General features: G+C 68.0%; 43 protein-coding genes and 4 pseudogenes. 20 read left to right on the plus strand and 27 right to left on the minus strand.

From position 1 onward, the window contains the following. The 3 genes and pseudogenes from MU521_RS19510 to MU521_RS19515 all read right to left on the minus strand — a co-directional run. Window positions 1–226 (minus strand): annotated as a pseudogene (locus tag MU521_RS19510) (RNA-guided endonuclease TnpB family protein); the annotation flags it as partial. A 372-nt stretch (window positions 227–598) separates the two neighbouring features. Beyond that, window positions 599–730 (minus strand): hypothetical protein, encoded by a 132-nt coding sequence (locus tag MU521_RS21535; RefSeq protein ID WP_281187070.1) that lies wholly within the window; start codon window positions 728–730, stop codon window positions 599–601. Then, complete coding sequence (locus MU521_RS19515) at window positions 723–2,486, minus strand: nitrite/sulfite reductase (RefSeq protein WP_092695186.1); 1,764 nt, start codon at window positions 2,484–2,486, stop codon at window positions 723–725. The genes MU521_RS21535 and MU521_RS19515 overlap by 8 nt, the downstream gene beginning before the upstream one ends. A 334-nt stretch (window positions 2,487–2,820) precedes the next feature. Here MU521_RS19515 and MU521_RS19520 point away from each other — a divergent pair, with 334 nt between their 5' ends. After that, window positions 2,821–3,117, plus strand: coding sequence for a hypothetical protein (locus MU521_RS19520; RefSeq protein WP_092695184.1), 297 nt, complete (start codon window positions 2,821–2,823; stop codon window positions 3,115–3,117). Here the strand turns inward: MU521_RS19520 and mobA are convergent. Genes mobA through nasA form a run of 4 tightly spaced genes read right to left on the minus strand, consistent with a single transcriptional unit; the run spans window position 3,114 to window position 7,412 of the window. Next, window positions 3,114–3,731 carry a molybdenum cofactor guanylyltransferase gene (gene mobA / locus MU521_RS19525; protein WP_092695182.1) on the minus strand — a complete coding sequence of 206 codons (618 nt, stop codon included), beginning with the start codon at window positions 3,729–3,731 and terminating at the stop codon, window positions 3,114–3,116. The genes MU521_RS19520 and mobA overlap by 4 nt on opposite strands. A gap of 2 nt (window positions 3,732–3,733) precedes the next feature. After that, window positions 3,734–3,877, minus strand: coding sequence for a hypothetical protein (locus tag MU521_RS19530; RefSeq protein WP_175452945.1), 144 nt, complete (start codon window positions 3,875–3,877; stop codon window positions 3,734–3,736). Further along, window positions 3,877–5,214 carry an MFS transporter gene (locus MU521_RS19535; protein WP_092695180.1) on the minus strand — a complete coding sequence of 446 codons (1,338 nt, stop codon included), beginning with the start codon at window positions 5,212–5,214 and terminating at the stop codon, window positions 3,877–3,879. Before MU521_RS19535 ends, MU521_RS19530 begins: the two co-directional genes overlap by 1 nt. Further along, window positions 5,211–7,412, minus strand: coding sequence for an assimilatory nitrate reductase NasA (nasA, locus tag MU521_RS19540; RefSeq protein ID WP_092695178.1), 2,202 nt, complete (start codon window positions 7,410–7,412; stop codon window positions 5,211–5,213). Before nasA ends, MU521_RS19535 begins: the two co-directional genes overlap by 4 nt. Before the next feature lie 354 nt (window positions 7,413–7,766). Between nasA and hemL the strand changes: the two genes are divergently transcribed. The 4 genes from hemL (at window position 7,767) to MU521_RS19560 (ending at window position 12,330) form a co-directional block, all read left to right on the plus strand. Beyond that, window positions 7,767–9,107, plus strand: coding sequence for a glutamate-1-semialdehyde 2,1-aminomutase (hemL, locus tag MU521_RS19545; protein ID WP_092695176.1), 1,341 nt, complete (start codon window positions 7,767–7,769; stop codon window positions 9,105–9,107). Window positions 9,108–9,156: 49 nt separating this feature from the next. After that, window positions 9,157–9,954 carry an HVO_0234 family beta-propeller protein gene (locus tag MU521_RS19550; protein ID WP_092695174.1) on the plus strand — a complete coding sequence of 266 codons (798 nt, stop codon included), beginning with the start codon at window positions 9,157–9,159 and terminating at the stop codon, window positions 9,952–9,954. Between the two features lie 46 nt (window positions 9,955–10,000). Continuing rightward, window positions 10,001–10,849, plus strand: coding sequence for a ribose-phosphate diphosphokinase (locus tag MU521_RS19555; protein WP_092695172.1), 849 nt, complete (start codon window positions 10,001–10,003; stop codon window positions 10,847–10,849). Window positions 10,850–10,911: 62 nt separating this feature from the next. After that, the gene (locus MU521_RS19560; protein ID WP_092695170.1) at window positions 10,912–12,330 is read left to right on the plus strand and encodes a PAS domain-containing sensor histidine kinase; all 1,419 of its coding nucleotides are present in this window, start codon (window positions 10,912–10,914) and stop codon (window positions 12,328–12,330) included. A 219-nt stretch (window positions 12,331–12,549) separates the two neighbouring features. Here the strand turns inward: MU521_RS19560 and ileS are convergent, their stop codons facing one another. Next, the gene (gene ileS, locus MU521_RS19565; protein ID WP_092695167.1) at window positions 12,550–15,753 is read right to left on the minus strand and encodes an isoleucine--tRNA ligase; all 3,204 of its coding nucleotides are present in this window, start codon (window positions 15,751–15,753) and stop codon (window positions 12,550–12,552) included. Between the two features lie 102 nt (window positions 15,754–15,855). Between ileS and MU521_RS19570 the strand changes: the two genes are divergently transcribed. From MU521_RS19570 to MU521_RS19585, 4 genes are all read left to right on the plus strand, one after another. Further along, window positions 15,856–16,386, plus strand: coding sequence for a type IV pilin domain-containing protein (locus MU521_RS19570; RefSeq protein ID WP_092695165.1), 531 nt, complete (start codon window positions 15,856–15,858; stop codon window positions 16,384–16,386). Window positions 16,387–16,431: 45 nt separating this feature from the next. Continuing rightward, window positions 16,432–16,605 (plus strand): hypothetical protein, encoded by a 174-nt coding sequence (locus MU521_RS21900; protein WP_394327232.1) that lies wholly within the window; start codon window positions 16,432–16,434, stop codon window positions 16,603–16,605. Between the two features lie 77 nt (window positions 16,606–16,682). Next, complete coding sequence (locus tag MU521_RS19580; RefSeq protein WP_092695163.1) at window positions 16,683–18,503, plus strand: LEA type 2 family protein; 1,821 nt, start codon at window positions 16,683–16,685, stop codon at window positions 18,501–18,503. 62 nt (window positions 18,504–18,565) lie between these two features. Further along, on the plus strand, window positions 18,566–19,228 hold the full coding sequence (locus MU521_RS19585) for a DUF2306 domain-containing protein (protein ID WP_092695192.1): 663 nt from the start codon (window positions 18,566–18,568) through the stop codon (window positions 19,226–19,228). A gap of 111 nt (window positions 19,229–19,339) precedes the next feature. Here the strand turns inward: MU521_RS19585 and MU521_RS19590 are convergent, their stop codons facing one another. Genes MU521_RS19590 through MU521_RS19600 form a run of 3 tightly spaced genes read right to left on the minus strand, consistent with a single transcriptional unit; the run spans window position 19,340 to window position 21,706 of the window. After that, a complete protein-coding gene (locus tag MU521_RS19590) occupies window positions 19,340–20,491 on the minus strand; it encodes a thiolase family protein (protein ID WP_092695161.1) in 1,152 nt (383 codons plus the stop codon). 53 nt (window positions 20,492–20,544) lie between these two features. Beyond that, window positions 20,545–21,282: a HalOD1 output domain-containing protein gene (locus tag MU521_RS19595; RefSeq protein ID WP_092695159.1), complete on the minus strand. Its 738-nt coding sequence runs from the start codon at window positions 21,280–21,282 to the stop codon at window positions 20,545–20,547. Between the two features lies 1 nt (window position 21,283). Further along, window positions 21,284–21,706 (minus strand): hypothetical protein, encoded by a 423-nt coding sequence (locus MU521_RS19600; protein ID WP_092695157.1) that lies wholly within the window; start codon window positions 21,704–21,706, stop codon window positions 21,284–21,286. A 203-nt stretch (window positions 21,707–21,909) separates the two neighbouring features. On the opposite strand from MU521_RS19600, the gene MU521_RS19605 reads away from it, so the two are divergent. The 5 genes from MU521_RS19605 to MU521_RS19625 all read left to right on the plus strand — a co-directional run bounded on the left by MU521_RS19605 (window position 21,910) and on the right by MU521_RS19625 (window position 24,823). After that, complete coding sequence (locus MU521_RS19605) at window positions 21,910–22,287, plus strand: DUF5658 family protein (protein WP_245681231.1); 378 nt, start codon at window positions 21,910–21,912, stop codon at window positions 22,285–22,287. 58 nt (window positions 22,288–22,345) lie between these two features. Further along, window positions 22,346–22,771, plus strand: coding sequence for an HIT family protein (locus MU521_RS19610; protein ID WP_092695155.1), 426 nt, complete (start codon window positions 22,346–22,348; stop codon window positions 22,769–22,771). Window positions 22,772–22,833: 62 nt separating this feature from the next. Beyond that, window positions 22,834–23,793 (plus strand): DUF7344 domain-containing protein, encoded by a 960-nt coding sequence (locus MU521_RS19615; RefSeq protein ID WP_092695153.1) that lies wholly within the window; start codon window positions 22,834–22,836, stop codon window positions 23,791–23,793. 55 nt (window positions 23,794–23,848) lie between these two features. Next, entirely contained in the window at window positions 23,849–24,574 is a 726-nt protein-coding gene (locus MU521_RS19620) for a CpaE/TadZ family protein (RefSeq protein ID WP_092695151.1), read from the plus strand. A gap of 45 nt (window positions 24,575–24,619) precedes the next feature. Then, on the plus strand, window positions 24,620–24,823 hold the full coding sequence (locus tag MU521_RS19625) for a DUF7561 family protein (RefSeq protein ID WP_092695149.1): 204 nt from the start codon (window positions 24,620–24,622) through the stop codon (window positions 24,821–24,823). On the opposite strand, the gene MU521_RS19630 is transcribed toward MU521_RS19625, so the two are convergent. Further along, a complete protein-coding gene (locus MU521_RS19630; RefSeq protein WP_092695147.1) occupies window positions 24,820–26,115 on the minus strand; it encodes a hypothetical protein in 1,296 nt (431 codons plus the stop codon). The two genes, MU521_RS19625 and MU521_RS19630, sit on opposite strands and share 4 nt — an antisense overlap. 89 nt (window positions 26,116–26,204) lie before the next feature. Here MU521_RS19630 and MU521_RS19635 point away from each other — a divergent pair, with 89 nt between their 5' ends. Beyond that, window positions 26,205–27,947 (plus strand): ATP-dependent DNA helicase, encoded by a 1,743-nt coding sequence (locus MU521_RS19635; protein ID WP_092695145.1) that lies wholly within the window; start codon window positions 26,205–26,207, stop codon window positions 27,945–27,947. Window positions 27,948–28,076: 129 nt separating this feature from the next. Here the strand turns inward: MU521_RS19635 and MU521_RS19640 are convergent, their stop codons facing one another. Together MU521_RS19640 and MU521_RS19645 are read right to left on the minus strand one after the other, a co-directional pair. Further along, window positions 28,077–29,108 carry a class I SAM-dependent methyltransferase gene (locus MU521_RS19640; RefSeq protein WP_092695143.1) on the minus strand — a complete coding sequence of 344 codons (1,032 nt, stop codon included), beginning with the start codon at window positions 29,106–29,108 and terminating at the stop codon, window positions 28,077–28,079. Continuing rightward, on the minus strand, window positions 29,105–30,244 hold the full coding sequence (locus MU521_RS19645) for a 60S ribosomal export protein NMD3 (protein ID WP_092695141.1): 1,140 nt from the start codon (window positions 30,242–30,244) through the stop codon (window positions 29,105–29,107). The genes MU521_RS19640 and MU521_RS19645 overlap by 4 nt, the downstream gene beginning before the upstream one ends. A 111-nt stretch (window positions 30,245–30,355) precedes the next feature. Here MU521_RS19645 and htpX point away from each other — a divergent pair. Then, window positions 30,356–31,224 (plus strand): annotated as a pseudogene (gene htpX, locus MU521_RS19650) (zinc metalloprotease HtpX). On the opposite strand, the gene MU521_RS19655 reads toward htpX, so the two are convergent. After that, the gene (locus MU521_RS19655) at window positions 31,221–33,071 is read right to left on the minus strand and encodes an ATP-binding protein (protein WP_175452943.1); all 1,851 of its coding nucleotides are present in this window, start codon (window positions 33,069–33,071) and stop codon (window positions 31,221–31,223) included. The pseudogene htpX and the gene MU521_RS19655 sit on opposite strands and share 4 nt — an antisense overlap. Before the next feature lie 103 nt (window positions 33,072–33,174). Here MU521_RS19655 and pspAB point away from each other — a divergent pair. Further along, window positions 33,175–33,680, plus strand: a pseudogene (pspAB, locus tag MU521_RS19660) (PspA-associated protein PspAB). On the opposite strand, the gene MU521_RS19665 reads toward pspAB, so the two are convergent. Further along, entirely contained in the window at window positions 33,677–34,354 is a 678-nt protein-coding gene (locus MU521_RS19665; protein ID WP_175452942.1) for a histidine kinase N-terminal 7TM domain-containing protein, read from the minus strand. The pseudogene pspAB and the gene MU521_RS19665 sit on opposite strands and share 4 nt — an antisense overlap. A gap of 191 nt (window positions 34,355–34,545) precedes the next feature. Here MU521_RS19665 and radA point away from each other — a divergent pair, with 191 nt between their 5' ends. Then, the gene (gene radA, locus MU521_RS19670; protein ID WP_092695135.1) at window positions 34,546–35,592 is read left to right on the plus strand and encodes a DNA repair and recombination protein RadA; all 1,047 of its coding nucleotides are present in this window, start codon (window positions 34,546–34,548) and stop codon (window positions 35,590–35,592) included. 166 nt (window positions 35,593–35,758) lie between these two features. Here radA and MU521_RS19675 read toward each other — a convergent pair whose 3' ends face one another. Next, a complete protein-coding gene (locus MU521_RS19675; protein WP_092695133.1) occupies window positions 35,759–36,202 on the minus strand; it encodes an acyl-CoA thioesterase in 444 nt (147 codons plus the stop codon). A 344-nt stretch (window positions 36,203–36,546) separates the two neighbouring features. On the opposite strand from MU521_RS19675, the gene MU521_RS19680 reads away from it, so the two are divergent. Then, window positions 36,547–36,948: a DUF2178 domain-containing protein gene (locus MU521_RS19680; protein ID WP_092695129.1), complete on the plus strand. Its 402-nt coding sequence runs from the start codon at window positions 36,547–36,549 to the stop codon at window positions 36,946–36,948. After that, window positions 36,945–37,169, plus strand: a complete 225-nt coding sequence (locus tag MU521_RS19685; protein ID WP_092695127.1) for a helix-turn-helix transcriptional regulator — start codon at window positions 36,945–36,947, stop codon at window positions 37,167–37,169. Before MU521_RS19680 ends, MU521_RS19685 begins: the two co-directional genes overlap by 4 nt. A 439-nt stretch (window positions 37,170–37,608) precedes the next feature. Here MU521_RS19685 and argF read toward each other — a convergent pair whose 3' ends face one another. The 10 genes and pseudogenes from argF to MU521_RS19735 all read right to left on the minus strand — a co-directional run. Continuing rightward, window positions 37,609–38,496 carry an ornithine carbamoyltransferase gene (gene argF, locus MU521_RS19690; RefSeq protein WP_092695125.1) on the minus strand — a complete coding sequence of 296 codons (888 nt, stop codon included), beginning with the start codon at window positions 38,494–38,496 and terminating at the stop codon, window positions 37,609–37,611. A gap of 2 nt (window positions 38,497–38,498) precedes the next feature. Then, a complete protein-coding gene (locus MU521_RS19695; RefSeq protein WP_092695123.1) occupies window positions 38,499–39,584 on the minus strand; it encodes a [LysW]-lysine hydrolase in 1,086 nt (361 codons plus the stop codon). Continuing rightward, window positions 39,581–40,720 (minus strand): aspartate aminotransferase family protein, encoded by a 1,140-nt coding sequence (locus tag MU521_RS19700; RefSeq protein ID WP_092695121.1) that lies wholly within the window; start codon window positions 40,718–40,720, stop codon window positions 39,581–39,583. The genes MU521_RS19695 and MU521_RS19700 overlap by 4 nt, the downstream gene beginning before the upstream one ends. Beyond that, complete coding sequence (locus MU521_RS19705) at window positions 40,717–41,544, minus strand: acetylglutamate/acetylaminoadipate kinase (protein ID WP_092695119.1); 828 nt, start codon at window positions 41,542–41,544, stop codon at window positions 40,717–40,719. The genes MU521_RS19700 and MU521_RS19705 overlap by 4 nt, the downstream gene beginning before the upstream one ends. 22 nt (window positions 41,545–41,566) lie before the next feature. Beyond that, window positions 41,567–42,616 carry an N-acetyl-gamma-glutamyl-phosphate reductase gene (gene argC / locus MU521_RS19710; RefSeq protein ID WP_092695117.1) on the minus strand — a complete coding sequence of 350 codons (1,050 nt, stop codon included), beginning with the start codon at window positions 42,614–42,616 and terminating at the stop codon, window positions 41,567–41,569. Then, complete coding sequence (gene lysX / locus MU521_RS19715; RefSeq protein ID WP_092695115.1) at window positions 42,616–43,479, minus strand: lysine biosynthesis protein LysX; 864 nt, start codon at window positions 43,477–43,479, stop codon at window positions 42,616–42,618. Before lysX ends, argC begins: the two co-directional genes overlap by 1 nt. 45 nt (window positions 43,480–43,524) lie before the next feature. Further along, window positions 43,525–43,689, minus strand: coding sequence for a lysine biosynthesis protein LysW (lysW, locus tag MU521_RS19720; protein WP_092695113.1), 165 nt, complete (start codon window positions 43,687–43,689; stop codon window positions 43,525–43,527). 229 nt (window positions 43,690–43,918) lie between these two features. After that, window positions 43,919–45,400: an argininosuccinate lyase gene (gene argH, locus MU521_RS19725; RefSeq protein WP_092695111.1), complete on the minus strand. Its 1,482-nt coding sequence runs from the start codon at window positions 45,398–45,400 to the stop codon at window positions 43,919–43,921. A gap of 3 nt (window positions 45,401–45,403) precedes the next feature. Further along, window positions 45,404–46,720, minus strand: coding sequence for an argininosuccinate synthase (locus MU521_RS19730; protein ID WP_092695188.1), 1,317 nt, complete (start codon window positions 46,718–46,720; stop codon window positions 45,404–45,406). Between the two features lie 399 nt (window positions 46,721–47,119). Beyond that, a pseudogene (locus MU521_RS19735) lies at window positions 47,120–47,242 on the minus strand (IS630 family transposase); the annotation flags it as partial.

A 47,242-nucleotide genomic window follows, 5' to 3' on the forward strand; every position in this document is an offset into this window, starting at 1 on the left:
GAGCGGCTTGCACCAGTCCACCGTTGAAGCCGTCCGTGGCTTCTCGCACATCGTCGTAGGTCTCGTCATCCAGCGTGGTCTTGCTGGTGGTGACGTACTCGCCTTGGAAAGCGTGGTCTACGACGTATTGAGCGCACCAGAGGAAGGTGTCTACGGTGTCTTCGAGGAGTGCGGCGTCGTCACTGTCTACATCGAGCGCAACGGGGACAGTACGCCGCACCTCCATATCTTATATGTAGGACGGGTAATTCTTAAACATTTGGGAGTCGGCCTGCTACTGGAGCGTGGTTTGATTCCCAGTTGTTGGCTTCATCCCACGGGTAAAGCCGTGGGTTTTCGCCTCGTGTTTTCTATAACCTGCTCGGGCTCGACGCCCTGTGCTGGGTCGTCGACTGTGGCGTGGGGTCGCTGGGACGGTCCGGCTGCTCACACTCACGCCCGGTCGCTTGGTCTTGTCGCCGAGCCTGCCGAGAGCGGTCGCGTTGTCCGTCGGGACGAGGCGGGGCTCGCCGCCAGCGACCGCTGATCGGTATCGACACGGCCGCGGCTGTCGGGACCGGCGGCGCGGAAAAGTGAGGTGAGCGAAACCCGGCGGTCGTTACTCGCCCGACACGGCCGGGAGCAGTTCCGGCGCGGCGTCGGCGGGTGCCGACGCAGCATCCTCGGCCGTGGCGGCGGATGCCGATGCGGTCCGTCGTCGGTCCTCGCGAGCGGGTGAGTCCTCAGTCATCGGCCGAGAGGGGCGTTCCGTCGGGCGCGGTCGGCGCGGGACTCTCGCCGTCGTCGAAGGGGTACCACGACTGTTTCGCGTCGTGTAGCCAGGGGTCCTCGTAACTGGTCTCCTCGGGTTCGGCCAGCGTGACGAGGTTCTCCTGGCCGGTGGCGTCGACCCACTCGCGGAAGGTCTGGCCCTCCTCGCGGAGCGCGGCGTAGGCCTCGACGAGGTTCTTGATCAGGCCTGGCACCTCGTCGGCGGGCACGCGCTGGCGCACCCAGTCGACGAAACTGGGTTCCTCGCCGACGCCGCCGCCGACGCCCACGTCCATGGCCTCGACCATCTCGCCGTCCTTGCGGGCGCGCATCCCCTGGAGCCCGATGTCGGCGGTCATGGCCTGCCCGCAGTCGGCCGTGCAGCCCGAGTAGTGAATCTTGAGCCGGTCCACGTCGTCGGGCAGCTCGACGTTGTCACGGAGCCAGCGGAGCATCCGGGCGGTCCGGCCTTTCGTCTCGGTGAGCGCGATGGAGCAGAACTCCGTCCCGGTACAGGCCATCGCCCCCTGGACGAAGGGGTTCGGTTCGGGCGTGTGCGTGTCGAGCAACGGCTCGGCGAGCAGGTCGTCTAGGTCCTCGTCGGGCACGTCCATGATCAGCGGATTCTGCCGGCGGGTGAGCCGGACTTCACCGCTGCCGTACTCGTCGGCGAGGTCGGCCAGCTCGATGGCTTCCTCGGCGGGGAGCCGCCCGACGGCGACCGACAGGCCGACGTAGTTCGTGCCGTCTTTCTGGTCGTAGACGCCGACGTGGTCGTGGGCCCCGCGCTCGGCGGGTTTGCCGGCGTTGTAGGTGTAGTCGCCGCGGAAGTCCGTGCCCGCGCGTTCGAGGTCGAAGTCCAGGCGCTCGGCCATCGCCTCGCGGATGTCCTCGGTCCCCCACTCGTCGACGAAGAAGCGCGCACGATTCTTCTGGCGGTTCTCGCGGTTGCCCTCCTCGTGGTAGAGTTCGACGAACGTCCGGACGGTCTCCTTGGCGTGTTCCGGCCGGACGAAGATGTCCAGCGGACGCGCCGGGCGGGGCTCGCGGCCGCCGAGCCCGCCGCCAACGCGGACGTTGAACCCCGTGACCTCCTCTCCGTCGATCAGCTTGTGGGCCGGTTCCAGCCCCACGTCGTTGATGGAGTCCTGGGCGCATCCCTGCCGACAGCCCGACACGGAGATGTTGAACTTCCGCGGCATGTTCGAGAGGGCGTCGTCGCCCCGGATGTCGTCCTGAATTTCGTCGAGCAGTTCGCGACTCTCGACGTACTCCTCGGCCTTGCCGGCGACCGGACAGCCCGAGATGTTGCGCATAGTGTCGCCGCCCGAGGAGCGGCTGGAGACGCCGACGGCTTCCAGTTTCTCCCAGATCTCGGGTACGTCCTCCAGTTTGATCCAGTGGAGCTGGATCGACTGGCGGGTCGTGAAGTCGATCCACCCGTTCCCGAACTCGGGGTTGTCGACGGGCCCTTTCGCGTAGTCGCGGGCGACCTCACCGATGGCCCGCAACTGCCCGGGTTCGAGGACCCCGCCGCAGTTGGTCAGTCGCATCATGAAGTAACTCTCCTGGCCCGACCGCTGGTGGAAGATGCCCCAGAACTTGAAGCGCGTGAACCACGCCTCGCGTTCGTCCTCGGGAATCGAATCCCACCCCTTCTCGGCGAACTCGAGGAGTTTCTCCCGTACCTCGTCGCCGTACAGCTCGTCTTTGATTCCTTCTTTCTTGTGTGGCATGGTCGATTAGTGAATTACGTGTACGTCACGGTTTCTCTTGAATACCGAAACGAACTTCCAGCCGTTTACGTCATGATGATTCGGTTTTGTCCGTATAACACTAATCGTTGAACATATACAGAAGTGAGGTGTTCGCCGGGACGATCGTCTACTTTATCATGACGGTAAGTGTGTTTAAGGACGTAAAGCGTGCAGAATCGAAGGATCTTGCTGGACGAACAGTCGGTTATCTCGGCTAGCGGTTGCTTGTCGAGGCGTCGTGCCGGAATCGGAGGCGCGCGCGAGCGGCGGGGCTAGGGGAGCGTTTTTGTCCCGGGGCCGTGAGGCCACGGCCATGACCGACGACCGGGACCCGGAGAAGACACTGGAGGACTGGAAGGCGGAGATGCAGGCCGAACACGAGGCCCAGATCGCCGAGCCCGACCCGGACGCGGACCACCGGATCGAAGGTGTCACGCAGGTCAGCTATCGGGTGTACTTCGAGTACGACGCCCAGTCGGACACGCTGGAACGAGAGCGGCGCGAACAGGTCGACGACCTCGCGGACCCGGAGTTGCTCTCCTGTGCCTGTGGCGTGCGCGGGATGACGCGCGAGGAAGCCCGCGAACACGTCGCGGCGGCGACCGACTAGACCGGATCGCCGGCGGCGTCGGATCGGTCGGCCGCACGTTCGAGGTCGAGGAACGCGTCCTCGTGGGCGTACTCGCGGACGGTCGGTTCGGGGACGACGACGGGGTCGAGCGCGTCGGCGACCGTCTGCAGGGACGCGCCGTCGCGGTCGACGACCGACTGGCAGGCGTCCCGGCCGCGGTCGACGTGGTAGACGCCACAGTGGGGCTGGACACGGCCGTCGACGCGAGGGAAGACGGCGTCGATCCGCTCGACCCGCGCCCGGTTGTGGAGATACGACAGCAGCGTCGGATCCACGAAGGGCAGGGCACACGCGCAGACGACGGCGTACTCGGCGGCCGCCACGCGCAATCCGGTCCGGAGGCTGTATGCCGGCCCGCGGTCGGGGACGGGATCGACGGCGAACCGCAGGTCGTCGTCGGCGTCGTCGAGGACGCGCTCGACGGCCGGTCGCTGGTCGCGCCGGCAGTTGACGACGACGGCGTCCGCGACGGTTGCGAGACGGTCGGCGACGCGACGGACCGCCGGTGTCCCGTCGACGGTCGCGAGGGCGGTCCCGTCCTCGAACCGGGTCGAGCGACCGCCGGCGAGGACGACACCGGCAGTCCGACTCATCCTCAGGCGAGGAAGCCCGCCTGGCCCTGGAACGCCAGGTACAGCGAGAACATGGTCACCAGAATCGCGATGACCATCTCCAGGTACAGCACGGCCTTCCCGTACTTGTACCAGTCACCAGCGGGTTCGCCTTCGTGTGCTCCCATCAGTCGTCACCTCCTGGAGTGGGTTCGGTGGTGCCGAGCCAGCGCGACTCCGAGCCGATGCCGTGTTCGCGGGGGTCGTCGTCGTACCGCATCGCCCACACGAAGAAGGCGATAAATGGCAGGAAGAACACGACGGCGACCACCGCGTAGCCCGTGTGGATGTTGGGCAGGTAGCCGTAGACGATGGGGTAGACGATCCCACCGGCCGTGGAGATCCCGCCGATGAAGCCCGAGGCCGTCCCGGGACGGTCCTTGAAGATGACGGGCACGATGGCGAACACGCCGCCGGTCCCGAAGCTCACGGTGATCCCGAAGACGGCCAGGATCACCACGGAGGCGGGCAGGATGCCCGCCAGCCCGATGAGCGTCAGGCCGATCATGGTCATCGTGATGAGGATCAGCGCGGTCATCAGCCAGTGGACCCGCGGCGAGTACTCCTGCTGATCGGAGATCACGGGGTAGGGGGTCCACCCCTTGCGCTGCCAGAGGTCGGACATGTAGCCCGAGAACGGTCTGAACAGGCTGGCGTTGAACGACTGGACGGCCGCGAAGGTCCCGGCGGCGGTCTGGATGGCTTCCGTGCTGTCGAAGCCGAGGTTCGCGATGGCGCTCCCGAAGCCCTCCGCGTAGTAGCCCGGAAGCCACGCGTTCATCGCGATCTCCAGGCCGAACGACATCGCGTAGGCCAGCATCAGCGCGATGGCGCTCCAGCGCGTCCAGACGAACATCGTGTCCTTGAATCCGGAGTTGTCCTTGGCGGCCTGGGCTTTCGCCCGGTTTTTCGCCGGCTCACCCCGCCACTTGTAGACGAACGCGATGAGCAGGGCGACGATCCCGAGGTGGACGAACGCGTCCGAGAAGTTCGTCCCGTAGATGCGGGGGAGCAACAGGGCCCCCACCCCGGCCCCGACGTTGCCGGTGCCGGCGTACAGCCCCTCCGCGGTGCCCATCTCGTGGTCCTCGAACCACTGGGCGACGTGCTGGATGCCGACGACGAAGCTGATCCCCGCCGAGGCGACGATCATCCGCTCGACGAACAGCACCTCGAACGACCCGACGAGCGAGGGCATCCCCGAGAGGATGCTCACCGCGCCCGAGTAGGTCAGGATGATCGCGAAGACGTTGTGCGCGCCGAGGCGGTCGGCCGCCCACCCCGCCAGCACGCGGCCGGGTGGCGCGAGCCAGATCGCAGAGCTGGCAAGCAGTGCCAGTTGCTCGGTCGAGAGGCTGTAAAACGCCGCGATACTCGGACTGAACGCTGCCGTCGAGAACCACATCAGGAACGCCCAGAAGAAGGCGACCGTGGCGATCACGAGTTGCTCTATCTTGTTCGTCATCGTGGCTCACCTCCGTCGGTGAGTTCGACCGGTTCGGGATCGGTCGCGCCCTCGCCGTCTCGCGGCTCGTCGCCGCTCGACCCGTCCACGGAACTCCGTTCCGCGCTCTCGTACGTCGCGAGCGACGGGTCCGCGACGACCCGGACCGCACACTGTTTGAGGTTCGGTTCGTCCGACCGGGGGTCCGTCGCCGGCACCGTCAGATCGTTGGTCGCCGGGTGGTGGATCGGGAGCCACACCAGCCCCTCCGGGACGGCCGGATCCGGATCGACCTGTGCAGTGATCGCGCCCCGCCTGGTCTCGAGCCGAGCGGTCGGCTCGCCGTCGAATTCCGCGGGGTCGGCGAGTTCGCTCGCGACCGTCTCGGGATTGATCCGGGCCGTGACCGGCCCCAAGTCGTCGACCGACCGGGATCGGACGGCCGTGTTGTACCCGTCGGCCTCGCGAGCGGTCGTCAGCGTGAGAGGGTAGTCCTCGTCGGTCGGCTCCGGGAGCGGATCGGGGTCGGGCGGGTCCGAGAAGTTCGCCGTCCCCTCGGGGGTGGCGAACTGCCAGTCGTCCCCGTCGTCGGTGGACTCGTGGTATCGGTAGCCGCCCTCGGCGTCGGGTTCGGGAGCCGGCCAGCGGACGCCGAGTTCGTGGTCAAGCCGTTCGTAGGCGATACCCGAACAGTCCGCCTCGGTGCCCTCGGTCAGGGCGGCGAACTCGTCGAACATCGCGGACGGGTCGACCGGCGGTTCGGGCAAGAGGCCAGGGACCACCTCGTCGGCGATGGCCGCGATGATGTCGATGTCCTGCTGGACCGTCGGCGGCGTGTCCGAGGCCGGGCGGACCCGCGAGACCGTCCGTTCCATGTTCATCACGGTCCCCTCGGACTCGCCCCAGGTCGCGGCCGGCAGGACCACGTCGGCGAGTTCGGTCGTCTCGGTCCGGAAACTGTCCTGCACGACGAGGAAGGTGTCGTCCAGTTTCTCCGCGACCGCCGTCGCATCGGGCATCCCGGCGACGGGGTTGGTCGCGACGGCGTAGACCGCCTCGACGGGACCGTCGTCGATGGCGTCCATCGTCCCCACCGGACCCGGACCCACGTCGTCGGGCAGTCGGCCGACGGGGACGCCCCACTCGTCGGCGATTTCCGACCTGTGGATCGGGTCGTCGAATGGCCGCTGGCCGGGCCAGGACCCCTTGCAGGAGACGACGCGGGTCCCCATCGAGTTCGCCTGCCCGGTCAGCGAGAACGGGCCGCTCCCGGGCTTTAGATTACCCGACGCGAGACACAGGTCGATCAGCGCCCGTGCGGCGTCGGTGCCCCGGACGCTCTGGTTGATCCCCATGCCCCAGTAGATCAGCGTCCGGTCCTCGAAGGCCGCGGCCAGGTCCGCGACGGTTTCGGGCGTGACGCCCGCGTCGGCGGCCGCCGTCGCCGGATCGGGGAGGTCCGCGACCAGATCGTCGAACCCGTCGGTCGCTTCGTCGACGAACTCGCGGTCGACCGTGCCGCGGTCGACGATCTCGGCCAGCACCGCCCGGGCCAGCGCGAGGTCTTCGCCGGGGTCGAGCTGGACGTGTTCGTCGGCCGTCGTCGCCGTGTCGGTCTCGACGGGATCGACGACGATCATCCGGCTGTCGTCCTCGCCGGCGCTCTCGCGAATCCACCGGAACATGACGGGGTGGGCGATGGCCGGATTGGCCCCCCAGACGACGTGGGTCTCGGCGTCGGGGATGTCGTCGTAGGTCGTCGGCGGCGCGTCGCTGCCGAACGCCTCGTAGTAGGCCGTGACGGCGCTGGCCATACACAGCGTCGTGTTGGCGTCGTAGTATCGGGTCCCGAAGCCGCCGCGGGCCAACTTGCCCAGCGCGTAGGCCGCCTCGTTGGTCTGTTGCCCGCTACCCAGCACTGCCACGGCGTCGCGGTCCCGGCGCAGCGCCGCGTCGAACCGCTCGGCGACGCGTTCCAGCGCGTCGGGCCACGAGGTCTCGACGAGTTCCCCGCCCTTGCGGACCAGCGGCTTCGAGAGCCACTGCCCGTCGGGATCGGCGCTCTCCTCGATGCCGCGCTGGCAGGCCAGCCCCCGGTTGACCGGGTGCTGTCCGTCGCCACGCACCACGTCGACCCCGTACCCCTCGTCGACCCCGAGCTGTTTGTGCCCACAGCCGACGGCACACCGCATACACGTGGTCGGTACCCACTCGCTCATGCGTCGTAATCGTCGAAAGCGAGCCACTCACGTGACAGAAGTGGACGTTTGTTTCTTCTATCACCAACACCCTGATTGTTCGTCGTCATTTCTTGTCGTTTACTACCTCTGTTTCCGCCGGTAAAACGCTGGCTAAAACAAAGCTGCAATTTTGCGCTCGAAACGTGGACAGTCGGCTGGTTTGCAATAGAATATAGTCTGTTTAAGGACATAATTCCCCGGTTTGGCGGACGAGTATTCGACGTGCGTTCAGCCGATTCGGGTGGTCGTGGTGGGGGTTCGGTACCGGTCGTGCGCGCCCGCGCTCCGGGCGAGTGAGTCAGGTCTTTGGTGTGGGCGGGCCAAGGACGAGCCATGACCCACGAGCAGTCGCGCGATCTGTACGACCGGGCGCTGTCGGTGTTGCCCGGCGGCGTCAACTCCGCGGTGCGGGCGGCCATCGAGCCCTACCCACCCTTCGTCGAGCGGGGCGACGACGGCCACGTCATCGACGCCGACGGGAACCGCTACATCGACTGGGTGATGGGCCTGGGCCCGCTGCTGTACGGCCACGACACGCCCCAGCCCGTGGAAGCGGCCATCCAGTCCCACGCCAGTGAGGGCCCGATGTACGGGATGCCCACCGAAATCGAGGTCGAACACGCCGAGTTCGTCGCCCGGCACGTCCCCTCGGTCGAGATGCTCCGCTTCGTCAACTCCGGCACCGAAGCCACCGTCTCGGCCTGCCGCCTCGCCCGCGCCCACACGGGCCGTGACAAGATCGTCGTGATGCAGGGCGGCTACCACGGCGCACAGGAGACCACCCTCGTCGAGGGCGAGTACGACGACACTCGCCCGTCCAGCCCCGGCATCCCCCAGTCCTTTGCCGACGAGACGCTGGCCATCCCGTTCAACGACGAGGAAGCGGCCCACCGCGTCTTCGAGGACTACGGCGACGAGATCGCGGGCGTCCTCGTCGAGCCGATCCTCGCCAACTACGGCATCGTCCGCCCCGTCGACGGCTACCACGAGACCCTCCGGGACCTGACCGACGAGCACGACTCCCTGTTGATCTTCGACGAGGTCATCACCGGCTTCCGGGTCGGCGGCCTCCAGTGCGCCCAGGGGAAGTTCGGCATCGAACCCGACCTGACGACGTTCGGCAAGCTCATCGGCGGCGGCTTCCCCGTCGGTGCCATCGGCGGCCCCGCCCGGCTCATGGAGCAGTTCACCCCCTCGGGCGACGTGTTCCAGGCCGGCACCTTCTCGGGCCACCCGGTCACGATGGCCGCCGGCCTCGAGTCGCTCCGCTACGCCGCCGAACACGACGTCCACGACCACATCCACGACCTCGGCGAGCAGCTACGGCACGGCCTCGCCGAGATCGTCGAAGAGCAGGCCCCGTCCTACACCGTCACCGGCACCGACGGGATGTTCAAACTCGTGTTCACCCGCGGCGCCCCCGACAGTTTCGAGGACCACTGCGAGGGCGGCTGCGCACAGCGCGAGGACTGCCCGCGCTACGACCACTGCCCGAAGACCGGCGCGGACGTGGCCGCCGGCGAGACCGACCGCTGGCGGCGGGTGTTCTGGCCCAAGATGAAAGACGAGGGCGTGTTCCTCTCCCAGAACCAGTTCGAGTCCCAGTTCGTCACGTACGCCCACACCGACGAGGACGTCGAGACCACGCTGGAGGCGTACAAGGAAGCGTTGTAGTCCCAGTCGAGCCGGTAGCCTTTCGACCGGGGCGGTTCGAGGGTTGGACATGAGCGACGCGGACATCAGTCTCGACGAGAAGCGGGTCTACGGCGAGAAGACCGGGACGACGGAGCTGTACGTCGCCGCCGACCTCGGCGTGGCCGTCGTCGCCGTCTCGGCGGACATCGTCGGCGAGTTCTCGCTGGCCCACCGCTGTACCGCCCGGGACGTGGCGGCCGGCCCCGACTCACTGGCCGTCGCCACCGACGAGGACGTACTGGAGAGCGCCGACGGCGGCTACGAGCCGACCGACTTCGGCCCCGCCGTGGCGGTCGGCTTCGACGGCGACGACCTGCTGGCGGCCGGTCCCGACGGCGCGGTCGCCCGCCGGGAGCGCGGTGGCGACTGGACCACACTCGGCACGGTCGAGGACGTGCGCGCCATCGACGGGGACCTGCTGGCCACCGCAGGGGGCGTCTACCGCGTCGGCGACGGCCTCGACCACGTCGGCCTCGCCGACGCCCGGGACGTGGCGACCGGCGGAACACCCCTGGCCGCGACCGACGGCGGGCTCTACTACCTCGGCCCGGGCTGGGCGAAGGGGATCGAGGGCGAGTTCACCGCAGTCGCCAGCAGTCCCGAGCGGGGCCACGCCGCGACCGCCGACGCGCTCTACGAGGGCGACGGCGAGGACTGGCACGAGTGCGAGGTGCCGACCGACGAATCGGTCGTGGGGGTGACCCACGGCACGGGGACCTACGCCGTCACGGACCAGGGGACCGCCCTCGTGAACGCCGGCGACGGCTGGCGCTCCCGGGCGCTCGGCCTGCCGGGCGTCTCGGCGGTCGCGGTCGCACCGGAGTGAGTGCGGAAGCGAAACACCGTTTAGCCACCGCGGCGAGGGCTCGCATATGATCGTCAGTGGGTCCAGTTCTCAGTCGCTGTCCGCGGCGCTGGCCGCGGCGACCGACGCGGACCTCGCGCCCGTCTCCTTCGAGCGGTTCCCCGACGGGGAACTCATGGCACAGGTCCCGTACTTCAATGCGGACGAGGCCGTAATCGTCGCCTCGACCGACTCCAGTGACGCGCACGTCGAGTTGCTCCAGTTGCAAGACGCCGTCCACGAGGCCGGGGCCGATCACGTCACGACCGTCATCCCATACATGGGCTACGCCCGCCAAGACGCGGCCTTCGAGCCGGGCCAGCCAGTCTCCGCCCGCGCGATGGCCCGCGCGCTGAGTCCCGGCACCGACCGCGTGCTGACCATCAACCCCCACGAGCCCGCGGTCACCGACCACTTCGACGTGCCGGCCGAAACCGTCGACGCCGCTGCACAGTTGGCCGACCCGCTCCCCGCGGACCTCACCGAACCCGTCTTCCTCTCGCCCGACGAGGGGGCCGTCGACATCGCCGAGACGGTACAGACCGCCTACGGTCGCGGCCACGTCGACTACTTCGAGAAGACCCGGCTCTCGGGCTCGGAGGTGGAGATCGAGCCCCGCGACGCCGACGTCGACGGTCGGGACGTGGTGCTGACCGACGACATCGTCGCCACCGGGTCGACGATGGCCGAATCGGTCGCCGCGCTGGACGACATGGGTGCCGCCCGGGTGTACGTCACCTGCGTCCACCCGATGCTGGCCGCCGACGCGACGACGAAACTCGCCCGCGCCGGCGTCGAGGCCATCTACGGCACCGACACGCTGGAACGGGCCGCGAGTACCGTCAGCGCCGCGCCCGCCATCGCCGACGCGCTCTGAGGGGCGTCCACCCCACACACCTCCAATTTTAAGCCATGTCAGCCTGACCCACAGGTAGGAGTGTGACTGGACTGGATGCTGTCGACGGCGCGTCCCCCTGGCAACAGCGACTGCTGACCCGCGATCTCGTGGCCGTCTGCCTCGTCCAGGACGGGACCGTCGTCCACGCGAACGAGAGCCTGAGTGATCTGCTCGGCGTTTCGGCAGCCGACCTGTCCGGGGAGCCGTTCCTGTCGTTCGTCGCCGACGCGGATCGGGCGACCGTCGAGACGGCACTCGCGGCGGGCCGTACGACATCCGACGAGCGGCGGGAGGCTACCTGTACCGTGGTCGGTGCCGACGGCAGCGAACGCGCGGTCGAGATCCGCGGCACGACGGTCGAGTACGAAGGGGACCCGGCAGTGATGTCGGTCGTCCTCGAACGGGACGACCGCCGGACGGACGCGGCGAGCCTCTACCGAGCGATCGTCGAGAACAGCCGCGACATCGCCTACGTGTACGGACCGGACGGCCGCACCGAACTCGTCAACCAGCGCGTCACCGAGTTCACCGGCATCCCGGTCGCGGCACTGGAAGGGACCTACCTCCTCGATTTCGCGTCGGTCGTCGACGCCGAGACGTTCGCCCGCTACGCCGACGCGGTCGAGGGCATCCTCACCGGCGACCGCACGGATACAGCCGTCGAGATTGAGTCCGAGATCGGCCCCCGGACCGTCACCGGCGAACACAGACTCACGCCCCTGAAACGCGACGGGCAGGTCGAGGGCGTCGTCGGCATCGCCCGCGACGTGACCACGCGCAAGGAACGGGAACGCCAGCTCTCGGAGCTCAAGCAGGTCCTGACCAGAGTGATGCGGCACAACCTCCGCAACGATATCAACGTCATCCGGGCCTGTGCCGAGTTGCTCGCGGACTCGGCCGACGACGAGGTCCGCGATCTGGCCGAGCAGATCGTCGAGAAGTGCGATTCGCTCACCGACACCAGCCAGAAGGCGACCCGCATCGAGCGGGCCATCCTGCGCAACGGCGACGTGGCCGAAACCGACGTGGGCGACCTCGTCTCCGAGATCGCCGCCCGTACCGACCGAAACCACCCAGCGGCGACCGTCGAGCGGACCGGCCCCGAGTCCGTCACGGCCCAGGCCCACGACGATATCGACCTGGCCATCGAGAACCTCGTCGAGAACGCCGTCAAGCACAACGACAGCTCCGACCCGTGGGTCGGGATCGACGTCGAGCGGGACGACAAGACGGTCACGATCCGCGTGGCCGACGACGGCCCCGGCATCTCCCCCGAAGAAGTCGCCATCCTCGAACGGCGGGAGGAGACCGCGCTCGAACACGGCAGCGGGGCCGGCCTGTGGCTCGCGGCGACCGTCGCCAACGCCTCCGGCGGCGGCATCACCGTCGACCGGACAGACCGGGGTACCGAAGCCCTCCTCCGACTCCCTGCCCCCGACGAGGCTCCTGAGCGGCCCTAGTCCGACCTCCCAGCTTTTTCGTTGGGGTCGCTCTCGCTGGTCGCGACCCGCGCCTCGAAAAACGTGGTTCCCGCGAACGGAGTGAGCGGGAGTCCACGAAAACCGGAGGTTTTCGGTATGCCACGAGAGCTCCGCTCTCGTGAGCACTCGAAAGAGGCGCAGCGGCTTTCGGTGGCGAAAAAGCCGGTCGCTCCCGCTGGTCGCGACCGGGACGACAGGCTAGTCCGACGCTTCCGCCGCCGCCACCGCTTCCACTGCGATCTCCATCTCGACACCTTCGACCTCCCACTCCTTGCGGTGGCCGTCCTCGACCGGCCCGAACTCGTCGGCACGGACCTCGTCGGCGATCAGGGCCTCGTGGTCACGCACGAGGTCGGCCACGCGGTCGTCGTCGATGTCGAGGTCGACGCGGATGCGCTCCTCCAGATCGAGGTCGAGGTCCTTGCGCATCTCCTGAACCCGGCGGATCACCTCGCGAGCGTACCCCTCGCTCTCGATGTCTTCGGTCAGGCCGGCGTCGATGTAGACGACGCCCAGTTCGTCACCGTCCACGTCGAAGGCCACACCCGTCACGTCGTCGGGCGTCTGCGTGACGAACTCGACCATCTCCTCGGTCAGATCGACGGCTTCGCCGAGGGTGTCTTCCACGGCCGCTTCGAGGGTCTCGACGGTCGGCTCGTCGACGCTGGCCTCGTTCATGGCGTTCATGACGCGGCCGGCGTCGTCGCCGAACTCCGGCCCCAGCAGGCTCATGTCGGCCTCGGCGGCGTAGGACAGCTCGCCCCAGCTCTCGCCGGGCTCGATCAGTTCGAGGTCGCGGGCGTTGAGCCGCTCGGTCAGCAGGGCGCGCTGGCTCTCGACGGCGGCGGCGGTCTCGTCGTCGTCGGCCGCGACGACGACCCGCGTGATCGGCCAGCGGAGGCTCCGCTCGGCCTGCTGGCGAGCGTTCGAGCCCGCCTCCTCGACGGCCCGGGCGACTTCGACTTCGCCCTCCAGGTCGGGGTCGTGCCAGAACTCGTCGGGTTCGGGCCAGTCGCACATGTGGACGGTGTCGTGGCCCGCCTCGCCCGTGAGGTTGCCGTAGATCTCCTCGGCGACGAAGGGGGCGAAGGGTGCGATCAGCGCGACGGTCTCTTCGAGGACCCGATACAGCGTGGCGTAGGCGGCCTCCTTGGACGCGCTGTCGCCCTCGTCCCACATTCGCTCGCGGACGACCTGCACGTAGAACCGGGACACGTCCTCGACGACGAACGAGAGCAGTTCGTCGAGGGCCTTGTCCTGCTCGAAGTCCGCGAAGTGCTCGGTCATCGTCTCCTCCACGGACTGAAGCCGCGAGAGCACCCACTCGTCGACGAGCTCGGTCTCGGCGTCTTCGAGATCAACGTCAGCTGGATCGAACTCGTCCATCCGCATGTACGGCAGCGGGAACCGGAAGACGTTCCAGAGGATGTTAAGCCGGCGCTGCATCTCGGCCATCTCCTCCCAGGAGAACTTCATGTCGTCCTCCTGTGGCGTCTGAGAGAGCAGGAACAGGCGCATCGGGTCCCGGCCGTGGCGCTCGATGGCCTCGCCGGGTTCGACGATGTTGCCGATGGATTTCGACATCTTCCGGCCGTCCGAATCCAGCGCCCAGCCGTGCATCAGCACCTGGTCGTAGGGGACCTCGCCCAGCGCGGCGGTGCCCATCCCGAGCTGGGACCAGAACCAGCCCCGCGTCTGGTCGTGGGCCTCGATGATGAGGTCGGCCGGCCACAGTTCGTCGAACCGCTCGTCGTGCTCGGGGAAGTCGAGCGTCCCCCACGTCGCGACCGACGAATCGAGCCACACGTCGAACACGTCGCCGACGCGAGTGTAGGTGGTGCCGTCCTCGGTGATCGTCAGGTCGTCGACCGTGCCCTTGTGGAGGTCGACGGTCTCGGGGTCGATGTCCTGGTCGACCCGCTCGGCCAGTTCCTCGCGCGTGCCGACGACGATGGCGTCGGCCATCTCACCGCTCCACTCGTCGTCGGGCGTCCAGATCGGAATCGGGATGCCCCAGTAGCGCTGGCGGGAGACGTTCCAGTCCGGCGAGTCCGCCACGAAGTCCCGGAAACGGTTGTCCCGGGCGCTCTGGGGGAACCATTCGCTGTCCTCGATGTTGTCGAGCAGTTCGTCCTTGATGTCGGTGACCGTGATGAACCACTGGTCGGTGACGAGGCGAACGATGTCCGTGTCACACCGCCAGCACTGCCCCTCGCGGACGGAGTGACCCTGTTCGCTCGATAGCAGATGCCCGCCCGCGTCGAGGTCACCGATGATCTCGTCGTTGGCGTCCCGGACGAACTCGCCCGCGTACTCGCCAGCAGCGTCGGTGTAGACCCCGTCGTTGCCGACGGGACAGAAGATCTCCAGGTCGAGTTCCTGGCCGCGCTCGAAGTCCTCCTCACCGTGGCCGGGCGCGGAGTGGACCAGTCCCGTGCGGTCGGCCTCCACGTAGTCGGCGGTGTAGACCTGCCCGGAGCCCTCGGCCTGGGCGTGGTCGGGCACCTGCTCGGCGAGCGGGTGGTCGTACGTCCAGCCGACCATCTCCTCGCCGCCGAGTTCCTCGACGACCTCGTAGTCCTCGTAGCGGCCCGTCTTCAGCACGTCCTCGACGCAGGCCTTGGCGACGTACAGGCGCTCGGTCTCGCCGTCTTTGGTGGCGTCGACGCCGACGTAATCCAGGTCGCCGTCGACCGCGACGAAGGTGTTCGCGACGATGGTCCAGGGCGTCGTGGTCCAGATGACGAGGCTTCCATCCCGCTCGGCGAGAGGAAATTTCACGTAGATCGAGGGCTTGCCGACCTGGTGGTACTCGACCTCGTTGTTGGCGATGGCGGTTTCACACCGGGGGCACTGGTTGATCGAGCGTTTGCCCTGCTCGACCAGCCCGCGCTCGTGGACCTTCTCGAAGCCCCACCACGCGGCTTCCATGTACTCCGGGCGCACCGTCTTGTACGGGTCGTCCCAGTCCATCCAGACACCGAAGGACTTGAAATCCTCCTGCAGGCCGTCGAGTTGCTCCTCGGCGAACTGCTTGCACTCGTCGATGAAGTTCTGTTCGCCGAACTCCTCGATGTCTTTCTTGTTCTCGAAGCCGAGTTTCTCCTCGACTTTCGTCTCGATGGGGAGCCCGTGCATGTCGTAGCCCGGGCGGTCGGTCACGTCGTACCCCTGCATGCGGAGATAGCGGATGTAGCAGTCCTTGAGGGTCTTGTTCCAGGTCGTCCCCATGTGCGCCGACCCGGAGGTGTATGGCGGTCCGTCGACGAAGAAGTACGTCTCGCCGTCGGCCCGGTGTTGCTTGGTCTGTTCGTAGGCGTCGACCGCGTCCCAGTACTCGAAGACCTCGTCTTCGAGGTCGTGGGGCTCGTACTGGTCCTCGACCGGCTCGAACCTGCTCATGTGAGTCCAATTCGGTGCCGGGACTAAAGGCAAATCGGTCCCGCGTCACGATACCGCAAACCGAACCGGCCGTTTATTGGTGCCCAGCGGCAAGCAAGCGGCGTGTTCGGAGCCGAACGCGGACAGTCCGAAGTCCTCGGCGAAGTGTTGCTGGTCGGCGTGGCCGTCGTCGTCGCGGCCGTCCTGTCGCTGGGCGCGCTGGGATTCGGCGAGGAGGTCGACGACCCGGCGCCGACGGTCGCCGAGTCCAGCGGCGAACTCGTCGCCGACGACGGCCGCTTCGGCAACCAGCGCGTCAGGATCTACCACGAGGCGGGCGACCCCGTTCGGGTCGAGAACGTCGAGATCGCCGTCGACGCGTCCGACGCCTGCGGGAAGCGAGGACGGATCGTCAACCTCCCGACGAACACCATCGACGCGGACGAGAACGTCCGGGGTCCGGACATCTTCGACGGCCGTACCGGGCAGGCGAAGGGCGCGCTCGACGACGAGGTCTTCGCCGCCGGCGACGTGTTCGACTTCCGACTGACCAGCGGCACCTGCGAACTCGATCCCGGCGACCGGATCACAGTCCGGGTCGTCCACACCCCCTCGGGCGCGGTGATCGTCGAGGCGCGACTGACCGCGAACTGACCGCGAACCGTCATCGTGGAGTACGACCGGCCAGTAGCACCACCCGTGCCCGAGTTTCCCGACCCCGCGGACCGCCACGCGCTCGCCAACGACTGCCGGCGCTGTCCCGCACTCGTCGCGGGACGGGAGTGCATCTCGTGGGGCAACGAGCGCGTCGCCACCCTCGGCACCATGCTCGGCGTCATCGTCATGCTGTATCTGGACGTGTCGCTGGGCTGACCGTCCACCACCGGGACCGAAATCGACCGTCGATTCGGCCGATACAACTATTCTTGGGTTGTCCATAGTTTCTCGAAATGGTGTCACGTGAAGTCGCGCCGAAGGTCGGCGGTGTCGTCGCGGCGGTACTCGTCCTCGGTGTCGTGGTAGTCGGCGCGCTGGCGGCGACCGGGGCCTTCGCCGCGCCGACGGTCGAATCGACCAGCTACGAGTGGGGTGCAGTCACCGACGAGACGACCGAGATCGTCACGAGCGTCACGGTGGACAACCCCAATCCCGTCGGCGTGCCGGGCGTGGTGAACGTCGCGTACACCGCACGGCTGAACGACGTGACGCTGGCCCGGGGGGAGCGCTCCGGCGTCGGGTTCGGTCCCGGGCGGAACACGATCACCCTCGCCGCTGAGATGCAAAACACGAAGATCGCCGACTGGTGGGTGACCCACGTCAACGGCGGCGAGCAGTCGGAACTCGCCGTCGACGCGACGGTGAACGCGCCCGGATTCTCCCGCGAGATTCCAGCCAAGTCCTCGACCGTCGAGACGGACATCCTCGGCGGGTTCACGACCGAGGGGGCCCAGCAGGTCACCTTCCAGGGCGAACCGCTTCTGACGCTGCGGAACCAGCGGGCCAGCTGGGGCGAGGCGACCGCGGAGACGACGCCGCTGTCCTTCGCCGCCGACGTGGAGAACGTCCACGACTACGCGGTGACCCTCGACGGCGTCGAGTACGTCGTCGAGATGAACGGCGTCGAACTCGGCCGCGGCCAGCGCGAGGCGGGGCTGAGCGTCGCGCCCGGCGAGTCCGGGACCATCGACGTGACCGTCGCGCTGGACACGCCGAAGATGGCCGACTGGTGGCGCGAACACGTCACCGACGACGAGGTGAGCGACCTCTCGGTCCGGATGTACGGCTACGTCGTCCGGGACGGCGAACGCCAGCGCGTCCCGATGCGCGTGTTCGACCGCACCCTGCGCCTGGAGACCGACATGCTCGGCGGCGGGGGAACGAGCGTCGAACCGGTCGAGACCCCCCAGCAGGCGAGTGACTTCGAACCGCCGTCGGTCACCGACACCGACCAGCGGTGGGGTGAGGTCACCGACGCCACCACCGAGATCAGGACCGACGCCAGCCTCGACACGCCCGACGATCCGGGGCTGGCCGCCCTCCTCTCGCTGGACGTGACTCAGACGACGACGATCAACGGCATCCGGGTCGCGCAGGGCTCGGCCGTCCTCGATACTGTGGACCCCGGCAGTGACACCCTCTCTTTGACCAGCCTGAAGGACAACGGCGAGGTACCCGAGTGGTGGGCCCGCCACCTCAACGACGGCGAGCGCTCGCAGGTGGTGACGACGCCGGCCGCGACCGCCGACGTGGGCGCGACCAAGTTCGACGCCGACCTCGGGACCCGCGAGAGTGCGTTCACGACCGACCTGCTCGCCGGCATGAACGGCGACCGCAACGAGGAGGTTCAGGTCCAGGGTCGGACCGCACTGGTCGTCACCGGCGTCAGCTCCGAGTGGGGCCGGGCCACCGCCGACACGGCACCCATCCAGACGCGCACGTCGGTCCGGAACGAACTCGCGACGCCGGTCACGGTGGAGTCGATCCAGTACACCGTGACGACCAACGGCGTCACGCTGGCCGACCGGCGCACCCGCGTCGGGCAGGTGATCGATCCCCAGTCCAGCGACACCGTCAAGGCGCGCCTGGTGCTGGACAACTCCAGGATGGACCACTGGTGGGTGCGCCACGTCCGGAACGGCGAGCAGTCCACCTTCGACGTGGACGTGACCGCCACCGTGTCCGTCCCCGGCCAGCGCGAGCGCGTCGCCCTGGACTCGCTGGGTCAGGAGTCGACCATCGAGACCGACGTGTTGGACGCCGGTGCAGGATGACCCCCGCGGGTAGGCTTTTTCGGATCGGCCCCGAAACACCACTCGACTGATTGATCGAACCCATGCCGACAATCGAAACCGTCACACTCGGTGCCCACATCGCCGCCGGCTTCCTCGCGCTGTTCGCCGGCCTCGGAGCCATCCTGACCGAGAAAGGCGGTCGCCGCCACCGGCGGTTCGGGCGGATCTACGTCGGCTCGATGGCGTTCGTCGCCGGATCGGCGCTCCTGCTGTTCGCGCTCGCGCCGACCCCGGACCGGCAGTTTCTCGCGCTGATCGCCGTCTTCAGCTTCTACTTCGTCTTCTCGGGCTACCGGGTGCTCTCACGTAAGCGGCCCGCCGACGGGCCAGCGGCGCTCGACTGGGCCGCCGCGGGACTGCTCTGTCTCGCCGGCCTCGGCCTGCTGGCGATGGGCGCGCTGGGACTCCGGGACGGGTCGAGTTTCGGCACCGTCCTCGTCGTCTTCGGCGGCATTAGCGCGGTCTTCGGTGTCCGTGACATCCGCGAGTTCCGGACGGACGAGTCCGAGCCCCGCGCCTGGTTCTTCGAACACCTGACGCGAATGGGGGCGGGCTACATCGCCACCGTCACCGCGTTCTCGACGGTGAACTTCCTCTTTCTTCCCACCGTCCTCCGCTGGCTGTGGCCGACGCTCGTCGGGACGCCCGGCATCTTTCTGGCCATCAGACGGTACGAGAGACAGTTCGGGACGGCGGACGGGTGAGTGCTCGAGTGTTGTACCGAGCGCGCGCCATCGGCGCGCGCTCGGCTTTTTCCCCGAGTTTTTGCGCAGGGGGTCGCCGCTGGCGACCCCCTGACGGAAAAAGTGGGAGTATTAGACGCGCTCGATAATCGTCGCGACGCCCTGTCCGAACCCGATGCACATGGTCGACAGCGCGTAGTCCTGCCCGGTGCGCTGGAGTTCGTGGGCGAGTTTCGTCAGGAGCGCGCCGCCGGTCGCACCCAGCGGGTGGCCGTGGGCGATGGCCCCGCCGTTGACGTTGGTGTCCTCCCACGAAGCCCCGGTCTCTTCGAGCCACGCGGCGACGACGGCGGCGAACGCCTCGTTGACCTCGAAGATGTCGATGTCCTCGACGGCCATGTCCGCCTTCTCCAGGACCTGTTCGGTGGCCGGAATCGGCCCCCTCAGCATGGTGATGGGGTCGACGCCGACGACCTCCGTGGCGACGATACGGGCCATCGGGTCCCAGCCGTGTTCCGCGACGGCGTCCTCGCTGGCGACCAGCAGGCCCGCCGACCCGTCGACGATGCCCGAGGAGTTCCCGGCGTGGTGGACGCCGTTACCCTCCTGGCGGAAGGAGAGGGGCAGGCCCGAGAGCGTCTCCACGTCGGTCTCGGGGCGTGGGTGTTCGTCCTGCTCGACCGTGACGGTCTCGCCGTCGAGTTCGGTCTCGACGGGCGTGATCTGGTCGTCGTAGTGGCCGGCCTCCCAGGCCTCGCCCCAGCGTTGCTGGGAGTCGGCGGCGATCTCGTCGAGTTCCTGCCGGCTGAAGTCGTACTCCTCGGCGATGCGTTCGGCCCCCTCGCCCTGCGTGGTCACCTCGTCGAAGTGCTCGAAGTAGGTCTCGGTGACGCTGTTGCCGTCCGAGCCCATCGGGACGCGGGTCATGTGTTCGACGCCGCCCGCGACCAGCACGTCGTGTTGCCCGGCCATGACGTTCGTCGCGGCGAAGTTGACCGCCTGCTGGCCCGAGCCACACATCCGGTTCAACTGGACGCCGGGCACCCGGTCACCCCAGCCCGCGACCATCGGCGCGAGGCGGGCGATGTTGAGTCCCTGCTCGTCGACCGGCGTGACACAGCCGTAGATCACGTCCTCGACCGTCGCCTCGCCGTCGAAGCCGTTGCGCTCGGCCAGCGCCGTCAGCGGTTCCGCCGCCAGGTCCTGGGGATGTGTGTCCCGGAACGAGCCGTTCTGTTTGCCGAAAGGCGTTCGCACCGCGTCGACGATGAGTGCATCTCTCATGTGAGACTCGTTACCGGATCGAGCCCGATAGGTGTTTCTCCCGTCTTGTGAGGTTACGCCACCGTAACGGACCCGTCATCTTCGAGACGAACCTCGTGGCCTTCGACGGAGAACGAGACCACGTCGCGGTTCGGGTCTTCCGCCAGGGCGACGATCTCGTCGGCGGAGACGTACGCCGAGAGGTGAGCCAGCTCGTCGGGTTCGAGGTCCGTCTCAGCGATGATGGCATCGACGATCAACTGGCCGACCGGGACGGGACCCTGGCCGCGGTCGCCCGTAACGTTGACGTAGATGGTGGCGAACGACCCCTCGACCACGTCGATGGGGGAGGGATCGGCCGACGACTCGACCTCGGCGGCCACGTCGTCACCCCAGATGTTCGTGACCACGTCCTCGCGCTGTGTACCGTCCTCGGCGGCCGTGACAGCCTCGTCCACGTCCGCGGCGGTCGCCCCATCGTCGGGTGCCCCGGGTTTCTCCTCGGTCCGCTCGGTCTCCTCCGTCTTGCCGTCCGGCGCTGGCGGCCCGCCCAGCGTCGCCGGGAGTGTGAGGTCGTCGTACTCACTGGCCACCTCGGTGAGCCTCGTGCGGGCGGAGTCGCCCATCACGTCGGTGTAGGCTCGGACCAGCTCGTCCAGCACCGTGCGGTCGTCGTCGACGACGTCCGCGACTGCGCCGTCGTCGGTCACCGACAGGCCATCGACCGAGCGGGCGATGTCGACGGCGCGCTTGCCGATCATGGTCCGCTGGGTCTCGATCAACCGCTCGGCGAGGCGTTCGTAGCTGGTCATCTCAGGCCGGACTGTGTTCGCTCATCGTCTCCCAGAGCATGTAAAAACCGGCCAGCAACAGTGCCGTCGTCACGAGATACACGGTACTCTCGATGCTCTCGCCGGGGCTCTGGAGGTCCAGGATCTTGACCGCGCCGTCGAGGAGTCGCCAGACGGCGAAGACGATGACACCGCCACCGGCGACGTACAGCGCTTTGCCGATCTCACCGCCGTAGGCGCGGGCGGCCTGGACGACGAATCCGACCGCGCCGATAGAGAGCATCACCTGTGCGATGAGGCTCGTCGCGTACCAGAAGCCCGGGCCGCCCGACCCTGCGCCCCCGCTCTGTGCCAGTGCGGGCGTCGTGAACGCGACACTTGCGACCCAGAGCAGACCGAATCCGAGGGCAGCCGTCCGTGTCGGACGACCAACAATGCGAGTCATTCTCGTGCATTTTTCAGACGAATTGCTATTAACTGTTTGCCCCGGCACGGTGAACACGACTGGGTGCGGAAACGCGGCTCTCCAGTCCGGTGTGGCGGATCGAAAGCTTATTTCCGCCAGATCACCGAGTAAGGAACACGACACGCGACGCCGCGGGCCGCTCTGGTGGGGGCGGGCCCGGCGACGTGGTGGGGTCGACGGACATGGCAACAGACGCCTACGACACGGGTGGGGTGCCCGACGGACGGCAGTCGCACCGACAGTACATCGACCGGGCAGTGCTGACGGCGAGCCGGCACGAGGGGTGGCTCTGGACGCTGGTCGCCGTCTCGCTGTTGGCCGACATCGCGCTGACACAGTTCGGCCTCCAGCAGGGACTGACAGAGGGCAATCCCGTGGCCCGGGCCGCGATCGCGGCCGCCGGAATCGGCATGCTCGGCGCGCTGAAGGTCGGTGCCGTCAGTGTCGGCCTGACGCTCTGGCTGGCGCTCTCCGGCCACGAGCGGGCGGTCGTCCCGCTGGGCCTCTGTCTGCCGTGGGTGGGCGCGACGCTGATCAACGCCACCCTGCTGTTGGCCTGACGACCGCGCTACCCGTCCCGCGTACGCTTTTTGAGGCCGGCGGTCGAACACCCGGGCGATGCCAGACGACTGTATCTTCTGTCAGATCGTCGCGGGGGAGATTCCGAGTCACACCGTCTACGAGGACGACCACGTGTTCGCGTTCCTCGACGCGAACCCGCTCGCGCCGGGCCACACGCTGGTCATCCCGAAAGAGCACCACGAGCGGCTGAACGACCTGCCCGACGACACCGCCGACGCGCTGTACGCCGCGCTCCACGACCTCGTGCCGGCCGCCGAGGCCGCCGTCGACGCTCCGGCGAGCAACGTCGGGTTCAACAACGGCGAAGCGAGCGGCCAGGAAGTGCCCCACGTCCACGGCCACGTGATCCCGCGGTTCGCCGACGACGGCGGCAGCCCCATCCACGCCGTCGGGGGCAGCGCGCCCGATCTGGACGACGACGAGCTGGCCGACATCGCAGAGGACATCGCAGCGGCACGGTAACGACACGGAAATCGGAGTCGCGGCGATTTTTATTGCTCCTGATACCGTAGTGAGAACCGTCGATGGCCAGTAACGCCCCGGGTGGAACGAGCGCCACCGATGCGGTGACGGTGAGACAGTGGTTCGTCCGAATCGGGGTCACTGCGCTGGTTCTCGGTGTGATCGTAGGGTTCTCAATCGCATTGAGCCAGTACGTCCCGTGGGAGGCCGCCGCCCTCACCTCCGTGATCGTCGGGTTGCTCGGAGTGGGGATTCCGATCTACTACCGGCTCGACGGCGTGTCGCTCCCCGAATCGGCGCCGAACGAACGGACACAGGAGCCGCTGTCGCGCGTGCTGAGCGTCCTCGCCAACGAGCGGCGGCGGAGGGCGCTTTCGGTGCTCGAGACAGCCGACGGCGGCGACCTCTCGATGGATCGGCTCGCGGGCCGGATCGCCGCAGCCGAGAACGACACCCCGGTCACGGACCTCGCGGACGAGGACCGGAGGCGTGTCTACGTCTCGTTGTACCAGACGCACGTGCCGAGGCTGGAGCAGATGGGCGCAGTCGCGTTCGACGACGGACGCGGCACGATCCGGCTTACGGAACGGGGCCGTGCTCTCGTCGACCAGATGGAACTGCTCGGAGAGCAACTGCGCGAGCGATTGGCGCTCGAATCGGCCGACGAGCTGAACAGGCTCTTTCACACACTCCGGAACACCCGACGGCGGTACACGCTGCACTACCTTCGGAACGCAGGTGACGGTGCCGTCGATCTCGAGACCCTGGCCGACCAGGTCGCAGCCTGGGAGCAAGACTGCGAGCCGGAAGACCTGACGAAATCACAGCGCAAGCGGGTCTACGTCGGCCTCTTCGAGACACATCTCAACGTCCTCGCGGAGGCGGGGCTGGTCGAGTGGAATCCCGAGGCTGGCGAGGTCTGCCTGACCGATACGGGCGAAGCAGCGAGTACCCACCTCTCGCTCGTCGAAGCACGGGAGGACTTCCCGCTGGACGACGTGCAGTGGGCACGCCGCCGATGACGCGACCGCTACCGCACCCGTAGGTTTTTATCGGAACAGGGGGCCAGACCCGTCCGTGACCAGCGGATCGACGCTCGCGCTCGCCGGCGTGGTCGGCGGTGCGGGCACGACGCGGACGACGGTGGAGTTCGGCGCGACCCTCGCGCGGGCCGGCCGGGACGTGGCCCTGCTGGACGCCGCTTTCGCCACACAGGGGCTGGCGGCCTACGTCCCCGGCCGCATCGACCCGGACCTGACAGCCCTCTGTACCGGCACTGGCGAGTTGACCGACGGCCTCGTCGACCTCGCCCTCGACGTGCCGGGTCGGCTGGCCGCCTGTCCCGCTCGCGCGCCCTTCGAGCGCCTGGCCCGGGCCAAGACCCCCGAGGCAGCCCGGCGGTTCGAGGGGTTGCTCGACTCGGCGGCCGCGCGGTTCGATCACGTCCTCGTGGACACACCGCCGGTCGCGGCCAACCAGGCCGTCGCGGCGGTCACCAGCGCCGACCGCGTGGCACTCGTCGCTCCCGACACCGAGCGCGGGCTGGACCGGCTCCCGACGATGCGCGACCGGTTCCACGACCTGGGCGCGCCGGTCGACGCCGTGGTCGCGACCCGGACGGACCCGGGCGAGGCCGTGGAACCGGCCGACGCCGCCATCCCCGAGAGCGACGTGCGGACGGTCGCGGACCTGCCGATTTCGGCCGACCCCGACACCGAGTTCGCACCGGCGGTCGCAGTGGCCGTCGAGCGGGTGCTGGACACCGATCTGGGGCTGGAGTTTCCCGAAGAGGGACTGCTCTGAGCGAGCGGTCGGAACCGCCAAGCCACGGGCGGCCCAACGGCCGGTATGGCACACGAGCCCTGTGACGGCTGTGGGGAGCGCGTCGAGGTCGCGGGCGGCATCGCGGACATCTGGTCGTTCGGCGGCGACCGCGCCGCGGGGCTGGCGCTGGAGCTGGCCGACGGCTCGGAGTGGCTCCTCTGTAGCGAGTGCATCGCGCGGTTGCCCGACGACCGCGACGCGACGGCCGAAGACGTGGAAGCCCTCTAGGCGTCCGGCCCCTGGTACGCCGCCAGCGTCGCCGACACGCCGCCGTCTGTCGACTCCCAGACAACCGAGATCTCGGCGTCGCTGGCGACGCCGAGGCGGGCCTGGTTGCCCGCGACGACGGCGGCCTCGCCCTCGATAGTCCCGGACGCGTTGGCCGCGGGCCACCGCCCGCCGCTCTCGGTCACCTCCAGTTGGCCGGCCGCCGTGTCGGGGATCGAACCAGCACCGACGAACCCGGTCCCGCGGAAGACGAGTTCGCTCGCTCTGACCGAGTCCCCGCCGTCGTGGGAGACGGTCATCACGCCCACGCCGTCGCCGCGGCTCTCGTACTCGAAGGAGAACGACACCTGTGGCGGGCGGTCGCTCCCGCCGCCCGAGGAGCCGTACCGGGGCCCGAGCCTGCTGACCGACGCCGTGTCGGCCGTGCCGTCGACGACGGCGGTTCGGCCGTCCGACGTGACCGACGGCGAGGCGAGCGGATCGAACACGGTGTGCTCGGCGACAAGGCTCTCGACCGCCGCGGTGTCGACTGCCGACCGACTCTCGAAGACGAACACGCCCGTGAAGGCGGCGGAACTGCCGTTCAGCCGCCAGCGGAAGCCGTCGGCGACCGCGCCGTCGAGGAACGACGCTTCGTCGTGGGTCCGGCCGCCGACGACGGCTCCCGAGCCCAGCCGGGACAGCAGCGTCCGGCAGTCGGGGTTCGCGTCGGTGTACCGGTCGGCCATCCCCTGCTTGGCGTCGATGATCGCCTCGATCTTCCCCTCGGCATCGCCGAGCGTCCCGGCCCGGATGGCCGTGTCCGACGAGACCGCGGCGGTCCCGCCCGGTCCACCCGTGTAGAACGTGTAGCCGTGGTAGGTCTCGCCCTCGGCGTAACCGTTTGCCGAGAGGAACGACTGGAACGCGTCGGCGTCGATGTCGCCGGTCAGGACCATCCCGCCGCCGATCAGGTACAGGCCGGACAGGTCCGAGAGCGTGATCCCCTCCAGTTGCCTGGTCGCACCGGTCAGGCCGCCGAACGCGCTCCCTTCAACGGCGGACTCGTGTTCGAAGATCGCACCAGGGTTGGCCGCCGTGAACTCGTAGTGGTCGGTGCCCATCGCGGCCGGTGCGGGCAGCCAGTCGGCGAAGGCCAGGACCGATCCGCCACCGCCGCCACCGTCGTCACCGTCCTCGGTCGGCGTGTCGGTGCCGTCGCTCTGCAGACAGCCGCCGAGGCCGACTGTGAGACCGCCGGCCAGGAGGGTGCCGCCCGTCCGGAGGACGCGACGGCGCGGGGCATCATGCATAGTAGGAGACATGACCGCGAGAGAATACTTAGTTCCACCGGACGGGCAGAGCCGAACGACTTTAGCCCCGGACGCGTGGAAGGGATGACGTGAACCCCGCCCGGATCGAGTCGGAGTTTCCCGCGCCCGCCTACCGCGGGAACCAGGAGCAGGCCCTGGCGGACATCCGCGCCGCGTTCGAGGCCGGCAACGACGTGGTGCTGGTGCGTGCCCCCACCGGGAGCGGCAAGTCCCTGCTCGCCCGGGCCATCGCCGGTTCGGCCCGAACAGCGGGCGAAGCAGATGCCAACGAGCCCATCGGCGCGTACTACACCACGCCCCAGGTCTCCCAGCTCGACGACGTGGCCAGCGACGACCTGCTGGAGGACCTGGAGATCATCCGCGGGAAGAACAACTACTCCTGTATCCTGCCGGGCGAGACCGATACCCCCGTGGATCAGGCCCCCTGCAACCGCGAGCGGATGTTCGACTGTCAGGTCAAACACCGCTGTCCGTACTTCTCGGACCGATCCATCGCCGCCAACCGCCCCATCGCCGCGATGACGCTGGCCTATTTCATGCAGACCGCCGGTTCCGACGTGTTCGGCCAGCGCGACGTGGTGGTCATCGACGAGGCCCACGGCCTCGCCGAGTGGGCCGAGATGTACGCGACTATCGACCTCTCACCCCGTCGCGTCCCGGTCTGGGGCGACGTACAGCCCCCGGACATCGACGGCCCCGACGACGCCGAGGGGTACGCCGAGACGGTCATGCGGATCGCCTCGCGCCGCCAGGAGGAGTTGCGCGGCAACGCCGAACTCGACCCCGACGAGGTGGCCGAACGCGACCGGCTCACCGAACTCGTCTCGGAACTCCAGTGGTTCCTCGAGGACTACCGGGACCCCGACAGCGCGACGACGTGGGTCGTCGATCAGCCCGACGGCGCGGGGACGGCCGTGACGATCAAGCCGATGAATCCCGAGCGCTATCTCAAGCACACCGTCTGGGATCGCGGGCAGAAGTTCGCCCTGCTGTCGGCGACCATCCTCAGCAAGGACGCGTTCTGTGCCGGCGCGGGACTGGACCCCTCGCGGGTCGCGCTCGTGGAGGTCGACCACACCTTCCCCGTCGAGAACCGCCCGCTGTACGACGTGACACAGGGGAAGATGACCTACGAGGAGCGCGACCGGACCCTCCCACACATGGCCGAAACGCTGGTGCGGATCATGCAGGTCCACCCGTCGGAGAAGGGGCTTGTCCACTGCCACTCCTACGGGATTCAGGAGCGACTGGTCGATCACCTCTCAGAGCACGGCGTCGACGAGCGGCTTCGCGTCCACGACCGCGAGAACCGCGACGCGGTCCTCTCGACGTGGAAGCGAAGCGACGGCAACGAGGTCTTCCTCTCGGTCAAGATGGAGGAGGCGCTGGATCTGGAGGGCGACCTGGCGCGGTGGCAACTGCTCTGCAAAGCGCCCTACCCCAACACGCGGGACTCGCGGGTGGCCCAGCGGCTCGAAGACGGCCAGTGGGGCTGGTACTACCGCGCGGCGCTCCGGACAGTCATCCAGGCCTGCGGCCGGGTCGTTCGAGCGCCCGACGACTACGGGGCGACGTATCTCGGCGATTCCTCCCTGTTGGACCTCTTCGAGCGCGCTCGCACGGACATGCCCGACTGGTTCGCCGAGCAGGTCGACCGGATGTCGAAGCCCGACCTGCCGGCCCTGGATTCGGGGGCGGCGGTCGGCGAGACGGGGTCCCGGAGTCGGTCACGTTCCCGGTCACGGTCGCGTCGCTCGTCGACCCGCGACTCCGACGGCTCCCACCCCCTGTCGGACGTCTGGGATAGCTAGAAGAACGACACCGTCGCGTAGGCGACGGGCGAGCCGATCATCAGGATCACGAAGATGATCGCGATGATCTGTTTTCGATCCATACGTCCGATTCGTGACCACGGGAATTAGGGTTTTCGCACTCGCAGGTCACTCGACCCGCGCGTCCACGACGACGTGGGCGACCCCTTCGCTGTACCCCTTGACTTTGCGGCGGTCCAGAATCTTCACCGCCCGGTCGCGGTCGGCGGCGGCCGCGGTCAGGCGGTCGACCGGGCGGTCGTAGACGAGCGACTCGGGCGTGGCCTCGTGCATATGGACGATCCCGCCGGGTTCGAGGGCGGAAAGCGCCGCGTCCAGGTACTCGTGAGCGTCGTAGTAGCCCATCACGATGCGGTCGGCCTCGACGCCGTCGGCAACGTCCCGGCAGTCCGCCCGGTACAGGTCGACTCGCTGGTGTACGTCGTTGAGTTTGGCGTTCTCCAGCAGATAGCGGAAGGAGGCCGGATTGATCTCCGCGGCGGTGACCCGCGCACCGGCCCGGGCCATCGGGAGCGTGAAGTAGCCGACGCCGGCGAACATGTCGAAGACTCGATCACCCTCGGCAACCACGTCGCCCATCCGCTTGCGTTCGGCCTTGTTGCCGGGCGAGAACATGACTTCGGCCAGGTCGAGCGCGTACCGGGTCCCGTGTTCGGTGTGGATCGTCTCGGTGTCACCCGCGCCAGCGATCACCGCCACGTCGGGTTCACGCTGGGTGCCGTCGATCCCGTGCCGAGCCAGCACGGTGTCGGCGTTGGCGTGCAGGTCGAGCAACGCCTCGCCAACCTCGTCGGGTCGCGGGGCGTCGCCGATGTCGACGAGGACGACCGTGCCGATGACGGCCCACGAACTCGGCGCTCGCTCGCGTTCCTCGGCCGTCCAGCCCCGCTCGCGGAGGTGATCGTCCAGATTCCGGAGGCGTGGCTCGGCTTCCTGCCGGACGACCTCCCGGACCGCCGTCCGTTCCGGCGGGGCCGTCACGGGAAGCGCGACAGCGTCCTCGCCGAACGGTCTGACACTGCGGTCGTCGTCGTAGACCCCTTCCTCGCGGAGTGTGTCGGCTGCGGTCTCGGCACGGCCCCTCGCGACGACCGCGGCGAGGGGGTCGCCATCGTCGGCCGTGGACGATTCCCCGCTCATGTGTCGTCCTCGCCGTCGTTCGTGTCCCCGTCGTCCTCGGGCAGGACGTGCAGGCCGGCGCGGCTCTTCAGAACTGGGACGGTGTCGGCGTCGGGATCGAGATAGTCGGGACGGGCGACGGTCTTGGCCTCGTAGGTCTCCGGGTCCAGCACCTGCACGGCGTTCTCGTCCTCGACGGCGACCAGCGTCGTGTCCTCGGCGTCCTCGCGGGTCCCCAGCCGCCGGGCCTCGGGGGCGTTCTCGTCCTCGAAACTGGCCTCGAAGGGCTCGCCGGTCGTGACGCGGCGGCCTTTCAGGTTGCCCCGTACACTCCTGACGAGGACGGGGCCGTCGTCGTCCTCGGGGTCGATGACCTCGCCGGGGCGGTAGCGGGGCAGCCGGATGGCGTAGGTCACCCGGTAGACCTCGTTCCCGTCGCTGTCCTCGGTCACGAGGGTCTCGTTCGATGTGTAGGACCCCCCGAACTGGCGGATTATTCGCTCGGCGATGCCGCCGCCCATCTGCGTGGTCGAGATCTTCATGTCCAGGCCGCCCTCGACGTGGCTGGCCTCGGTGATGTAGGCGTTGCGGTCGCCTTTCTCCTCCCGATCGGCGATGTACTCCTGGGCGATGCGTTCTGCCTGTTCGAGTTCGCCGTCGCTCGGGTCGCGCTCGTCGGCCCGCACCTGCACGATGGCGGCGTACGAGCCGCCGGCGATGCGACCACACCGCTTGCAGGTCTCGCGGGAGATCTTCACGGGCACCAACACGTCCTCGACGACCGGCGTGTCCCGGACGATGCCGGAGAACCGGCAGTGCATCTTGATCGTCGTCGCGTCGACCTGTTCGGGCGCGACCTCCCAGTCGACGGACTCGGCTTCGAGGTGGACCGCCAGGGCTTCGCTGACCTCCTCGACGGCCACGTCGACGTAGTCGTCGGCCCCCACGTCTACCCAGCGGTTCCCCCGATGGACCGCGCCACACTGGGCACAGACCCGGATCTCGATGCGATCCGGGGCGTCCACGAGATCGAACTCCTCGAAGTAGCAGTCGTTACAGAGCACGCGATCCGGATCTCTGGGCTCGCCAGGGCGGGGTTCCGGCCGCTCCGGGATGGTCTCCCCACACCGCGGACAGAATTCGCGTGACTCGCTCATTGGCCCCCCGTATTCGATTCGGCCGGTTAAGCCTCGCGCTCTCGGCCGCACCGCCCCCTGAACTACCCCTGGCCACGCGGTGCTTAATTGGACGCGGCCCCTGCACGTCGTATGGAGTGGCAGCCAGACTGGGGGCTCCGGGGCCGTATCTGGTGACCATGCTCTTGCTCGGCGGCCTCTACGTCCTGTTCGTCGGCGTGCTCTCGCTGTACGTCCAGGGCATCCTGCCCATCCTGCTGGTGATGGGCGCGTTCGTGGGCGCGCAGTTTGTCGTCAGCGACAAACTGGCGCTCTGGAGTATGGGCGCGAGCGAGGGCGAGGAATCGGAGTGCACCGACCTCTACCGGCCGGTCCGGCGGCTCTCACAGCAGGCGGACCTGCCGATGCCGACGGTCGCCGTCGCCGAGTCGGGGGTACCCAACGCCTTCGCGACCGGCCGGTCCCAGCAGAACGGCACCGTCTGCGTGACCACCGGTCTGCTGGCGACACTCGGCGCGGACGAGCTCGACGGCGTGCTGGCCCACGAACTCGCCCACATCGAGAACCGCGACGTGGCGGTGATGACCATCGCCTCGTTCCTCTCGACCATCGCCTTCCCGACCGTCCGGTGGGGGTTGCTGTTCGGCTGGCGCAACCGCCGCGGCGGTGGGGTCGTCGCCGTCATCGCCGTCTCGCTGGTCGTGTGGGTCGTCTCCGTCCTGTTGATCCACGCACTCAGCCGGTACCGGGAGTTCGCGGCCGACCGCGGCGGCGCGCTCATCACGGGCAACCCCGCCGCGCTGGCCTCGGCGCTGGCGACCATCGACGGTCGGCTGGATCGGGTGCCGAGAGAAAACCTGCGCGAACAGGCCGACATGAACGCCTTCTTCGTGACCCCGATCGGCCGGAGGTTCATCGGGCGACTCGTCCGGATCCACCCCGCGACCGAGCGCCGGATCGGGGGGTTGCAGGTGCTCGAACGCGAACTGGCGGGGCGCTAGGACGACCCGTCCGTCGAGGCGTCTAGGTCCCGGATGGTGCCGGGCGGGACCGCCGGCGGCGTCCGTGGCGGGACCTCGGTCTCTGTCGCCGCATCGTCGACGGCCGCTCCGTCGTCGGCGTCGGCCGGCGTCGGGATGCGGACGCGAACGGTCGTCCCGCGGGGATCGTTGTCCTCGAAGGTGAGCGAGCCGCCCATCCGGGTGACGCCCCACTTGACGCCCCAGAGCCCCAGCCCGCTCCCGTGTTCGAGCGGGGCCTCGTCGCCGTCGACGACCGGCGAGCGCTCGGCCTCGGGGATGCCGGGGCCGTCGTCGGCGACGGCGATCTCGACGGGGCGGGCGGCCTCGGGGTCGACGGTGACGGACACGCCGACGGTCGGGTCGGCCGAGTCGTTGTGTTCGACGGCGTCCTCGGGAGCCTGCGAGTCAGGGCTCGTGGAGCCGTGCTCCACGGCGTTCTCGACCAAGTCTTCGAGGACGGGGTGGAGGATACGGTGGTCGGCCCGGGCGACGACGGTGTCTGGAGCCGACCAGGAGACGGTACAGTCCGCGTCTTCCCGGATCGTCTCGACGACGTCACGGACGACGGTGGACACGTCGGTGCGGGGGTCGGGCGTCACCGGGACGGCCATCATCCGCTCGATTCGGCGGGCCTTGTCGCCGGTCTCGGCGATAGACAGCGCGGTATCGACGACCTCGTCGGCGATTTCGGCGGTGTCGTCGTCGGCCTGCTCGGCGATCACCTCCGCGCGGGTGACGATGGTCGCGGTCTCGTTGCGGAGGTTGTGTCGCAGGACGCGGTTGAGAACCGAGAGCCGCTGGCGGCGGGTGTACCGCTCGGTCACGTCCCGGAGGACGAGGGTGTGGCCGATACAGTGACCCTGCTCGTTCGTGAGTTCGGACACCGAGGGATCGAACTGTCGGGGACCGGTTGCGGTGTCCAGCCGCACGCCGTCGCGGTCGGCGAGGGCGTCGACCGAGGTGCCCAGTACGTCGTCGATAGTCCGGTCGACGGGCGCTTCGTCGCCGGCGAACGATTGCCGCGCCCGTTCGTTGAGTCGGACGACCCGTCCGGCCCTGTCGGTGACGATCACGAGGTCGTCCATCTCCTCGAGGACGGTCTCCGGCCCGATGGTCCCAGCGGCAGGTAACCCCTCGAACAGCCGGTAGCGGGAGACGGCAGCGACGGCGGCGACGGCACCGACGGCGATCGCGCCGGCACGGACCATCTCGTCGGCGACGCCCGGGACGGTCGCGTCGGTCACCCGGAGCGCCCCGTGGATGAAGTTCCCGACCCAGGGTGCGAGGACGATCACCGCCAGCCCGCCGCCGAGCGACAGACAGAGGTGGTCCCGGCGCAGACTCGTTCGGACGAGCAGCCCGACCGCGACGAGCAGGACGGTCGCGGAATAGAAGTGCATCGCTACGTAGCTGCTGTACACGCTGAGAACGAGTGTCTCGGAAGCCGTGGGGAACAGACCGACTTCAACCAGCCCCACCCACGTGCCGGCCAGGGCGGCGACGACGGCGGGCGCGATCAGCGCCACCGTCCGCCGCCGAGACGTGAACTCGAAGAGGCCGTAGTACTCGAAGGCGAAGCGCGCCCACACGACCGGCATCACGACGACGATCAGGGGATAGACGCCCGTGGCGAGACTGACCGTCCCCGACGAGTAGTAGGCGACGGCGGTCCCGGCCGCCCCGGCGGCCAAGAGCCCGATGGTGGCCGCGAACCACTGCGCTCCGGCCCCGGGGCGTCGGCGGGCGGCCTGGACCGCGACAGCCGCGAACGCGACGGCACTGCACAGCGAGAGTGCCGTCACTGCCGGGGCGCCCTGTGCGGCCATGCTATCAACACACCAGAACTGCCAGGGCTTAAACCCGAGTCGAGAAACGGCTGCCGAAACGACAGTGAGCAGAGCCAAGAGCATCCGCTCTCACGGTGTGAGTATGGGACTGTTCGAGCAACTCCGACGAGCCCTCGGAGTCGAGGCCGAGGCCGCCGCCACCCAGCCGGCCGACCCCGAGGACCTGTTCGGGATGAGCACCGCCTACGTCACGATGGCGGGCGATCTGGGGTTCGAGTCGGCCGGCGTCGCCGCGCTCTGTTTCGCCAGCGTCGACAGCGCCGACTTCACCGACGCCGGCGAAGCCGAGACCGGCACGGCTACGACTGGGTCGTCCTCCGCGACGACGACGTAGAAGCCCCCCTGACGAGCAGCCACTTCGCCGCCGACACCCTCGTCGAACGGGGTTACGGCTCCCGGTTGCTCGTGGCACTCGTTGCCGTCGAGCGGGGCGAAACCGCGCTCCCTGGCGACACCGCCGACCGCCCGCTGTACTGGGTATACTCGTTCCTGCGCGGCGCGTGCTATCCATTCACCCCGGTGGGCGACCGCGAGCGCGACTGGTACCCGCTCTGGCCCGAATCATCTCGGGGCCATCCCTGGGACTAGAGGTAAAACATTGCGGCCATGATGCACGCGCCCGAGACCAGGAACGCGAAGGGACCGTAGTCGATGGTCGTGTTGCCGATCACGTAGATTCCGGTTCCGACCGTCGGCAGGATCGTCGCGACCAGGAAGGCGGTGGTCGTGTTGACCCACGATTCGTCGCTGCGCTCCAGGGCCGCCTGTGCGAACATCCCGATGGCGACGACCGCGATGGCCAGCGAGTAGTAGGCGTAGATCGGGAACCACGGCCCGAACTGATAGGTCAGCGGCAACACTGCCTCCGGTCCAGTGTTGGCGATGTGTCCCTGGATCCAGATGTCGTGACTCGTGATGATCAGCACCGTCGTCACAACGGGCATGACGGCCAGCAGCGCGATGTTTCGGGCCCGAATCCAATCGTCCCGCCCGGTAAACCGGAACGCCATGACGAGGATCGCCGTCGGCACGATGGCACTCCCGATGAAGTGGATCTTGTACCAGAAAATCGCCATCTGTGACGGTGCCGAACTCATCTCCATGGCGTACCCGCCCGCCCAGAGGACGGCGCCGATGAACACGGCAAACAGCGCGTACGCGCCTTTCTGTTCGTGATAATACGCGGTCAGTGCTGCGAGCGCGCTCCCCACGACGGCGACGACCCACAGCGGTATCGTGTATGGTGTTAGTTCAATTGCCACACCGAATCCCCCAGTGTCCATTATCAGCAGACACGCATATAAATATTGCAATTGCTATGCGAACTTTTCCCACGATTCCTGACAGCTTAACCTTCGGCGTGAACCGTCCACCGCGCCGCCGCCTGCTGCCAGTTTCACTTCCACCGTGGTGTTAACGAGGGTTTATGTGGGAGGGGGCAGAAGGACGGCGTATGGCAACGAGCGAAGACCTCGAAGAGCTGCCGGGTGTGGGACCGGCGACAGCGGAGAAGCTGAAAGAGAACGGATTCGACGGCTACCAGGGCATCGCGGTCGCCAGCCCCGGTGAACTGTCCAACACCGCCGACATCGGTGAGTCCAGCGCCGCCGACATCATCCAGGCCGCCCGCGAGGCCGCCGACATCGGCGGGTTCAAGTCGGGTGCCGCGGTGCTGGAACGCCGCGAACAGATCGGGAAGCTCACCTGGGGCGTCGACGAGGTCGACGAGTTGCTCGGCGGCGGCGTCGAGACCCAGTCGATCACCGAGGTGTACGGCGAGTTCGGGGCCGGCAAGTCCCAGGTGACCCACCAGCTCGCGGTCACCGTCCAGCTCCCCAAAGAGCACGGCGGCCTCGAAGGCAGCGCCATCTTCGTCGACTCCGAGGACACCTTCCGCCCCGAGCGGATCGACCAGATGGTCCGCGGACACGAGGACGAGGTGCTGGCCGACGCGATGGAACTCCACGGAATCGCCGAGGAGGGCGAGGCCGACCCGACCGACGAATCCCTGCTGGAGGAACTGGTCGAGCGCTTCCTGGACAACATCCACGTCGCGAAGGCGTTCAACTCCAACCACCAGATCCTGCTCGCCGAGAAGGCCAAGGAGATCGCCAGCGAGAGCCAGGACGACGAGTTCCCCGTCCGCCTGCTCTGTGTCGACTCCCTGACCGCGCACTTCCGCGCCGAGTACGTCGGCCGTGGCGAACTCGCCGAACGCCAGCAGAAGCTCAACAAGCACCTCCACGACCTGATGCGGGTCGGCGACCTCAACAACACCGCTGTCGTCGTCACCAACCAGGTCGCCTCCAACCCCGATTCCTTCTTCGGCGACCCCACCCAGCCCATCGGCGGCAACATCCTCGGTCACACCTCCACCTTCCGGGTCTACCTCAAGAAGTCCAAGGGCGACAAGCGCATCGTCAAGCTCGTCGACGCGCCGAACCTGCCCGACGGCGAAGCCGTCATGCGCGTCGAGGAAGGCGGTCTGATGGACGAGTAACGACCACCTGTTTCCACCCCACGTTTTCCGCCAGGGGGGTCGCCGGGGGCGACCCCCTGCGCAAAAACTTGGGAAAAAAGGCCGAACTCGCGGCGGAGCCGCGAGTTCGGTACAACGACGGAGTGGTGACCGCACAGCACCGCAAACGCACCTGCCGGCTACCGCTCTACTCGCCGGACTCGTCTGTGAGGGCGTCCGCCCGCAGGCGCTCGCCGCGCTCGGTCTCGGCGGTGAGGTCCGGGACCGGCGTCGGGTCACCCTCGTCGTCGACGGCGACGAAGACGAAATAGGAGTCGGTCGTCTGCTCGCGCTCCCCGGTCCGGGGTTCCTCGTGGAACGCCTGCAACCGGACGCGAACGCTCGTTCGCCCGGTTTCGTAGGCGTAGCCAGTGACGACGCAGGTGTCGCCCTGCGGAACCGGGCGCTCGAAGCTGATGTCGTCGACGTGGGCGGTGACACACGACTCGCTGGCGTGACGCATCGCGCTCAGCGCGCCGACTTCGTCCATCCACCGCATGATGTTGCCGCCGTGTGCGGCCCCGTAGTTGTTGGTGTCGTTGGGCTGGATTCGCTCCCTGTTCTCGATGTGTGTCTCTATAATCGAGGCCATGGTAGTGGGTGGGCTCCCGGATGCAAAAGCAAGAGGCTGGGAGGAGCGTGGTCCACAGCGGGCAGTGCGAAGCGAACGTTCCGCCAGTGGTCACCCTGCGGACTGGCCGTACCGCCGTCCCGGGCCGCTTTGCCGACGGGGCGTAAAACTTATTTTACTACGTCAAAGATGTTTTACTGTAAAACGCTCTTTACGACAAGAGCGTTTGACGAGGTGGTACGCATGACGACGACACAGCGAACCCTCGGCTCGGACGCATCGCTCGGTGTTGGTTCCCCGCTCGACGCCGGAAGGACGGCCCTCGGCCGCCGCTGGCGCGGTCGGCTCGCCCGGAGGGACGAGGCGTGACGGAACTACTGGGCCGAGCGGGTCGGATTCGGTCGGCGGTCGCGGGCCTGGCTGCCGTCTCCGGACTCGGCCTCGCAGCGTTTACCGTCCTGAACCGCCCGTTCGTCGCCGTCGGCGTCTACGCCGTCGCGCTGGCTGGCGCGGTGGGCCTCCAGGCGACCGCCGACGTTCCGGTGTTCGACGAACGGGACGCCGACATCTCCCGTGACGCCGCGCGGTGGACACTCACCATCTTCGGCTGGGCCTCGGCCGGCGTCTTTCCCGCACTGACCGTCGCGTGGGGCCTCGGGATGTTCGAGTGGCAACCCTGGAGCGTCGCCATCGCGCTGTTCGTCGCGGTGTTGTACCTGACCTACGGCGCGCTCACGTTCGCGCTGGGACGCCGGCGATCAGCATGAAAAACTCACTGCAGGAACACCGCGAGCAGTACGGACTGAGCCAGCGCGAACTGGCCGAACACGTCGGCGTCACGCGCCAGACGATAAATGCCGTCGAAGGCAACCGGTACGACCCATCCGTCGAACTCGTGTTCAAACTCGCCGCCTTCTTCGAGTGTTCCGTCGAGGACGTGTTCCACCCCGACGTGGACGTAGCGACCACTGCGAGCCATCACGAGTGAAAACGGAGGACGAGCCCCGGAACTCCTCCATCCACCTTTTTCTGCGTCGGGTCGCGCTTCGCGCGACCACTCCTTGAAAAACGTGGGCGAAAAAGCGGCCACTCACTCCGTTCGTGGCCGTGACTGCTGCTCGGACAGCCACACCAACAGTCCGTTCTGGGCGTGCATCCGGTTCTCCGCCTCCACCTTTTTCCGCCTCGGGTGCGCTCGCGTTACTCGCGCACCGCTCGTCGCAAAAACGTGGGCGAAAAAGCGGCCACTCACTCCGTTCGTGGCCGTGACTGCTGCTCGGACAGCCACACCAACAGTCCGTTCTGGGCGTGCATCCGGTTCTCCGCCTCCACCTTTTTCCGCCTCGGGTGCGCTCGCGTTACTCGCGCACCGCTCGTCGCAAAAACGTGGGCGAAAAAGCGGCCACTCACTCCGTTCGTGGCCGTGACTACTGCTCGGACAGCCACACCAACAGTCCGTTCTGGGCGTGCATCCGGTTCTCCGCCTGGTCCCAGACGATAGCGTTCTCACTCTCCAGGGCGTCGTCGGTCACTTCCTCGCCGCGGTGAGCGGGAAGACAGTGCATCAGCGGCCGGTCACCGAGCAGTTCGGTGGTGACCTGAAACCCGTCGAAGTCGGCGAGTTTCTCCTCGCGCTGGTCCTCCTGGCCCATGCTGACCCACACGTCGGTATAGACCACGTCGGCGTCTTCGACGGCCGCCGCCGGATCCGTCGTCGTCTCGGGTTCGCCGCCCAGTCCCGCGGCACGCTTCAGCACGTCGTCGTCGATGCCGTACCCCTCCGGCGTCGCGACGGTCAGGTCGATACCGGCCATCGCCGCGCCCAGCACGAACGACTGGGCGACGTTGTTGCCGTCGCCGACCCAGGCCACGTCCACGTCGAAGCCGCCGAAGCGCTCGCGGATCGTCAGCAGATCCGCCAGCGTCTGGCAGGGGTGGGCGTCGTCGGTCAGCCCGTTGATCACCGGCACGGTCGCGAACTCGCCCAGTTCCACCACGTCCGCGTGGTCGAACACGCGAGCCATGATGAAGTCGACGTACCGCGAGACCGCACGCGCCGTGTCCTTGATCGGCTCGCCGTGGCCTAGGTGGATGTCGTCCGGCCCGAGAAAGATGGCGTGCCCCCCGAGCTGGGTCATCCCAGTCTCGAAGGAGACGCGGGTCCGGGTCGACGGTTTCTCGAAGATCATCCCGAGCGTCCGATCGTCGAGGGGTTGCCGGCCGTCGTCGGCCGCCTTCAGGTCCGCGGCGCGGTCGAGCACCGTCGTCAGTTCGTCGCCGGTCAGGTCGTCGACGTCCAGAAGTGCGCGCGCCATCTCTACTCCTCCAGGAGCCGCGTGGCGACGGTCTCCAGTACCTCGACCGAACGGTCGTACTCGGCGAGTTCGAGGTGTTCGTTGGGCGCGTGATCGAGGTCGGAGTCGCCGGGACCGTAGGTGACCATGGGACAGTCCCACTCCTGTGCGTACACGTTCATATCGCTTGTGCCGGTCTTCCGGAGCAGGCGGGGATCGCCCCCTGTCTGGCGGATGGCCGCGCGGAACGCCCGCGCCACGTCCGTACGGGGCGACATCATCACGGGCTCGACCTTGTCTTTCCAGTGGACCCGGTCGGCCACGTCCAGGTACCCCTCGGTGATCTCGATTACCTCTTCGGTGTTCATGCTCGGGGGCACCCGCAACTGCACCTCCATCGTCGCCTCGACGGAGAGCCCGTCGTCGGTCAGTCCGCCCTGGATCTTCGTGGGCTTGGCCGTCACGCGCTCGAAGACCGCTTCCCACTCGTCGGTGGCGAACTCCGCCTCGACGCTGGACCACCAGGCGATGGCGTCCTGCACGGCGTTGTTCTCCGGGCGGGAGGTGTGCCCCGACTCGCTGGTCGCGACGTAGGTGCCGGCCACCAGCCCCCGGTAGCCCAGCGTGATCCCCTCCCAGCCGGAGGGTTCGCCGTTGATCACGGCGTCGGGTGCCGACGCCCGGTCCTCGACGAGGAAGCGCCCGCCACGGGAGTCGACCTCCTCGCCGACGACGCCGACGAAGGAGGCCCCCGTCTCGACTGCGGCGACGGCCATCGCCGCCAGCGGCCCCTTCGCGTCGACGCTCCCGCGACCCCAGAGGGCGTCGTCCTCGCCGTCCTCCGCGTCGCGAATCTCGACGGGGATGTCCCCGGGTACGGTATCGATGTGGGAGGTCAACAGGACGCCGTCGTCGGCGGGTGCGCGGACGTTGCCGGCCTCGTCGATCCAGACCTCGCGGTCGTGTTCCTCGAAGTACGAGACCAGCACCTCCGCACAGCGACGCTCCTCGCCCGAGACCGAGGGCGTCGAGACGAGGTCGACGAGCAGTTGGCGAGCCTCCCCGTCCACGTCGATGCTGCTCTGACTGGTGAACTGGGTCCCGCTCATGCGTCGTCCTCCACGATGGCGTCGGTCAGCGCCGCGACGACCTCGTCGGCGTGCTCCTCGGTGATCGTCAGCGGCGGCAACAGCCGGACGACCGTCCGGCCGGCCGGGAGCGCCAGCACGCCGTGGTTCAGGGCCAGTTCCTTCAGCACGCGGTTGGCCTCGCGACCGACCTCGACGCCGATCATCAGGCCCTCGCCCCGCACTTCGCGCACGTCGTCGCCGAGTTCGTCGTGGAGGCGCTCCTGGATGTACGAGCCGATCTGAGCCGCGTTCTCGGTGACCGCTTCGTCGAGGATGGTCTCGACGGTCGCCTCGGACGCGGCGCTGACGACGGGGCCACCGGAAAACGTCGAGGCGTGCGAGCCGTAGTTCTCGGCGATCCACTCCCGACACAGCGTCGCGCCGATGGGCAGGCCGTTGCCCAGCCCCTTCGCGCTCGTGATCATGTCGGGCACCACGTCGGCCCACTCCGAGGCCCACAGACTGCCCGTCCGACCCATGCCGGTCTGGACCTCGTCGAAGATCAGCGCCGCGCCGTGCTGGGCGGTCTCGACCCGCGCCGTCTGGAGGAAGTCCTGACTCGCGGGGTTGATGCCGCCCTCGCCCTGGACAGGTTCGACGATGACCGCTGCGGTGTCCTCGTCGACCGCCTCGGCCATCGCCTCGGGGTCGTCGTAGGGGACGAACGCCACGTCGCCGATCAGCGGTTCGTAGGGCTTCTTGTACTTGTCTTTCCACGTCGTGGCGAGTGCGCCCATCGTCCGGCCGTGGAAGCCCTGCATCGTCGCGACGATCTTCGAGTTGCCCGTGGCCGAGCGGGCGAACTTCAGCGCCGCCTCGTTGGCCTCCGTGCCCGAGTTACAGAGCCACGTGTAGTCGATGTCGCCGGGCGCGGTGTCGGCCAGCAGGTCGTACAGCCGCGTCCGGGTCTCGACGGGGTAGGACGCCTGCACGTAGGTCAGGTCCGCGAACTGCTCGCGGACGGCCTCGTTGACCGCGGGGTGGTTGTGCCCCAGCGGGACGCAGGCGTAACTGGCCCCCATGTCGAGGTACTCGGTGCCGTCGTCGCCGTAGAGGTACGCTCCCTCGCCGCGTTCGATCTGGATGGGTTTCTCGTTGAAGACGAATCCGCTCATTGTAGTGCCTCCTGATGCAGGTGTGTCCCGCCGCCGGAAAGCGCCGAGAGGATCGGCTCGTCGGCGTTGGCGTCCGCGATCACGACCTCGTCGGCCCCCGCGTCCAGCGCCTCCTCGGCCGCCATGATCTTCCGGCTCATGAATCCCTCGGCGGCGTCTTCCAGCGCCGCCCACTCCTCGCTCGTCTCGACGGTCTCGATCAGCGTGTCGGAGTCGTCGGGGTCTTCGTAGACGCCTTCCACGTCGGTCAGCAACACGAGAGTCCCGCCGAGTTCGCCCGCAATCGCCGCCGCCGACCGGTCGGCGTCCGTGTTGACGGGGACGATTTCGTTGTCATCCGCGCCGGCCATCGGCGGTGCGGCGACCGGGACGTAATCATCACGCAGGAGCGACTCCAGCAGGTCGCCGTTGACCTGCTTGATCGTCCCGGAGTGGTCGCCCCGCCTGATCTTCTTTTTCCCGTCCTCGACGACCCGCACGGCGGACTTCCGGGGCCCGTGCAGGAGTTTCCCGTCGACACCGTTGAGACCGACGGCGTCCACGTCGAGGCTCTGCAGGCCGGCCACGAGTTGCGTGTTGAGGTGGCCAAAGACCATCTCGAACACTTTCATCGTCTCGGCGTCGGTGAACCGCCCGACGACGCCGCTGGGCGTCTCGACGTACTCCGGTTCGATGCCGAGTCGCTCCAGCGTGTCGTCGACGGCGGTCGATCCGCCGTGGACGACCGCCACGTCCTCACCGTCGTCGTCCAGTGCTGCGATATCCGAAAGGGCACCCGCGGGGTCGACCGCGCGAGCGCCACCGACTTTGATAACTGTAGTCATTACGAAAATACCTCTCCAGTTGCTACGGTGAGCCCACGGGATGCAGACCCCGGATATCGAGCCCCGCCGTCTCCTCCAGCCCCAGAGCGACGTTGGCCGCGTGGACGGCCTGCCCGGCCGAGCCCTTCATCATGTTGTCGATGGCCGAGAACACGACCAGGCGCTCGTTGCCGGGGTCGAGTTCGAAGCCGACTTCGGCCTTGTTCGTCCCCGCGACGGCCTTGGGCTCGGGGTAGCGGTAGACGCCACCGCCGCCCGCGACGAGTTCGACGAACGGTTCGTCCTCGTACTGGCCCCGATAGGCCGACCAGAGGTCGCCCTTCGAGACGGGCTCTTCGGGAAAGACGTGACAGGTCGCGCTCGCGCCGCGGATCATCTCCACCGCGTGGACAGTGAACGATACGTTCACGCCGAGGAACTGCTCGATTTCGGCCTCGTGACGGTGGCCGGTGGGCGCGTAGGGGCGGACGACGCCGGAGCGCTCGGGGTGGCTGGAGGCCTCCCCGCCGCCGGCACCGCCCTCCGAGGACCCGACCTTCACGTCGACGACGATCTGCTCGTCCCCATCGAGGACGCCCGCCTCGAACAGGGGCATGAGTCCCATGATCGTCGCGGTGGCGTTACAGCCGCCCGAGGCGACGATCTCGGCCCCTTCGAGGTTCTCCCGGTTCAATTCGGGGAGCGCGTACTCGGCTTTCTCCAGCAGCTCGGGCCGGCTGTGGCCGTCGTACCACTCGTCGTACTGTGCCTCGGTGTCGAGCCGGAAATCCGCCGACAGGTCGACGACGGTGCCGGCGGCCTCCCGGAACCGGTCGATCCGCTCCATCGTGACGCCGTGCGGCGTCGCGGCGAACAGCACGTCGACCGATTCGAGGTCGTCGGGGTCGGAGAAGCGCAACTCCAGGTCCCGCAGGTTCGGGTGCTGGTGACCGACCGTCTTGTTGGTCTTCGAGCGACTCGTGGCCTGGACGACCTCGAACTCGGGGTGGCCCGCGAGCAGGCGCAGGAGTTCGCCGCCGGTGAAGCCGGTGCCGCCCACGACCGAGGCAGTGAGTGAGGTATCCGAACTCATCAGGCGCTCACCTCCGCCTGTTCGGCTTTCGTCTCCAGCCAGTCGACGACGCGGGCGGGCACGTCCACGTCGGTCGCCTCGTTCAGCGCCTTGAACTCGACGTTGTGGTTGACCTCGTGGACGGTATAACCGTCTTCGGTGCCCATGAGGTCGACGCCCAACAGGCCGCCGCCAACCGCATCGGAGGCGCGTTCGACCAGGTCGAGCGCCTCGTCGTCGAGGCCGAATTCGTCGGTCGCTGCGCCCTTCGCGGCGTTGGTGATCCAGTGGTCCGAGGAGCGGACCATCGCGGCGACGGGTTCGCCGTCGGTGGCCAGGACGCGGATGTCCTCGCCGCCCTTCTCGACGTACTCCTGAACGTAGAACACCTTGTGCTCGTAGTGGCCCAGCGTCTCCTTGTGTTCGAGGATGGCCTCGGCGGCCGTCCGGCTGTCGATCTTGGCCATCAGGCGGCCCCACGAGCCCACGACGGGCTTCAAAACGCAGGGGTAGCCGAACTCCTCGATGGCCTCCATGGCCGCGTCCGTGGTGAACGCGACGGTCGTCTCGGGCGTGGGCACCTCGTTCTCGACCAGCGCGAGGCTGTTCTTGGCCTTGTCGGCGCACACCCCGGCGGTGTCGGGGTGGTTGACGACGGGGATGTCGTAGGCGTCCACGAACCGCGTGGCGTAGACGCTCCGGCTGGTCGCGAGACACCGATCGACCACGAGGTCGACGCCCTCGAAGTCAGCAGGCGGCTCGGACAGTCCGAACTGCTGTTTGCGAACGTCGATCTTCGTGACCTCGTGACCCCGGTCACGAAGCTCCGAGAGGAGGAGCTTCTCGTCTTTGCGGATGCGCGAGTAGAGTATGCCGAAATTCATGCTATCACCGGCCGGCGGCGGCCGTGCCGCGCGGCCGTCACCACGTTATTCGCCCCAGTCCTCTTCGAGCTCGGGTGCCGAGTCCAGCTCGACGGGGTCGGTGTCGACAGCTTCCAGCTCCGCACCGCAGGTCGAACAGTCGACGATCTCTCCGACTTCCAGGTCGTCGTGCAGGGTAACCTCGGCCCCACACTCGATGCATTCCGTCATTGGTACCTGCAAGTCACGCTCGTTACTACTTAAACCCTTCGGACTTGTCGGGAAGAGTTAACGACCCAAACTACCGTCTAACCGTAGGAAAAGCGGCCGTGGCGGCGTTTCATGAATCCTGTATCATGGTTCTGGTAATTCATCCCCTGGCGGGGATGGCGGTCGCGGTGCGGGGGCCGCTGCGCCCCGGACTCGCGGGAGTTCGCGTCGCAGCCGAACGGGTCGGGACTCAGACATAGCTAGCCACCTCCTCGCGGAGCCGCTTTTCGGCGTCGGTCAGCGCGTTCCGCTCGTCGACCAACCGCTCGCGGTCGGCGGCGAGGGCCGCCCGCGCCGCGTCTAGCTGGTCGGCCACTGCGTCGGGTGCGGGCCCGCCGGCCGAGTCACGACTCGCCACGCTCGCGGCGGGATCGAGGGCGTCCTCGACAGCCTCGCGATCCACGTAGGCCGACAGCGACTCGTCCAGCACCTCGCGGGCCGCCGCGTCCAGCGTCTCGTAGTCGGGGTCGGCCGACCGCTCGGCCGCGACTGCGACCAGTTCGTGGGCCGTCCGGAAGGGCAGTCCCGCCATCGCCAGCAGGTCAGCGACGCCCGTCGCCGTCGAGAACCCGGCACCCGCCTCCTCGGCCAGCAGATCCTCGTTCCAGGTTGCCGTGGCGACCGCGCCCGCGGCCACCTCGGTGGCCTCGATCACCGCGTCGACCGACTCCCAGCCGTACTGGCCCGCCCGCTGGAGGTCCCGGTTGTACGCGCGTGGCAGTCCCTTCAGCGTCGTCAACAGGCCCGAGACCGCGCTGTGGGCATCGCCCGCGCGGGCCCGCACCAGTTCCAGGGTGTCCGGGTTCTTTTTCTGGGGCATGATCGACGAGGTCGAGGAGTAATCGTCCGAGAGGTCGACGTAGCCGTCGTTTGCGAAGATGACGATGTCCTCACTGAGTCCCGAGAGCGTGGTCGCCAGGTTGGCGACGGCCGTCGTCGCCTCCAGCAGGAAATCGCGCGCGGAGGCGGCGTCCATCGAGTTCTCCATCACTGCGTCGAACCCGAGCAACTCGGCGGTCCGCTCGCGGTCGATCGAAAAGGGTGTCCCGGCGAAGGCCGCTCCGCCCAGCGGCGAGCGGTTGGTCCGGGCGTAGGCCCCGAACAGGCGCTCCGTGTCCCGGGCCAGCGCCCGCTCGTAGGAGAGCAGGTAGTGGCCCACCGTCGTCGGCTGGGCGTACTGGAGGTGGGTGAACCCGGGCATCAGCGTCTCCGCGTACTCGTCGGCCGCGTCGAGCAGTTGCTCGCGCGCCCCGACGACCGTCTCGACGGCGTCGAGGAGATCCTCGCGCAGACGATAGCGGATACAGGCCGCCACCTCGTCGTTGCGCGAGCGGGCGGTGTGCATCCGTCCGCCCTCGGGACCGACGCGCTCGATGACCGCCGTCTCGATGGCGGCGTGTACGTCCTCGCCGTCGGGCAGTGCGCCGTAGCCCGCGTCCTCGATCTCGTCGAGCGCCGCGAGGATCGCACCGGCGTCGTCGGCGTCGACGATGCCCTGCTCGGCCAGCATCACGACGTGGGCCCGATCCACGGCGAGGTCGGCGGCGAAGATGCGCTCGTCGGCCGCGAGCGAGGAGAGGAACCCACGCGCGGGGCCGCCGGAGAAGCGGTCCCGGCGGACCACGTCGCCGGATTTTCCGCCGTTCGTGTCGTCGGTGGGTTCCTCGCTCATGGGTTACTCCTTGTCCGCTGTCTCGCCGCTTCCGTCGGACGGTCCGTCCGACGCCGTCCCACTCGCGTCGCTCGCGGGACCCCCGTCCGTCACGGCCTCGGCGGCCGCGCTGTCGACGGACCCGCTGACCTTGTTGGCCAGGCGCTCCTGGAAGCCGTGGTACTTCGCGACGCCCGTGGCGTCGGCCTGTTCGATGTCGTCGGTGACCGCTTCCGTGTTGAACGAGGCCTGACCCTCCGCGTAGCAGGCGTACTCGCTCTCGCGGGCGACTGGACGGGCCTGCCCGCTTTCGAGTTTCACCGTCACCGTGCCGGTGACGCGTGTCTGGGTCTCCTCGATGAACCCTTCGAGCGCGCGGAACAGCGGCGCTTTGACCAGCCCCTGGTAGCCCTTCTCGGCCCACTCCTGGTCGATCTGGGTCTTGAAACTGCGTTCTTCCTTGGTGAGGACGAGCCCTTCGAGGGCCTCGTGGGCCGCCAGCAGCACGGTGGCCGCGGGGTGCTCGTAGTTCTCACGCACTTTGAGGCCGAGCATCCGGTCTTCCATCGTGTCGGTGCGACCGATGCCGTGGGCACCCGCCTGCTCGTTCAGCTGTTCGATGATCTCGACGGGACGCAGGTCCTCGCCGTCGACGGCCACGACCTCGCCCTGCTCGAACTCGATGTCGACGAGTTCCGCGTCTTTCCCGCTGGGGCTCTCCGTCCAGTCGTAGATCTCGTCGCCGGGGACGTGGCTGGGGTCTTCCAGTTCCGAGCCCTCGACCGAGCGGCTCCAGAGGTTCGTGTCGATGCTCCAGCGGCCGCCGTCGCCGCCCTCGACGGGCAGGTCCTTTTCCTCGGCGTACTCCTGTTCCCACTCGCGGGTCAGGCCGAGTTCGCGGACGGGCGCGTGGACGTTCAGATCCGAGTCGCGCCAGACCGTCTCGAAGCGGAGCTGGTCGTTACCTTTCCCGGTACAGCCGTGGGCCAGCGCGGTACAGCCCTGCTCCTCTGCGACGTCGAGGATGGCGGTGGCGATGACCGGGCGGGCCAGCGCGGTCCCCAGGGGGTACCCCTGGTAGGTGGCGTTAGCCTTGACGGCGTCCAGACAGAGGTCGGCGAACTCGGCTTTCGCGTCGACCACGTAGTGATCGAGGCCCAGCGCCTCGGCGGTCTCCTCGGCCTCGTCGAACTCTTCTTCGGGCTGGCCAACGTCGACGGTGACGCCGATCACGTCGTCGTAGCCGTATTCCTCTTTCAGTAGCGGTACGCAGACTGTCGTGTCGAGCCCGCCCGAGAAGGCGAGCGCGACCGTTCCTTCAGTGTCGTCGGGTTCTGGCATGTGTGTGGTGTGGTGTGTCGAGGTGTAGTGCGGACCGCCCGGCACCAGTCAGTGGGCGGTTCGAGACGAAACGACCGTGGGTGAAGTGGGAATGAGGTGGGCCTAACGGGCCCGTCGTCGGAACCGCGGCGGTCGCGGAAAAAGGTGGACGGACCCACCGGTCTCGCCCGCCAGCGAGCCGGCTCCGTGGATCCGTGTCATGTACTCGCCACTACCGGAGATTCGTATTAAAACCTTCCGAGATACCGAGCCCGTGGCCCACGGTGACACACCCCTGGTTCCGGACAGCACGTCCGTTCCGGGCCACGATACCGACGGCCACAATCCCTTTGCCCCCGTCGATCACAGGTCCCGACATGAACCTCCGCGGCGCGCTCGACACCGACGACCTGCTCATACTCAAGGACATAAGTACGTGAAGATATTCGGAGGCTCGATGTCATCAAGCGCAATGAGTGCAGCCTCACGAAGTTCATCTAATGTGTCGAAGAGACGGTTTCCAAGAGACTGATCGAGCCGTCG

This window comes from Halorientalis regularis (assembly GCF_023698535.1).
In the GTDB taxonomy this organism is placed as follows: domain Archaea; phylum Halobacteriota; class Halobacteria; order Halobacteriales; family Haloarculaceae; genus Halorientalis; species Halorientalis regularis.

Coding starts and splice junctions, on each gene's coding strand:
- MU521_RS21535 (WP_281187070.1), bottom strand. CDS start 730: ATGACTGAGGACTCACCCGCTCGCGAGGACCGACGACGGACCGCATCG.
- MU521_RS19515 (WP_092695186.1), bottom strand. CDS start 2,486: ATGCCACACAAGAAAGAAGGAATCAAAGACGAGCTGTACGGCGACGAG.
- MU521_RS19520 (WP_092695184.1), top strand. CDS start 2,821: ATGACCGACGACCGGGACCCGGAGAAGACACTGGAGGACTGGAAGGCG.
- mobA (WP_092695182.1), bottom strand. CDS start 3,731: ATGAGTCGGACTGCCGGTGTCGTCCTCGCCGGCGGTCGCTCGACCCGG.
- MU521_RS19530 (WP_175452945.1), bottom strand. CDS start 3,877: ATGGGAGCACACGAAGGCGAACCCGCTGGTGACTGGTACAAGTACGGG.
- MU521_RS19535 (WP_092695180.1), bottom strand. CDS start 5,214: ATGACGAACAAGATAGAGCAACTCGTGATCGCCACGGTCGCCTTCTTC.
- nasA (WP_092695178.1), bottom strand. CDS start 7,412: ATGAGCGAGTGGGTACCGACCACGTGTATGCGGTGTGCCGTCGGCTGT.
- hemL (WP_092695176.1), top strand. CDS start 7,767: ATGACCCACGAGCAGTCGCGCGATCTGTACGACCGGGCGCTGTCGGTG.
- MU521_RS19550 (WP_092695174.1), top strand. CDS start 9,157: ATGAGCGACGCGGACATCAGTCTCGACGAGAAGCGGGTCTACGGCGAG.
- MU521_RS19555 (WP_092695172.1), top strand. CDS start 10,001: ATGATCGTCAGTGGGTCCAGTTCTCAGTCGCTGTCCGCGGCGCTGGCC.
- ileS (WP_092695167.1), bottom strand. CDS start 15,753: ATGAGCAGGTTCGAGCCGGTCGAGGACCAGTACGAGCCCCACGACCTC.
- MU521_RS19580 (WP_092695163.1), top strand. CDS start 16,683: ATGGTGTCACGTGAAGTCGCGCCGAAGGTCGGCGGTGTCGTCGCGGCG.
- MU521_RS19585 (WP_092695192.1), top strand. CDS start 18,566: ATGCCGACAATCGAAACCGTCACACTCGGTGCCCACATCGCCGCCGGC.
- MU521_RS19590 (WP_092695161.1), bottom strand. CDS start 20,491: ATGAGAGATGCACTCATCGTCGACGCGGTGCGAACGCCTTTCGGCAAA.
- MU521_RS19595 (WP_092695159.1), bottom strand. CDS start 21,282: ATGACCAGCTACGAACGCCTCGCCGAGCGGTTGATCGAGACCCAGCGG.
- MU521_RS19600 (WP_092695157.1), bottom strand. CDS start 21,706: ATGACTCGCATTGTTGGTCGTCCGACACGGACGGCTGCCCTCGGATTC.
- MU521_RS19605 (WP_245681231.1), top strand. CDS start 21,910: ATGGCAACAGACGCCTACGACACGGGTGGGGTGCCCGACGGACGGCAG.
- MU521_RS19610 (WP_092695155.1), top strand. CDS start 22,346: ATGCCAGACGACTGTATCTTCTGTCAGATCGTCGCGGGGGAGATTCCG.
- MU521_RS19615 (WP_092695153.1), top strand. CDS start 22,834: ATGGCCAGTAACGCCCCGGGTGGAACGAGCGCCACCGATGCGGTGACG.
- MU521_RS19625 (WP_092695149.1), top strand. CDS start 24,620: ATGGCACACGAGCCCTGTGACGGCTGTGGGGAGCGCGTCGAGGTCGCG.
- MU521_RS19630 (WP_092695147.1), bottom strand. CDS start 26,115: ATGCATGATGCCCCGCGCCGTCGCGTCCTCCGGACGGGCGGCACCCTC.
- MU521_RS19640 (WP_092695143.1), bottom strand. CDS start 29,108: ATGAGCGGGGAATCGTCCACGGCCGACGATGGCGACCCCCTCGCCGCG.
- MU521_RS19645 (WP_092695141.1), bottom strand. CDS start 30,244: ATGAGCGAGTCACGCGAATTCTGTCCGCGGTGTGGGGAGACCATCCCG.
- MU521_RS19655 (WP_175452943.1), bottom strand. CDS start 33,071: ATGGCCGCACAGGGCGCCCCGGCAGTGACGGCACTCTCGCTGTGCAGT.
- radA (WP_092695135.1), top strand. CDS start 34,546: ATGGCAACGAGCGAAGACCTCGAAGAGCTGCCGGGTGTGGGACCGGCG.
- MU521_RS19675 (WP_092695133.1), bottom strand. CDS start 36,202: ATGGCCTCGATTATAGAGACACACATCGAGAACAGGGAGCGAATCCAG.
- MU521_RS19685 (WP_092695127.1), top strand. CDS start 36,945: ATGAAAAACTCACTGCAGGAACACCGCGAGCAGTACGGACTGAGCCAG.
- argF (WP_092695125.1), bottom strand. CDS start 38,496: ATGGCGCGCGCACTTCTGGACGTCGACGACCTGACCGGCGACGAACTG.
- MU521_RS19695 (WP_092695123.1), bottom strand. CDS start 39,584: ATGAGCGGGACCCAGTTCACCAGTCAGAGCAGCATCGACGTGGACGGG.
- MU521_RS19700 (WP_092695121.1), bottom strand. CDS start 40,720: ATGAGCGGATTCGTCTTCAACGAGAAACCCATCCAGATCGAACGCGGC.
- MU521_RS19705 (WP_092695119.1), bottom strand. CDS start 41,544: ATGACTACAGTTATCAAAGTCGGTGGCGCTCGCGCGGTCGACCCCGCG.
- argC (WP_092695117.1), bottom strand. CDS start 42,616: ATGAGTTCGGATACCTCACTCACTGCCTCGGTCGTGGGCGGCACCGGC.
- lysX (WP_092695115.1), bottom strand. CDS start 43,479: ATGAATTTCGGCATACTCTACTCGCGCATCCGCAAAGACGAGAAGCTC.
- lysW (WP_092695113.1), bottom strand. CDS start 43,689: ATGACGGAATGCATCGAGTGTGGGGCCGAGGTTACCCTGCACGACGAC.
- argH (WP_092695111.1), bottom strand. CDS start 45,400: ATGAGCGAGGAACCCACCGACGACACGAACGGCGGAAAATCCGGCGAC.
- MU521_RS19730 (WP_092695188.1), bottom strand. CDS start 46,720: ATGCCAGAACCCGACGACACTGAAGGAACGGTCGCGCTCGCCTTCTCG.